Genomic DNA, 54,517 nt, shown 5'->3' on the forward strand with positions numbered 1-54,517 from the left:
CGTTGACGGCGACAGGGAGCGTCATTTCTTCGCCGTTGCGCACAAAAGATATGTCGGCCGAAGCTCCCATGTGCGAGCCGAGGGCAGCGGTGAAGTCGGTGTAGTCGGGTGTGGCTGTTCCGTTCACGGCAATGATGCTGTCGCCCTCCTGCATGCCGGCTTTGGCGGCCCCGTAACCGGCGACGGCATTCTGGACAACCACCGGCATGCGGCAGCTGGCAAAACGCTGGTTGGCGCCGATGAGTTGCAACATGAGGTCGTCGGGGAGGGTGAGTTTCACCACTTCACCGTTGCGCATGACTTCTACTTCGTGGGCTTCGGCCATGGCGCGGATTGTCTCGCCCGAGAAATCATACAGGGTCTTTCCGTCGGCGGTCAAGGGAATGTCGCCGTCACGAAATCCGGCGTTTTGCGCCACTTCGCCATAGACGATTCCGTTGCCGATGTTTTTGATGGGAAGTACCGTTTCGCCCCACACAAAGGCAATCATGGCATAGATGACGAGCGCGAGCAGGAAATTGTTGATGACGCCGGCCGTCATGATGAGCAACCGTTGCCAGGCCGGTTTGGAGCGGAATTCCCAAGGCTGTTCGGGTTGAGCCATCTGCTCCTTGTCCATCGATTCGTCGATCATGCCGGCGATTTTTACATATCCGCCCAGAGGCAGCCAACCGATGCCATATTCGGTGTCGCTGTTTTTGGGCTTGTATTTGAACAGGGAAAACCACGGGTCGAAAAAGAGATAGAATTTCTCGACTCTCACCTTGAAGAGTCTCGAAAAAAAGAAGTGTCCCAATTCGTGGATAAAGACCAGAATCGAGAGGCTGAGCATGAGTTGTGCGGCTTTTATCAGAAAAGTTTCCATAAGTCGGCGGTAAAGTATAAAATCAGAATTTTTGAGAAATCAAATCCATTCCCTGGTACGGCGACGGGCTTCGGCATCGGTGGCGACATAATCGTCGTAAGTGGGGGTGGCGACAAATGCCACTTCGTCCATGGCCCGGGCGATGAGGCGGGGCATGTCGGTGAAGGCGATGCGGTCGTGCAGGAACGCCTCCACGACGATTTCATTGGCGGCATTCATGATGCAGGGCATGTTGCCGCCTTGGCGCATGGCCTCGTAGGCGTAACCGAGAAGGGGAAACCTGTCGGTGTCGGGGCGTTCGAAGGTGAGCGACATGTAATGTTCGAGTCGGGGTTTGGGGTCGGAGCTGGGCAGCCGGTGCGGATAAGCAAAAGCGTATTGTATGGGGAGCTTCATGTTGGGAAGCCCCAGTTGCGCTTTGATGGCTCCGTCCTGGAATTGCACCATGGAGTGCACAATCGACTGGGGGTGTACGGCTACCTCGATTTGGTCGGGAGTGACATTGAACAGCCATTGGGCTTCGATGACCTCAAAGCCTTTGTTCATCATCGAGGCGGAGTCGATGGTGATTTTGGCGCCCATTTTCCAGTTGGGGTGTTTGAGCGCTTCGTTTTTGGTGACATGTTTCAATTCTTCGGCCGATAAGGTGCGGAACGGGCCGCCCGATGCCGTGAGAATGATTTTCTCGATGGCGTTGTCGTTTTCACCGGCCAGGCATTGGAAAATGGCCGAGTGCTCCGAGTCGACGGGGATAATGGGCACTCTGTTTTCAAGCGCCAGGCGGGTGATGAGTTCCCCGGCCACGACCAGTGTCTCTTTGTTGGCCAGGGCGATGGCTTTCCCCGCTTTGATGGCTCGTATGGTGGGGTAGAGGCCGGCATATCCCATCATGGCGGTGAGCACCATGTCGATGGGTTGGGCTTCGACGATTTGGGCGATGGCATCGCTTCCCGCGAAGGTCTTTATCGGGAGGTCGCTCAGGGCCTCTTTCAGTTTGGGGTAGAGGGTTTCGTCGGCAATGACGACGGCCTCGGGCGAGAAGCGGCGAGCTTGTTCTATCAGTAGGTCGACATTGTGGTTTGCCGTGAGGGCGTAAACTTCAAAAAGGTCGGCGTGTTCGGCGATGACTTGCAGAGCCTGTGTCCCGATGGAGCCGGTCGAGCCCAATATGGCCAGTTGTCTTTTTGTTCCCATAGAAAAGGTGCGCTGTCAGAAATGAATATATTCCGATGGATTCAAGGGCACGCCCTGGTGCCAAAGTTGAAATTCGACATACGGGCGTATCTTCCCTTCGATAAGATTCCCCGATATGGCGATGTTTTCGCCCTCGGAGACTTTTTGCCCGACCGATTTCAGCAGTCGGTCGTTGCATCGGTATATCGATATGTAGTTGTTGTTGTGTTGCACTTCGATGACATATCCCTCTTCTGCGGTGAAATAGGTGGCGATGACCGTCCCGTCGAGTACCGCCGCCACGGGCGACTGGCGAGGCGGGGTGATGCGTATGCCGAAGATGCGGCGTTGGGGATTGTATGTCTGGGTCACCCGGCCCTTCACCGGCGGATAGAATATGAGGTTGTCGGCTACGTTTTGGTTAAACACATCGAGCGTGTATTTCCCCTCTTCGGCATATTTGCGCAGGAATGAGTTGGTGGCGTTGGAAGCCGGCAGGAGCGAGTCGATGGAGTAGGTTTGCAGCGTTTGCTCGCTGTTGATGTCGATGGAGTCGAGGGGAATATTGCCCGAAAAAATGTTGGCGAGATTGTCGAGATAGGCTTTGTTGATGTTGACAATGCGGGTCAGCGAGTCGACGGCAAGGGCGTTGTCGACGATTTGGCTCCGCATTTCGGGGCTCACATACCCCGGTAAGGTGCGACGCAGCGGGGTGCGGGTGATGAGGTAGATGGTGAGTGCTCCGATAATTAGCACGGCGATGAGCATCGATAGAATCACCGTCAGTCGCGAAATGCGAAACATCAGGACCTGCTCCAACGTGTGCTCGTTGAAGATGGTGAGTTTGTAGGAAAACCGGAGCTTTTTCCACACCGATTTTATTTTGTTGCCTGTCTGCATATGTTACCTGTTGCGGTGTTGTTCGTGCATTATATGCAAGAAAACTATCCTAATTTGCAAAGTTAATAAATATTCGCGATACCCTGCGGCTCTCTTCCTATTTTTAGAAAAGTTTTGATTTCCCCGCACTTTGCTGGCCGTTGCCGGCTTATTTTTTGCCGGCGGACGAACTTAATGCGCCCTTTTTCTGTTATATGCTTGCTTTCAATGCAGATTTCCCCTTCGCATTTCCCGGGAGAGGGGGTCTTCTCTTTTGTTTGTCCGGGAAGGGTAAATTTTTTTTATCAATCGTATGAAAACAAAAAAACATGTTTGGGGGGTGGGGGCAATGGTTGCTGCACTCCTGTTTTGGACAGGAACAAGTGCGACAGCACAAACCCTTGTCGTCGAGGAAGAAATCGTCGAGGTTCAACCCTTGCCCGGTACGCAGTATTACAGCGCCAAGGGGCCGAGAAGCAACTGGTTCATGTCGGTGGGTGCCGGTACGCAGACCTATGTCAAGTCGCTCCATCGCGGCAAGCAGCAATTTACGTTGGCTCTCGATGTGGCAGCCGGAAAGTGGATTACCCCTTATCTTGCCCTGCGTCTCGATTTCATGGGCGGTAGTGTCAAAAAAATGTGGCCCCGTGTAGGTGAACCGCAAGGTGCCCGTTATGTGGCTCTTTATGGCGACTTGATGTGGGACCTCACCAATGCTCTCGGCGGTTACGACCCCATGCGTATCGTGTCGTTCAGACCTTTTGCCGGTGTGGGTGCCATGTATACGTTCAAAAACGACATGGCCGGGCGTGATACCTACCTCTTCCCCGTGTCGGCCGGTATCAACATCAACTTCCGCCTTTGCCACTATGCCGACTTCTTTATCGAGGGCCGTGCCAACATGATGGGCAATAACTTCTCCGAGCAGTTTTGGGCAAGCCGCCGCATAGAGACGATTGTTTCGGCAGTTGCCGGTATCACCGTGAAATTCGGAAAAGAGCGTTTCAACTCTTACAATCCCTATGCCGAACAGGCTCTTGTCTCGGCCATGAACCAGCGCATCAATGATTTGCGCGAGGAACTCGAAGATTGTGAGAGTCGTCCCTTGCCTCCTCCCGAGAAAGTCGTCGTTTATAAAACGGCCCCCGCACCCGTCGACACCACGCCCAAATGCCAGGGAAAACTTATGTCGGTGGTGCGTTTCTCCATCAACAGTGCCGAGATAGCTCCTGTCGAGATGGTCAACATCTACAACGTGGCTCAGTACATGAAGGCAAATAAGAGCTGCACCTTGGTCGTTACCGGCTATGCCGATGAGAAAACCGGTACGCCGGCCTACAACAAGCAGTTGAGTCAGAAACGGGCACAGGCGGTGATGGACACACTCATCAAGCAGTACAACATACCGGCCGGTCGCATCGAGATGGTGGCCGGTGGCAGCACCAGCCAACCCTATCCGCAGGATAACAGTTGGAATCGCATCGTGCTTTTCTCGACCAAGTAAAATCCAGTTCTGATTGGACCTTTTTCGTTTACCGGTTGCGCACTGCCAATCACACGGCCGGTAGCGGATAAGGCAAAGGCCCTGCACGGTATGTACCGTGCAGGGCCTTTTGTCGGTGGGGGAGAGATTCTTTATTTCCCTTGGGCGATGTAGTCGGTAATCCACCGGCCCACTTCGGAGCATTTGTAGGCTTTCCCGTCGCCGCAGATGTCTTCGGTAACGACACCGGCTTCGAGCGAAGCGGCTACGGCACGGCGTATGGCGGCACCCTCTTCCATGAGGCCGAAAGCATATTCAAACATCAGTGCGGCCGAGAGTATCGTGGCCACGGGGTTGGCGATGTCCTTGCCGGCGGCTTGGGGGTAGGAGCCGTGTATCGGCTCGAATACCGAGGTGTGTATGCCTATCGAGGCCGAGGGGAGCATGCCCAGCGAACCGGTGATGACCGAGGCTTCGTCGGTGAGAATGTCGCCGAACATGTTTTCGGTCACGATGACGTCGAAGCGGCTCGGGAACTGCACGAGCTGCATGGCCGCATTGTCGACAAACATGTATTCGGTCGTGATGTCGGCGTTTTCACGGGCGATTGCCTGGGCCACTTCGCGCCACAGACGCGAGGTGCAGAGCACGTTGGCTTTGTCGACCACCGTTACTTTCTGCCGGCGTTGGCGGGCATATTTGTAGGCGAGGCGCACGATACGCTCCACCTCTTCGCGGCTATACACGCAGGTATCGTAGGCCACGTTCCCGTCTTCGCTGCGTCCTTGCGGGCGACCGAAGTAGATGCCGCCGGTGAGTTCGCGTATGCACATGAGGTCGGTGCCTTCTACGATGTCGCGACGCAGGGGTGACTTGTGCAGGAGCGAAGCGAAGGTGGTGACGGGGCGTATGTTGGCATAGAGCCCCAGTTGCTTGCGCATGCCCAGCAACCCTTGCTCGGGACGTACTTTGGCCGAGGGGTTGTTGTCATACTTGGGGTCGCCGATGGCACCGAACAATACCGCGTCGGATTCCATGCACAGTTTGTGAGTCTCTTCGGGGTAGGGATTCCCGCAACGGTCGATGGCACAGGCCCCCACCAAGGCGTGTTGGTGTGAAAGTTCATGGCCGAAGCGTTTGCACACGGCTTCGGTGACTTGCAGGGCTTGTCCCACGATTTCGGGTCCGATGCCGTCGCCCGGCAGTACAGCGATTTTCAATTTCATATGCAGATGTTTTTTTGATGATTGTTACATTTCTTCGATTTGGTTCAGCATTTTCACCGTGGCCTGTATGGCCGCTTCGGTTTGGTCGGCGTCGAGGCCGCGGGTCTTGAACGTGTGGTCGTGGTAGTTCCAGGTGATGACGGTTTGCACGAAAGCGTCGGTACGGCCTCCCGGGGGAATGTCGACCGTGTAGTTGGTGAGCATCGGGAATTCGCGTCCCAGCTGTTGCTTGTAGATGATGCGCACGGCCTTTACGAAGGCGTCGTACTGGCCATCGCCCGTTGCCGTCTGTTCATACTGTTTGCCGTGTATCTCTATTTTCACCACGGCTACCGGGTGCAGCCCTTGTGCCAACGCCAGCGAATAATTGAGCAGCCTGATTTTCTGGTCTTCGATGTTGTGTTTCAGAACGTCGGAGATGATATAGGGCAGGTCGTCTTGCGTGACTTGTTCTTTTTTGTCGCCGAGGGCGATGATGCGGTCGGTGACTTTGCGCATCGATTCCTCATCGAGTTCGATGCCCAGCGCTTCGAGGTTTTTCTGAATGTTGGCCTTTCCCGAGGTTTTTCCCAGGGCATATTCCCGGGTGCGGCCGAAGCGTTCGGGCAGCAGGTCGTTGTAGTAGAGGTTGCTCTTGCTGTCGCCGTCGGCATGTACGCCGGCGCATTGGGTGAAGACATACTCTCCGATGACCGGTTTGTTGGCGGGAATGCGCACGCCGGAGTATGACTCGACCACGCGGCTTACCTGGTTTATTTTCCGCTCGTCGATGCCCGTTTGGCATTTCAGCTGGTCGTGCAGGACCGCCAGCACACTCGAAAGCGGAGCATTGCCGGCGCGTTCACCCAGCCCGTTGATGGTGCAGTGTACGCCCTGTATGCCGGCTTTCACGGCCGAGTAGACGTTGGCGATGGCCAGGTCGTAGTCGTTGTGCCCGTGGAAGTCGAAGCGGCAGCCGGGGTAGCGTTCCAGCATGGTCGTGCAGAACTCGAAACACTGGTAGGGGTTGAGAATGCCCAGCGTGTCGGGCAGCATGAAGTGCTCTATCTCTTCGCCGTGCAAGGCGTCCATAAGTTGGTAGACATACTCGGGCGAGTGTATCATGCCGTTCGACCAGTCTTCGAGGTAGATGTTTACCTGCATGCCGTTTTCCCGAGCCAAGGCGATTTCGGCCATGATGTCGGCGATGTGTTCTTCGGGGCTTTTCTTCAATTGTTCGCGGCAGTGGCGCAGCGAGCCTTTGCAGAGCAGGTTAATGATTTTCCCGCCGGCCTCTTTGATCCAGCGTATCGATATGCCCTTGTCGATGAATCCGAGGATTTCGACGCGGTTGAGAAAATCCTGCTTGTTGGCCCATGCGCATACCTGTTTCACCGACTGGAATTCTCCCTCTGATACGCGTGCCGACGCTATCTCTATGCGGTCGACGTGCAACTCCGAGAGCAGCAGGCGGGCGATACTCAGTTTCTCCTGCGGGGCAAACGAGACGCCCGATGTCTGCTCGCCGTCGCGCAGGGTGGTATCCAATATCTCTATACGCATGGAATCAATGGTTGTGGTTCTGTTCCCATGATTCGGTCTCGGCTTTTTGGCTCAACAGGTAGTCGATGTCGTCGAGACCGTTCATGAGGCAGTGTTTCTTGTAGGCGTTGATTTCAAAATGTTCGCTCCGTCCCGTGGTTTTGTTGGTGATGGTCTGAGCGGGCAGGTTCACTTCGACCTCGGTTTTCGGGTTGGCAAAAATCGAGTCGAACAACTCTTTCAGGAACGGCTCACTCACCACGACAGGCAATACGAAGTTGTTGAGTTCGTTGTTCTTGTGTATGTCGGCAAAGAAGCTCGAAACCACGACGCGGAACCCGTAATCGGCAATGGCCCAGGCCGCATGTTCGCGGCTCGACCCTGACCCGAAGTTTTTCCCGGCGACCAATATCTCTCCGCCGTATGTGGGGTTGTTGAGTACGAAATTTTTATTGACCGAACCGTCGGGATTGTAACGCCAGTCCCGGAAAAGATTCTCCCCGAATCCTTCTCGGGTGGTTGCTTTGAGAAAACGGGCCGGAATGATTTGGTCGGTATCTACGTTTTCGAGGGGGAGGGGTACGCAGGTACTTGTCAGTATATCGAATTTCTGTTTCATAGTCGTTTGCTTTTGTTGTTTACATCAACGTTCTGGGGTCGGTGATTACGCCGGTTACGGCAGCGGCGGCGGCTACCAGCGGGCTGGCCAGCAGGGTGCGTGAGCCGGGGCCTTGGCGGCCTTCGAAGTTGCGGTTGCTGGTCGACACGGCATATTTGCCGGCCGGCACCTTGTCGTCGTTCATGGCCAGGCAGGCCGAGCAGCCCGGTTGACGTATCTCGAATCCGGCCTCTTGCAGCACCTTGTCGATACCCTCTTCGCGTATCTGCGCGTCGACCAGCCACGAGCCGGGTACCAGCCAAGCCACGATGTGGTCGGCCTTTTTCCGGCCTTTGACCAGCGAGGCGAAGGCGCGGAAGTCTTCGATGCGGCCGTTGGTGCAGGCACCGAGGAATACATAGTCGACTTTTTTCCCGAGCAGCGGTTCACCCGGTTTGAAGCCCATATATTGCATCGATTTCTCGAACGAACTTTTTTCTACCTCGCTCATGCCTTCGGTGGTGGGTATATGGGCGGTGATGGCTGTCCCCATGCCGGGATTGGTGCCGTAGGTAATCATGGGCTCGATGTCGGCGGCGGCGTAGCGCAGCTCTTTGTCGAATGTCGCATCGTCGTCGCTTTTGAGCGTTTTCCAGTAGGCGACCGCCTTGTCCCAAGCCTCGCCCTGCGGGGCATATTCGCGACCCTTGATATAGGCGAAGGTGGTCTCGTCGGGAGCTATCATGCCGCCCCGGGCGCCCATTTCGATACTCAGGTTGCACAAGGTGAGGCGACCCTCCATCGAGAGGTTGCGCACGGCTTCACCGGCATATTCGATAAAGTAGCCCGTCGCACCGCTGGTGGTGATTTTCGACATCAGGTACAGCGCCATGTCCTTGGCCGTGACGCCTTTGCCCAAAGTGCCGTCGATGGTGATGCGCATGGTCTTGGGGCGCGATTGCAGGATACACTGTGTGGCCAGTACCATTTCGACTTCGCTGGTGCCGATGCCGAATGCGATGGCACCCATTGCCCCGTGGGTCGAGGTGTGTGAGTCGCCGCACACGATGGTCATGCCCGGGAGGGTGAGCCCGCGTTCGGGACCGACGACATGTATGATGCCGTTCCGGGGGGTGAGCATGCCGAAGTGGGTGAGGCCGAACTCCTCGGCATTGCGGGCCAGCGTATCGACCTGCTTGCGGGAAACCGGGTCTTCGATGGGCTTGTCCTGGTCGTGGGTGGGCGTGTTGTGGTCGGGCATGCAGAATATCTGCCCGGGGCGGAAACATTTCAGCCCCCGCGCACGCAGCCCGTCGAAAGCCTGCGGGCTGGTTACCTCATGGCAATAGAGCCGGTCGATATAGAGTTGGGTCGGCCCGTCTTCGATTTTCTGTACGACGTGGGCGTCCCATATTTTGTCGAAAAGTGTGTTCATAGCGTATGTTGTTTTTTTGAAGTCGGATTAATGTACAAATTTGTTGATGGCGTCGATAAAGGCTTCGACCGAGGCCGCGATGATGTCGGTGTTGGCCGCAAACCCGTTGTAGTGCACGCCGTCATAAGCTACGGCCATGTGCACCTTGCCCACGTCGTCACTGCCTTTGGTGATGGCTTGAATAAGGAACTCCTGAATCGTCATTTGGCGGTGAATGATTTGTTTCACGGCTTTGATGGCCGCATCGACCGGGCCGTTGCCGGTGGCTGCCGCCTCGAAATGTTCTCCGGCGATGCGCAGCCCCACGCTGGCCACCGAACGCACGCCGACGCCCGACGTCACTTGCAGGTAGTCGAGCGTGATGCGGGCATTTTCCGAACGGGCCTTACCTACGAGCATGAGCAGGTCGTCGTCGTTCAGGTCTTTTTTGCGGTCGGCCAGTTTCAAGAAATCCTCATAAGCCTTGTCGAGCCTCTCCTTGTCGAGTTCCACGCCCAAGATGTGCAGGCGGTGTTTCAGGGCGGCGCGGCCGCTGCGGGCGGTGAGTACAATCGAGTTCTCGTCGATGCCTACGTCGCGCGGGTCGATGATTTCGTAGTTCTCGCGGTTTTTGAGCACGCCGTCCTGGTGTATGCCCGACGAGTGGGCAAAGGCGTTGCGTCCCACGATGGCCTTGTTGGGTTGCACCGGCATGCTCATGAGGCTCGATACCAGCCGGCTGGTGCTGTAAATCTTTTGTGTGTTGATGTTGGTTTCGACGTCCAGCTCCTTGTGGCTCTTGAAAATCATGGCCACCTCTTCGAGCGAAGTGTTGCCGGCGCGTTCGCCGATGCCGTTGATGGTCACCTCGGCCTGACGGGCGCCGTTGAGAATGCCCGATATGGTGTTGGCCGTGGCCATGCCCAAGTCGTTGTGGCAGTGGGTGGCGATGATGGCCTTGTCGATGCCCTTGACATTCTCTTTGAGGAAACGTATTTTACGGCCGAACTCCTCGGGCAGGCAGTAGCCCGTCGTGTCGGGAATGTTTACCACCGTGGCACCGGCCTTGATGACAGCCTCGATGACGCGCGCCAGATATTCGTTGTCGGTGCGGCCGGCATCTTCGGCGTAGAATTCCACGTCTTCGACATATTTCTTGGCATATTTCACCGCGGCGACGGCGCGCTCGATAATCTCTTCGCGGGTGGAGTTGAATTTGTATTTGATGTGGTAGTCCGACGTGCCGATGCCTGTGTGTATGCGTTTGTGCTTGGCATACTGCAAAGCCTCGGCGGCCACTTTTATGTCGTTTTCGTTGGCGCGGGTCAGGGCGCAGATGGTGGGCCACGTTACCGCCTTGGAGATGGTGACGACCGAGTTGAAGTCGCCCGGGCTCGACACAGGAAATCCTGCCTCGATAATGTCTACGCCCAATGCTTCGAGGGCCTTGGCCACCTCTATTTTCTCTACGGTGTTGAGCTGACAACCCGGCACTTGTTCACCGTCGCGCAGGGTTGTATCGAAAATGTATAACTTTTCTGACATGGTAATATGACGTTTTTTCGTTTCTTCTCAAAAAAAAACCTTTCTGCACAGGGACGTGTGAGAAAGGTTTGTATATCGGTATCATTTCTTCATTTTAGCGCACCGGCTCACCGTCCATCGAACTCTTCGGTAGAATAATAATTCGTAGGTCGTGAAGTCGGAAGTTTTGCATCTGTCGAGATAGATTTGTTATTTCGGCTGCAAATGTAGCTATAATTTTTGATTCTGCAAATAGAATGCAATATTTTTTGCGGGTTGTTTTACGAATTGTCAATTTTTATAAACCATAAAATGTCAAATCATAAAGAATTCAAGCCTCAGAAAAATTTTTGAATATATCGTTATTTGCTCCACCGGGACTTAATAATCCGTTTGCTCTTTTTATAAATTCCCCATGTTTTAGCTTTAATGCCAAGTTATTTTTGTCGTACCGAGATAAGCTTATCGATAATGATGTCAAATTAAAAAATGAATAGTATGACAAATTCTAAACATGAAACAACCCAAATTCCTCCCGAGGTAAATTCTTCGGGTGCGATGGAAATAACCGGACAATTAGAACCATCGGTTGCCAGTTCTTCTATTGTTGAAAGTTTGTGGAATATAATCGACAATGAAGAATTCTTGGAGGTTGTTACCGATTCCAATGGCATTTTTTTACGGGGCATTAAAAGAGACGGCTCCATGGAATGGGCCAAAGGCGTACCGACGCCGATCCGGCAAATTTGTCCGTCGGAAAGAATCGAAAACCCCGAATGGCTTTTTTTATGGTGTATAGAAGATCAAAAAGGTGATCGCTACCCGGTCATGGGGGTTAAGTATGATTTTACATTTTGGTGTGCCAAAAATGAGATGACGTTTGATTTGAAAAAATTGGAAGCATCCATTTATGACCATTCTATTGCCTTGTCTTCTACGAAAGAAGAATTGAAACAGACGTTGACCAATAGTATCAATCGCGTTAATAGGAAAATAGAGGCGACCGACAGCAAACAAAGTGAACTGGTCGCACGTATATCTTCGCTTGAAAACAAAAAGATACAGGAGAGTGATTGTTCCGAGGAACTTTTACAAAAAATCGGAACTTCCGGAGGAGGGTCAATCGAGAACTATGCCGACGGCCAGGATATTGCCTCTGTCGATAATAGGTTGCGGTTGGCATCGCGTCCTTATGGCCTGAATAATTACGGCTATGTGAGGTTACGGTGCAGAGATATAGAAAATGCCTTTGAAAATGTTGTCGCAGAAGACGAGGAGAATGTAACAGATGAACACTATTGCAAAAGGAAAACATTGACCCTGTTTAAGTATGAAGGCTCACTAAAAGAAGAACATTATGTATATACCGTTTCTCCTATGATGGCAACCCATACGATATATGAGGTGGTACATACGCACAATTTAGGGGGGCGTGTCGTGCGCATACCCGATGATTGCGTCTTGTGGTTCAATGGGGGTACATTTACAAACGGAACGATTCTCAGCAATAAAACAAAGGTCATAAATCTTCCTTCTGCTACCAGTAAGGTAGAAAAGTATGCAAAAACTTTTGTGAACACACCGGCCGAAATAGATATAGTTGGGAAAATTTACAATATCTATGGGCAGGAGATTACCGTGCGTGGTGATGTGATAAATCGTCATACCCCTTTGTGTTACAATTACGAAATCAGAATGTCGGATTATAAATATGACGGAAACGGGATAAATAATTCCATGCGCCTTGCTCGTAATTTGGGGGTTACCGATTGTATTATAACCATGTATATCAGGAATAATCATTCAACAGATTCAACAAATGAAGTTATGTCCGATGAAGAAACCGATACAGATGCAATATTCAATGGGGCATATTATGTGAGTGGTTATTGGAGTAGTCCTCAATATCGTAATAAACCTTTCGATTTGGCGAAGGAGATATATTTGAACGGATTGTCGGTAAAAGCCATAAAATTCCATGCGGGCGGCGAATGGCCAGAAGAAAATGGAACCGGAGGAGGTGGTATGTCTAAATATAAGGAATTTATATATGAATACACCAAACGGTTGAGTGAACGGTTGGCCGAACTTGGTCTCCCCGATTTTCAAGATGTATATATCGTCAATGAACGAGGTGATTTTACCGATATAGATCCGAATGGTACGAGTTGTGTGTCTCTTATAAAAGAATTGGCACAGGATGTGAATGGCGAGGGCAAGACTGCCCGCTGCTCGTTTGCGGGTGAATATCAGATGGCAAATGCCGATCCCTCCCTCTATGATCATCTGAAACCTGCCTTTAATGTCTATCCTGCATTGTCGTTCAAAGATGGAAAGATTACTCCGGCCGATGATTTGGTGTCGTTGATGGCCGAACGATTTATGTCGATCGGGACTTTCTGGCAAGGCCGGTATAACATGAACAATATTGCGCTTTCTGAGATAGGTACCCGCCCGGCCATCAAGGCATTACGTGCACCCGAGGCGTATGGCGACGAAGTGGTAGGAGAGTATTACGGCGATGCCATGATTTTGTTTTGGAAAACTTTCGCAGAGGTGGCCCGTAAGATGAATTTCGAGTATGTCTGTGTGTGGTATTGGGATTATATATGCGATTGGTATGTTACCGCACAAGGAACAAGCGAAGCTGGAAATACAGAAGAGAAATTCATCAGTAATAGAGGCTCCGAGATAGAAGACGATATGTACAGAATATTTTTAAAAATGTAGAGTTATGACAATTCCTATTTATGCACCTTATTTTGCTGAAAATTGTACAGCAGAGTACGCCGAGATAAAGCGTCCGTTCGATGCCTTTGTGACGGCCTGGATAAAACGCATCGATGGTTCGATATGTAAGAATGAATATTCCCTCACCTGTCGCAAGACGTTGTCGAAAAGTGAAGACTATGTACCCGATAGTGTCATATCGAGCGAATGGACTTTCAAGGCACTCGATTTGCAGGAAGACGTCCGATTGTTTCTGCAAATCAATTCGAGAGGACGCCTGTGTCTGTGTGGCGATGTTTCAAAAGTCAAGCTCATCGAGCTGAAAACCATAGAGCCGTCGGCTATAATAACTGTCGACAATATGCGGGTTGAGCCGTTGAGTTTTATAAAGATAACCCAAAATAATAACCAATCATTAAATCCTACAAAATTATGAATACCTGTTTAGTAACAATATTGCCGGGAAAGGTAAGCGACACCTCTATGCTGAAAGTGGACGATATTAGATTCCATATCGTACTGAATGAGGGAGAAAATAGTGTTTTTACAATACAAGCAGTTTCAGGGAAAAAAGTGACGGCTTCGATAGCCAATGTAGTCAAGGGTAGCCCTAAGTTCAGCGACGGCTCTATGACCATTGAGAATAATTCCGAATATCCAAAGCCGGCATATTCGACGGCTCCGGCCACAGAGTTGCAGGAGTTTGATATTATTGTCTCCAACAAAAGTTATTTGAGATATCTTGATATGCCGACTAGAACAAACGAGGCTTTCGATGTCGGTGTTTTGAAATCTTGTACGGCATTAGATACTTTGTGCTTAAATGGCGAGCTTGGGGGTGATTCGAGTGTGCTGCGTGATATGACAAGTTTAAAAAATTTGTATGTGCGCGGTGCCGGTTTCCGATTGGACCTGAACGATCTGAAAGATTGTCCTTTGGAGAAGTTGGAGTTAAAATCTGATAATGGAGCTGATGCAAAATTCTCTATCAATGATTTGCAGAATATGACAACGAGATCGTTGACAGAATTGACATTGGCGGGTACATACCAAAAGCAACTTAGAGGCGTTACCGGAGATCTGTCGGTGTTAAGTAGCTTTAAAAAGCTCGTAAAACTGGCAATACCCTATACCTCTATCAGTGGGAATCTGAGTGCACTGAGCGGCCTGACGGGTCTTGAAGAAATCTCAGCCTCGGAGTGCAATTTCGAGGGAGATCTGAGTAGCTTGCCGCCTAAGTGTCGTATATTTTCCAATATTGCAGGAAGCAAGAATACTTGGTTTACCTGGACAGATGGCGCTCGGGCGTTGAAAAGCTCTTGTCTCTTGTCGATAAACGCGGTAAATTACCCGGCCAATTTGCTAGGAAGTGATTTGTTTGAAATGCTTAACGACCAGTCATGTTGTTTTCCTCCTGAGAAGAAGATACTAAACGAAGCTGGTGCCGTAATAGATCATGAGGATTTGCCAACTAAAATTTATATTAATACCGACGATAATCATAAACAGTTTTTGGAGGAATGTAGTGGCGATTTGGAGATACTTCTTAGTGATTTATTAAGATGTTGTGTAACCGAACTTGTCATCGACGGAGAGACATTTATCACAAATGGGCAGATTGTGTATGCCGGGTAGGAACGGATAACTCTTGTCCATTTATGGGCGGCCGGTAGTGGCCGCCCTGTTTTTTGTGTAAAAAAGTTGGGATTTTTCGGTTTTGTTTTATAACTTTCCGGCATTCATGAGGAATACCTAAAAATATGATGTATGGGAAAACGTGTGATTTTGGCGGCGATGCTCTTATTCGCCACATTGGGAGTTGTTAGGGGGCAAGAGTATATCGACGATGGGTGGTATTACCTTCTCTATGATGATTTCGGAGAAAGAACCGCTGTTCTCGAAACAAGCACCCGACCGGTAGAAGATCGAGACTTGCAGATACCCGAGTATATCGATGTATATGGAGATTCTTATCGGGTGGTAGAAATTGGCGATGATGTTTTCGCGGGGAATACCTCAATACGAACGGTAACATTGCCTCCGAGTTTGCAGACGATAGGGAAAAGAGCTTTTCAGGATTGCGATTCGTTGGTATCGATAAATCTCGAGAATGTCAAGAAGATAGGTGTCGATGCGTTCAATAGTTGTGATCTTTTGAAGTCGGTCGATCTCTCTTCTTTGTTTTTTATCGATGAACATACGTTTAGCTCGTGTTACGCTTTGGAATCGGTGAAGATTTCCGAGAAGACTACATCTATTGGTTACGATGCTTTTTGGTACTGTGAACGGCTTTTTTCGGTCATCATACCCGACGGGGTAGAGAGCATAGGCGATAATGCTTTTGAGAACTGTGGATTGAGAAAGTTGACTTTGGGGAAGAATGTGAAAACAATCGGCGATAATGCTTTTGCTTCTTGTTCCGAGTTGTTGGAAATTCATTCATTGGCCGTAGAGCCACCGGCTTATCTACGGGGGAGTCCCGACGGGGTGCTTTTCAGTGGAATATCTAACACTTATGGTATTCTATATGTGCCCGAGGGTTCGGTCGACGCTTATCGGCAGGCCGATGAGTGGGGAAATTTTGTTTCAATCCGCGATTCGGTATATCCCGATTATGTGGAGATACCGATAACATCTATCACCTTAGACCCCGATACCCTTATTATTATTCGAGATATGCCGAATAAGTACTATGCTTATTGGTCGATAACACCAGAGAATGCCTCTTACCCCCAGTTGTCGTATGAGGTAGAAAATCAAGGAAAATTCGATGTCTTTTTTTATAATGGTTCAGGTCGAATATCTGTCAGTGGTTGGGGATATGCGTTCGATACGGAGTGTCCCATGCGTTCCGATACGGCTGTAATCAGGCTGAGTACCACCGATGGCAGCAACCTGTCGGCGACATGTACTGTGATATACATAGCCCAGCAGGCAACATACTTCTCTTTGGGACAGGATTCTGTAACCATAGAGTGTGGCGGTTCTTTTGCGGATACCTGTGAGCTCCTGCCGCAGTATGCCTCGTATGTGCGGAACATCGAGTGGACATCGAGTGATGAGTCGGTGGCGTGGGTAACGATGACTCATTGGTCGAACAGGAGATATGGCTTCTTTGGCGAAGGACCGGGAACGGCCATTATTACGGCAAGGACTACCGACGGCAGCAACTTGTGCGATACTTGTGTGGTAACGGTATTGCCGTCGACGACGGGAGTAGAGGCTGTCGAGAGTGCCGCCGTGCAGGTATATGCCAGCGGCGGGCGTATTGTAGTCGACGGGTCGGCACCGGGAGAACCGATTGTCGTATGCCGGCTCGATGGGGGCGTCGTGCAGGAGTGTGTCTCTACGGGGAAACACATGGAAATACCTCTTCCCTTCGGCGGAATGTATATCGTCAATGTGAACGGGACCGTTCGCAAGGTGGTATTGTAGCTTCCCGGGTTATCATATAAACGACGAAGGGCCGCTCCCGAGGAGCGGCCCTTCGTTATGAACAATCAAAATGTTATCCCAAATAGGTTTTGAGCAACTTGCTGCGCGAGCTTTGACGCAGGCGGCGAATGGCTTTTTCCTTGATTTGACGTACGCGTTCACGGGTCAAACCGAATTTGTCGCCGATTTCTTCCAGCGTCATTTCCTGACAGCCTATGCCGAAGAACATCTTGATGATGTCGCTTTCGCGTTCGGTGAGAGTGGCCAGCGCACGGTCTATTTCTTTGGCGAGCGACTCGTTTATGAGCGAGCGGTCGGCGATGGGGGAGTCGTCATTGACCAGGACGTCGAGCAGGCTGTTGTCTTCGCCTTCGACAAAAGGCGCGTCGACCGAGATGTGCCGGCCCGATACTTTCATCGTGTCGGAGATTTTGTCGACGGGAATGTCCAGCTCTTTGGCCAATTCTTCGGGCGAGGGGCGGCGTTCGTTCTCTTGTTCAAATTTTGAGAATGCTTTGCTGATTTTGTTGAGCGAACCGACTTGGTTCAGAGGCAAGCGAACGATGCGCGATTGCTCGGCCAATGCTTGAAGAATGGACTGACGAATCCACCACACGGCATAAGAAATGAATTTGAATCCGCGGGTCTCGTCGAACTTTTCGGCGGCTTTTATCAGTCCCAAATTGCCTTCGTTGATAAGGTCGGGCAGGCTGAGTCCCTGGTTTTGGTACTGTTTGGCTACCGAGACGACAAAACGCAGATTGGCGCGTGTGAGCTTTTCCAAAGCGGCACGGTCGCCTTTCTTGATGCGCTGGGCGAGCTCTACCTCTTCTTCTACCGAAATCAAGTCCTCACGACCTATTTCCTGCAAGTATTTGTCAAGAGATGCGCTCTCCCTGTTGGTGATTGATTTTGTGATTTTTAATTGTCTCATTCCGCAGAATAAATTTGGGGACGCAAATATAATATATTTCTCTCATATTATGTTCCCCGTTGTCGTATTTTTTAAGAAAAAGAGCGTTTATAAGAATAACTGCCGGAGCGGCATTTTATTGTGCGGCTCCGGCAGGTTCTGTTTGTGTGTCTCAGTCGATGAGCGGAACGGCGTAGTAGGCGGCGCGTCCGTTGGGGTACAAGCCTTTGATAAACATTACTTTGTCTCTTGTTTCTCCGCGCATGAGCGATTGGAATACGGCTTCGACGTTTTTCACGTTCATGATTCTCTCACCGTTGATGTCGAGAATTACAAATCCGTCGCGTATGCCGGCCTTCTTGAATTGGCCTTCTTTGACCTTGGCCACTTCCACGCCGCCGCGTATGCGGAGTTTGTTTTTCAACTCATCGCTCGCCTCTTTGAGGGTTGCTCCCAGCATGTCGATGTTCGAGGCTTTGGTGACCTCGGTGTTGCCGTCGCTGTTTTTGAGGGTGGCGTCGGCCTCTTTCTTGTCTTTCCCTCTGAAATATTCGATTTTTACTTTGTCACCGGGCCGGTAACGGGCAATCTGTTCTTGCAAGATGGCCACGGTGGGTGTGGCCACGCCGTTGATGGCTACGATGACGTCGCCGCTTTCGAGACCGGCTTCGAGGGCAGCGCTACGTTCGCTCACCTCGGCCACATACACCCCTTTGCGCAGTTCGATTTTCTTCTCCTTGGCCAGTTGGTCGTTCATCTCCATGATGGAGACGCCGAGCATGGCGCGTTGCACGGTGCCATATTGTTTCAGGTCGGTAATGACCTTGCTCACGATGCTGGTGGGTATGGCAAAGGAGTAGCCGGCGTAATTGCCCGTCTCGGAATAGATGGCGGTGTTGATGCCCACCAGCTCTCCGGCGGTATTTACCAAGGCTCCGCCACTGTTGCCGGGATTCACGGCGGCGTCGGTCTGGATAAACGATTCTATGCCCATGCGGCTGCTGGGGGCAATCATGCCGAGATTACGCGACTTGGCACTGACGATGCCCGCCGTGACGGTGGAGTTGAGCTGGAACGGGTTGCCCACGGCGAGCACCCATTCGCCCACTTGCAACTTGTCGGAGTCGCCAAAGCGTACGATGGGGAGTTTCTCGGCGTCGATTTTCAGCAGGGCCAGGTCGGTAACCGGGTCGCAGCCGATGAGAGTAGCCTCGAACGAGCGCTTGTCGTTGAGGGTAACCTCTATTTTGTTGGCCTGGTCTATGACGTGGTTATTGGTGACGATGTATCCGTCTTCCGAGATGATGACGCCCGAACCCATGCCCACACGCGGTTGCGGGGTGTAGTCGCGGCGACCCTGCCCGAAGAAATAGCGGAAGAGTTCCTCTTCCATGCTGCCCGACGAGCGTTGCTGCTGCATGGTGGTCGACTTGATGCTCACCACGGCGTTTACCGTGCTGGCGGCAGCCCGGGTGAAGTCGGTTTCTACGGCCGGCCGCGAAACGACGGGAGTAAAGGTCGTGGGGGTGGCGTAGGCGCTTGGGTCGGTATCGGCGTTGATTGATGTCGTTTCGCTCTTGTCTTGCAGGGTCGAGAAAAGGGCGATGCTGGTGGCCGAACTTACGCCCGCTACCACCAGAAGGGCAAGTAACGTTTTCTTGAACGATGTCATGGATATAAGGATTAAATGTTAATGATATGTCTGATTTAAGATTTTGACTCGTTAAAATTAATACAATGCGCGTGCCGTTGTTCACAATCCCGATGCAACTTAGTTATTTTTAATATAGCCGGTTAAGGACTTAACAGCCCTTAACCGAACGATGCCTTTTCGAAATAGGGTTGTGTCATATTTTCATTTGGTTGCCATCCTTCACTGTCACGCAGTCAGTCGGTGTATCGTTTTTTTTCGTGCCGATTTTTTTGTCAGCAGTTGGCAGAACGCCCGAAATGTGCTATCTTTGCCTTTTAGCAGCAGGACAGTCTGTCGCTCGCGGCAACGTGAGAGGAAAGTCCGGGCAACACAGAGCACCATATTTCTTAACGGGAAGCTGTCCGCAAGGGCAGAGTAGCGTAACAGAAAATAACCGCTGTTTCGGCAGTAAGGGTGAAAAGGTGAGGTAAGAGCTTACCGGTCTTTGTGGCGACACAGGGAGCCGTACGCCTTATGGGTTGCAAGGTTATGTACACCGGCGTTATGAGGGCTGCTCGTCCCATGCCGGGGGGTAAACCGCTCGATCTTTGTGGCAACACAAAGGCTAGATAAATGACAGACGCTTTCCTTCGGGAAGGTACAGAACCCGGCTTATCGTCCTGCTGTTTTTTATTATAAAAAGAAATCGCCATGGCCGTATCGAAACAAAAGAAGTGGCGCATTATTTTCCTTCGCGCATATCGGTTTATCATTTACGATATGTGGCGCATTACCGGAAATGAAGTTTCGGTGAGTCGTCACCGTCTTATCAATCTGGTAAAAACCATTTACCTTTCGGTACAACGTTTTTTGGCCGATGACCTGCAATCCAAGGCCGCGGCGCTCACATTCAGTACGCTGCTGGCGGTGGTGCCGGCCTTGGCGCTGGTGTTTGCCGTGGCCAAAGGGTTTGGTTTCCAGGCCATCGTGCAGAGTCAGCTTTTCGACTATTTCCCGGCGCAGCGTGAGGCTTTGGAGCAAGCCATGACCTTTGTCGACTCCTATCTGTCGCATACCAAAGACGGCATTTTTGTGGGGGTGGGTATTATCTTCCTCATCTGGTCGGTGGTGAGCCTGTTGAACAGTGTCGAGACGACGTTCAACGATATATGGCAGGTTACCAAGCAGCGGTCGATATATCGCAAGATTGTCGATTACATTGCCATCATGGTGTTGCTCCCCGTGCTGATGATTGTCGCGGCCGGATTGTCGATATTCGTTACCTCGGGCATCGATACCCGACCCATGCTGGTCTTCCTGAGTCCCGTCTTGCGGGTGGCATTGGCGGTGAGCCCCTATGTCCTCACCTGCATCGTTTTCACGGCTCTCTACCTGTTGGTGCCCAATACGCGGGTCAAATTTTGGAATGCGTTTGTGTCGGGCGTCCTGTGCGGCCTTTCGTTCCAGTTGTTGCAGATTATCTACATACACGGCCAGGTGTGGGTGTCGCGCTATAATGCCATCTATGGCAGTTTCGCGTTTCTCCTGCTGTTCCTGTTGTGGATGTGGTTTTCGTGGCTGATATGCCTCTTCGGGGCGGTGCTTTCCTATTCTTCCCAAAATGTGGAGAAATTCAATTTCGACAAAGACATAAAAAACATCAGCCGTCGTTATCGCGATTATGTGACGCTCATTGTGGCGTCGGTCATCGTGCACCGCTTCGTGCGTGGCGATACGCCGCTTACGCGGCATCAGATTGCCTCGTCGTGCCACATTCCCGTGCGGCTCACCGGGCAGGTGTTGCAGCAACTCATGGCGGCGAAAATCGTGCGGGATACGCCCACTGCTGATGAGCGCGTGTGGGCGTATATGCCGGCCATCGACGTCTCCAAGTTGAGCGTGGGCATGCTTCTGCGTCGCATCGACCGGTGTGGCTCGGAGAATTTCAAAATCGATCGGCGCGTCTATCACAAGCAATGGTGGGCCATGCTCGATACCCGCGAAAAGATGTACCAAAAAGGAGATGAGATACTCATCAAGGATTTGACGTTTGGTCGCTCGGAGGATAATGAAAAAAACGAATCATTTTAAAATCACCCTTTTATGCGTACATTGGGAAATATCATTTGGATTGTTTTCGGCGGTTTCATGATGGCTGTCGAGTATTTCGTGGCCGGTTTTGCCCTATGTTGCACCATTATCGGCATACCGTTCGGTTTGCAGGTTTTCAAAATCGGAATCCTGGCTTTGCTGCCTTTCGGACAGACATCGGTTGTCGAGGACGGCAGTCGGGGTTGCTTGGCCATTTTTATGAATGTGATATGGATTTTGTTTGCAGGTATCGGGATTGCCCTGAGCCATTTGTTTTGGGGGCTTCTTTTCTGCATCACCATTATCGGCATACCGTTTGGCAGGCAACATTTCAAACTTATGCGGGTGGCCTTCTTCCCCTTCGGGCGGACGATTGTTCCCGATTGAAGAAATTATGTCCCTGGAATCATAAAACGAGAGAGCCCGGAAAATCGTTCCGGGCTCTCTCGTTTTGGGGAGTGAGACGTTTATTTGTTTTTCTTCCACAGCTTGCTCATGTCTTCGAGGGTCTTGCCTTTGGTCTCGGGAACGAGCTTCCACACAAAGATGGCGGCAATGATGCAGATGATGCCGTAGAGGGCATAGACAAACATGTGACCGAATTTCTCGCCCATGTCACCGGCACTCATGTTATACATCGGCACGAAGGTCGACGACACGATGAAGTTGAATATCCACTGGAATGCCACGGCTATGGCCACGGCGGCACCGCGTATGGTGTTGGGGAAAATCTCGGCGATGAGCACCCAGCAGATGGGACCCCATGAGAACATGAACGAGGCCGAGTAGACCATGATGCTGACAACCGACACGATGGGAGGCAGGGTCACCAGGTTGCACAGGGCTACCATCAAGGCGCCGATGGCCATGCCTATGGAGCCGGTGATGAGCAGCGGCTTGCGGCCCAGTTTCTCGACCGTAAATACGGCCACGAGGGTGAAGGTGATGTTTACGATACCCATGATGACGGTCTGTATCATCGGGTTGCCCATGCCCATGCTTTCGAATATGCGGGGGGCGAAGTAGAGCACGGCATTGATACCTACGGCCTGTTGGAACACGCTGAGCATGATACCGATGAAGATGACCAGCCAACCATAGGTGAAGAGTTTTTCGGTCTTTTCCTGGGCGGTAGCCTTGATTTCGGCCAAAATGATGCGGGCTTGCGAGATGCCGTTGATGCGGCTCAGTACCGAGAGAGCCTTTTCGTCGTTGCCGCTCATGGCCAGGTAACGGGGCGTTTCGGGAACAAGCAGTACGAGCAGCGTGAAGAGTCCGGCCGGGAAGGCTTCGCTCACAAACATCAGACGCCAGCCGGTTTCGGTGGCCCAAAGCGACTCGGTCGGATTCAGAATCTGGTTGATGCCGTCGATGGCTTTGATGACGGGGTTGATGTTGTCGCCCAGAATCAGGAAGTTGACAAAATAGACCACCAACTGTCCGAAGATGATGGCAAACTGGTTCCACGATACCAAGGTGCCCCGTATGTTGCTCGGGGCTATCTCGGCGATATACATGGGGCAGATGGCCGATGCCAGTCCGACACCGACACCTCCCAATATGCGGTAGAAGTTGAATGCGACGAGCAGCGGGTAGGTGGGCTTGCCGTATTCAAAGAAGAGGAACTCGGGGTAGTATGAGCCGAGGGCCGAGAGGAAAAAGAGGACACCGGCGATGAAAAGCGATTTTTTTCGTCCGAAATTTGAGGCAAAGAAACCCGAGAGGGCACTACCTATGATGCAACCGATGAGCGCGCTCGATGCGGTGAAGCCATGGATGGCGTCGGAGTAGACAAAGTCTTTTGCTCCCATGAAGAAGGCTTGCAAGCCTTTGTCGGCGCCGGAGATGACGGCCGTATCATAACCGAACAACAAGCCTCCGATGACGGCCACCATGACGATGGATATAAGGTAGGCTTTGTTGCCTTTTTCTGCGTAATTCATGATATTAAGTCTTTTGATTTAGGGGGTTGAATTTTAGGGTTGCGATAAAGTGTCCGATAGCAGAGCCGGCTGATGCCGGTTCTGCTACCAAACACCGATTATCAAAGCTTATGCGGCTAATTAGCAATACATGTTGAGGATAGCCTCGTAGAGCTCCTGTTTGCCGCTGGTCTGTTTGGGTTCGCCTTTGGCTTTGGCATAGGCGACAACGTCTTCGAGTTTGAGTTTTCCTTCTTCAAACTCTTTGCCCTTGCCTGTGTCGAACGAAGCGTAGCGGTCGGCCAGCATTTTCTTGTAGGGCGACTCGTTGAGCAGGGCGGCTGCACTTTCGAGGGCACGGGCCATGGCGTCCATACCGGCGATGTGGGCGATGAAGATGTCTTCGAGGTCGGTCGAGTTGCGACGGGTCTTGGCGTCGAAGTTGGTACCGCCGTTTCCGAGACCGCCGTTGCGAATGATTTGCATCATGGCTTGGGTGAGCTCATAGTTGTCGATGGGGAATTGGTCGGTATCCCAACCGTTCTGGTAGTCACCCCGGTTGGCGTCGATGGAGCCGAGCATGCCGTTGTCGACGGCTACGGCCAGTTCGTGTTCGAAGGTGTGGCCGGCCAGTGTGGCGTGGTTTACTTCGATGTTCACTTTGAAGTCTTTGTCCAAGCCGTGGGCTTTGAGGAATCCGATAACGGTTTCGGTGTCGACATCGTATTGGTGTTTGGTCGGTTCCATCGGTTTGGGCTCGATGAGGAACGTGCCTTTGAACCCTTTGGCGCGGGCGTAGTCGCGGGCGATGGTGAGCATTGTGGCGAGGTGTTCTTTTTCGCGTTTCTGGTCGGTGTTGAGCAGCGACATGTAACCTTCACGTCCGCCCCAGAACACATAGTTCGAACCGCCGAGCTCGATGGTGGCGTCGATGGCGTTTTTGATTTGTACGGCAGCGCGGGCCACAACGTCGAAGTCGGGGTTGGTGGCGGCACCGTTCATATAGCGGGCGTGGCCGAATACGTTGGCTGTTCCCCACAACAGTTTGATGCCGGTCTCGGCTTGTTTCTGTTTGGCATAAGCCACGATTTCTTTCATGTTGGCTTCGTATTCTTCGATGCTGTTTCCTTCTTCGATGAGGTCTACATCGTGGAAGCAGTAGAATTCGATGCCCATTTTCTGCATGATTTCAAAGCCGGCGTCCATTTTGTTTTTGGCGCGTTCCAAGGCTGTTGCACCTTGATTCCAAGGGAATTTCTTCGTTCCCCCACCGAATTGGTCGCCGCCTTCGGCGCAAAGGGTATGCCACCAGGCCATCGAGAAACGCAGCCAGTCTTTCATTTTTTTGCCGTTGATGACTTTCTCGGCATCGTAATAGCGGAAAGCCATCGGGTTTTTACTCTCTTTTCCTTCAAATTTGATTTTTCCTATCTGAGGAAAGTACTCTTTTGTTGCCATAGTTTTGTGTGATTTGTATGGATTATTATTTGATAAGGTTTTCTACAATGTCTTTCCATCGGGCATAAGCCTCCTTGTATGCTGCGATATTGCGGGTTTCGGGCTCGATGACCTGTATTTTTTTGAGCGAGGAGAAAGCCTCTTCGGTCGATTTGTAAATACCGGCTCCGATACCGGCTCCCTTGGCGGCTCCTACCGAGCCGTCGGTGTCGTAGAGCTCGATGGTGGCCTCGGTGACGCCGGCCAGTGTATCGCGGAAGATGGGGCTCAGGAACATGTTGGCGTGACCGGCTTTGATGGTGTGTATGTCGATGCCGATGCTTTCCATGATTTCCATGCCGTATTTAAAGGAGAACACGATGCCTTCTTGGGCTGCCCGCATGAGATGGTAGCGGTCGTGGCGGTTGTAGTTGAGGCCGTGTATCGAGGCGCCTACCTCCTTGTTTTGCAATATGCGCTCGGCACCGTTGCCAAAGGGGACGATGCTCACGCCGTCGCACCCTATCTCGACTTGCGAGGCCAGCAGGTTCATGCTGGCATAGGAAATGTCTTCGGGGGCGACGTTGCGTTTTATCCAGGAGTTGAGAATGCCTGTGCCGTTGATGCAGAGCAGCACGCCCAAACGTGTTTGTCCCTTTTTGTGGTTGACGTGGGCAAAGGTGTTTACGCGTGACAGGGGGTCGTAGTTGACGGTGCCGTTGATACCGTAGACCACCCCCGAAGTCCCGGCCGTGGAAGCTATTTCGCCCGGATTGAATACGTTGAGCGAAAGGGCATTGTTGGGTTGGTCGCCGGCTCGGTAGGTGACCGGCGTGCCGGCGGTGAGTCCCAGTATTTGGGCGGCATGGTTGCCGACGGCACCTTGTATGCCGAATGTGGGGACAATCGGGGCGATGATGCTCTCGTCGAACCCGTAGTGGGCGAGCAGCTCCTTGGAGATGCAGTCGTTCTTGAAATCCCAGAAGATGCCTTCGGAAAGTCCCGAAACGGTGGTGCGGATTTCTCCGGTGAGACGCATGGCGATGTAGTCGCCGGGGAGCATGATTTTATCGATTTTCTCGAATATTTCGGGCTCGTTTTCCTTTATCCACGCCAGTTTCGAGGCCGTGAAGTTGCCCGGCGAGTTGAGCAGGTGTTCGAGGCAGAATTGTTTGCCCAGCGTGTTGAATGCCTGTTCGCCGTAAGATACGGCGCGGCTGTCGCACCAAATGATGGCCGGGCGCAGCACATTCTGATTCTTGTCGACAACGATGAGGCCGTGCATTTGGTAAGAGATGCCGATGGCTTTTATTTCCGAGCCGTCGATGTCGGCTTGGCTCAGTACCGAGCGGGTGGCAGCTTGCAGGTTGGCCCACCACTGTTCCGGGTCTTGTTCGGCCCAACCGTTTTTCTTGGCAATGATTTCCATCTCCTTTTTGGGAGAAAAGTCACTGGCTACACACATTCCCGTCAGTGCATCGACAAGCGAGGCTTTGACCGACGAGCTGCCTATGTCATATCCTAATAAATACATGGTCGTTTACTTTTAGATAGTTGTGTTTCGCTGTAAAGATACGTTTTTTTGATTATATCTGAAAAGTAAAAATCGGTCTTTTTTCATCTCGGATGAGAATTTCGATAGCGCTTTGTTTTATAACCGTTTATTCCTGTTTTTTTACCGGGAGGACGGGATTTGTTCCGGCCGGGTGGATTTTTAGACCGTTTCGGGAAGTCAAAAAGTCGGCTTTGTGTATGAACAAATGGACGGAAAATTTTATCTTTGTCGCAACGAATACCAAATCTTGTATAGTTATGAAAACCGTTATTGCAACTACGGCCGCTCCTGCGGCTATCGGGCCTTATTGTCAGGCCGTGAAAGTGGGGAATATGCTGTTTACTTCGGGTCAAATACCTATCGACCCCGCTACTTCGCAGTTTGTCGAAGGAGGTATCAAGGAACAGACAGCTCAGGTTTTTGCCAATCTGAAAGCGGTTTTGGCCGAAGCCGGATATACGTTCGACGATGTCGTGAAGACGACGGTCTTTTTGGCCGACATGTCTCTTTTTGTTCCGATGAACGAGGTGTATGCAGCACAGTTCACCGGTACTTTCCCTGCTCGTTCGGCCGTGGCTGTCAAAGAACTGCCCAAAGGCGCTTTGGTCGAGATAGAGGTGATTGCCGTGAAATAAAGACGACTTCCCTTGTAGAAGAAAGCGACGGCCGGAGTCCTGCGGCCGTCGCTTTCTGTTTCGGACAATCCCTTGTGTGACCGAAAATTCAGAAATCGTATAACCGTATTATTGATGATATGAAACTACGCGATAAACAGGTGGTGGCTATCACCGGGGCAGCAGGTAACTTGGGAAATATATTGGCACTGAACATGGCCGACGATGAGGTGTTTTTGCGCCTATTGTGGCACAATACACCGATAGACCCTTCGTTGACGCAACGAGCCAACGTAACGACTTGCCGTGTCGATTTGGCTCGTCAGGGAACGCTGGTCGGGGCTTTTGATGGCGTTGATACTGTTGTGCATTTTGCCGGAGTGCTTTTTCGCGGAAATCCCGAAAAATTTTTGCCGCAGACCAATGTCGGCTATTTTGCCAACGTGCTCGACGTTGCGGTAACGGCTGGGGTGCGGCGAGTCGTATTGATTAGTTTTCCTCATGTCGAGGGGGAGACCACTCCCGAGCGTCCGGCAACAGGAAGGCTTGATGGAAACCCTCTTTCGGTTCATGCGGCGACTCGTCTCGAAGAGGAAAAATTGTTGATGTCCCGTCCCGGAATAGAGAAGGTGATATTGCGTTGCGGCATGGTTTACGGTCGGGGTATTTTGATGATTGATGCCGCCCGTTGGTTTTCCCGTTACGGGTTGTTGGGAATATGGCGGAAGCCTAATTTTATCCATCTGATTTCGACCGATGATTTTGTAGCGGCAACGAAAGCTGCCGTTATAAATCCTGCCGCCGGGGGCGTTTATCACATAGGTGATGACGGGGTGCAGACGTTGGCCGAATTTTTAGATGCGGCTACCGGCCATTGGCACACGTTCAGGCCGTGGCGTATGCCGGTGTGGCTCATACGCACGGCGGCGTGGGTGTTCGAACGGGTTTCTCTTGTGACGGGTTGTCGTGCACCGCTCACGCAAGACTTTGTTACCATCGGACGTGTTTCGTATTATGGCGATACCTCCCGTATGAAAAAAGATTTGTTGCCCAAGTTGAAATACCCCACATTCAGGGACGGAATCGATACCCTGTAAGCCCCGGGACGGGAGGCGTCGTAACCGGGCTCTGACAGGAAAAAGTCGGGCGGGGAACCTCCTACAAAGGTTCCCCGCCCGATGTCGTTTAGGGGTATGAGCCGATAGGGCTTATTGGGTGATAATCACTTGGCGGGTTTTGCCTACCTTCACGATGTAGGCGGCGCCGCTGCGGAGTGATGTTTGAGTCGACGTGTTGTTGACGGTAAAGTGGGCTACTAATTGACCGGTTAGCGTGTAAACTTCGGCTTGCTGTCCTTCGGCTCCATGGATGGTAAGGAGTCCGTTGGCGTAGCTGATGGTTATGTTTTCGACGGTAACGGCTTCGATGGCTGTGGTCTTGTCGAACGTGAGGGTGTAGGTGTGGACATTCTCGGGATTGACGGCGATGTCGTTGCCTTCGACGGTGATGGTCAAGACATTGTCCGAAATTTCGGTCGAGACCGAGGCGCCTCTGCCGTCGGAGACAGCTACTATGTCATCGGCCTGGGGCACTTGACCTTCGACGGTGTAGGTGTATGTTTCCTGGTCAAACCCTTCCAGGGCGACACCGGCGATGGTGATGGAGTCGAGTTTGGAGTTGTAAATCATCGTGATGTCGTCGACGTAGAGGGTGTCTTTTTCGGAGCCGCCGGCCACGGGGTTGGTGGTTATCGAGGCCAGCATGTACTGTTCGCCTTCGGCTGCGGTGAGGCCGGTGTAGGTAAAGGGGGCACAGAAGCGGGTCCATTCGCCGGCCTGCGGAATCAGAACGGCGGCTTCGGCCACTTTGTGCGAGTCGTCACCGCTCTGTTCGGGATCGTGGTATTCATATTTGTCGTGGAGGATAAACCGTCCGCGGCCGTTTTCGCTACCGCCCGAGATGAATTTGGCATAGAGGCATACCGAGTCGGGCTGTCCGGCGAAGAGGAGGTTGTGTCCCTCGTTGTCGAGGTCGGTGTAGTTGTGGTTGCTCGGGTCGGTGGGAGTCATGTTGCCCATGTTGATGATTCCGGTGGTGAGGTTGCCGTTGGCTTTGGCCAACCAGAGGTTTTTTGAGTTGAGTCTCACGGCCGTACCCCCGTTGCGTCCCTCAACCTTCACCGGGGCGGGTGACATGGAAGCGAAAGTGGCATAGCTGCCCGTAGCCGATGCGAAAGAGTTCCAACCGTAGCCGGGCTCTTTGTCCGAGACCCAGTGCTCGAAGTCGGAGTTGGGTATCTGGTAGCCATCGTTTTTTATTTCGATGGGTTCATCTTGTGCAAAAGTCGGGCAGAGTATGAGCCCTGCTGCGAATGTGGAGAGTAGAAGTTTTTTCATGTTTCAGGTGTTTTAAATTCGCAGCAAAGGTATGTGTTTCTTGGTGGAATAATAAAACTTTTGACGTCTTTTTGAGTTTTTAAAGTTTATTCATAAAGAAATGTAATAATGTAGCGGCACACGATGTCTCCGCCGATGACACCGGCTACATAGCCCAGCAGGAGTCTCCACCCGCGCAGGTTGCATGAAGTTTTCAGCGCCACGACCAGCCAGCAGAGGACAAGGGCGAGAAACAGTATCGACGGTACCAGCCAACCCATGACCGGCAGCCAGCTGCTGTTTTGTGTCATCTCGCCGATGAGTTGTTCGGGGGTGAGGGCGAGGAATGTTTGTACCTGTCGGGGCAGATAAAAAAGGCTCATGACGGCAAAAGGTATTTGGGCAAAAGCCGTTGTGCCGAATACATCGATGAGGCGTATGCGCGAGGGCGAGAGCAAAAGCCCCGACAGATAAAATATCGAGGACGGGACGAGCCACACGACGAGATGTTCGGCCACATAGCACCACCATGCGTCGTTAGGGGCGGAGCCGTAGTGCATCAATCCGTGGTAATGCAGATGCGCCGTCATAGACACGATTGTCGCCACGGCCATACCGAGCAGCCCCCATGTCAGGGCTTTTCCGCCGGCGATGGTATAGAACGGGTTTGCGAAGAACGATGGGCGGGTGTTGTTTTGAGGACGATTCATGATAACGGTGTTTTAGGGGTTTGAGGGGGAGATGTGTCGGAGTTTTTCGATAAGGTCGTCGAGAATGTTGCGCACGGTGGGGTAGCTCACCCCCATGGTGCGGGCCATGTCTTTGAGGCTGCCGCTCGATTTGATGAAGTCGAGGACGAACTGTTGTTCTTTCTCGGTGAGACGTGCCAACGGCGGCAAATCAAATTCGCCGCACACTTTTGTGCCGCATTCGTTACAAAACAGTTCGCTCACTTTCAGGGGGGTATCGCAGCTCGGGCAAGTCAGCGGCAATTTTTTCGGTGTATTCATTGTTTGCTTATTTATTGGCACAAATGTAAATTATATTTTTATAATATCAAAATACAGTTGAATAAAATTTATTCTGCATTCCTTTTTATTGAAAACAGAAACGCCCGAGGTCGTCGGGCGTTATGATGGAGTGGGTGGGAACGAAGGTGTGGGAGCGGCGAGGGGGCATCGTCGCAGGGGGTGACCAAACGGCTTTACCCGAGAGCGGCCAGCAAGTCGGCCACGACAAAACTGCTGCCGCCGACAAATACAAAATCGTTGGCGTTGCTGTCGTTCAGGGCGGCCTGGTAGGCTTCGGCTACCGATGCGTACACCTCGCCCCGCAGACCTTTCTCGGCGGCCTTGTCGCGCATGACGCTGGCCGGCATGGCACGCGGTATCGAGGCTTGGGTGAAGTAGTAGACCGCCGAGTGCGGGAGCATGGCCAGCACACCCGAGATGTCCTTGTCGTTGACCATGCCGAAGACGATGCGCAGGGTCGCGCATTTTATCGAGGCGAGTTGCTCCACGATATATTGAAATCCGCCCACGTTGTGGCCTGTGTCGCAGTAGGCGCGGGGAGAGAGGTTCACCTGTTGCCAGCGGCCTTGCAGTCCGGTGAGTGTGGTCACATGGGCAAAGCCTTCGCGCACGGCTTCGGGGGTGATGGCAAAGCCCTCCTTGCGCAGCAGGCGCAGGGCGCAGAGCAGTGTGGCGGCATTCTTTTCCTGGCAGAATCCCCCCAGTTCGTAGGTGATGAACCCGAAGTCGCGGCTGTCGATGGCCCACTGTCCGAGGTCGTTTTTGCGGCAGGAGGTCATCACGTCGCATTCCTGGGCAAAGAATATCGGGGCCGACTCTTCGCGGGCTTTCTCCTCGAAGACGCGGCGCACATCGCCTTCGGCTTCGCCGATGACGACCGGTATGCCGCTCTTGATGATGCCGGCCTTTTCGTGGGCGATGGCCGTGAGCGTGTTGCCGAGCAGGGCCATGTGGTCGTAGCTGATGTTGGTGATGACACAGGCGCGGGGCGTGATGATGTTGGTGCTGTCGAGACGCCCGCCGAGGCCGGTCTCGATGACCGCCACATCGGCGTGGCAGGCGGCGAAGTAGTCAAAGGCCATCATCATCGTCAGTTCGAAAAACGACGGGTGTATCTCGCGGCTTGCGTCGAGGTATTTGCGGGTAAATTCGAGAACCGCTTCGCGCGTAATCATTTCGCCGTCGACCCGTATGCGTTCTCTGAAATCGACCAGGTGCGGCGAGGTATACAGTCCCACCCGGTAGCCGCTCTTTTGGAGTACGGCGGCCAAAACGTGGCTGGTCGACCCCTTGCCGTTGGTGCCGGCAACGTGTATGGTGGCGTAGCGGCGATGGGGGTGCCCCACCAGCGCGTCGAGAGCCAGGCTGTTGCCCAATCCCGGCTTGTAGGCCGACTGACCTACCTGCTGGAAAACGGGAAGTTGACGATAAAGATATTGAAGAGTTTCTTCGTAGTTCATGGTCAGTATATTAAAAATCCGGCCACGCCGGCCAGTACAATCAACAATATGGCATTCACCTTGAAAAAGAAATTGGCCGCCAGCACGGCGCCGAAGATGAGCAGGCTCACGACAAACTGCCGTGTGTCGCCCGTGGGAGAGCCGAAGTTTTCGGTGTTCATCAGCACCAGGGCCGCCGAGGCGATGAGCCCGATGACCGCCGGACGCAACCCTGCAAACGTGTCGGTGACGTGCCGGTTGTCGTGGTATCGCATAAAGAAGCGGTAGAGAATGAGCATCACGATAAACGAGGGCAGCACCAGCGCGAAGGTCGCCAATGCCGACCCCCACACGCTTCCCGTGGCCGTGTAGCCGATGTAGGTGGCCGAGTTGATGCCGATGGGGCCGGGAGTCATCTGGCTGATGGCAATGATGTCGGTAAATTCCTGAGGCGTGAGCCACTCGTGGCGCGTGACCACCTCGCCTTGAATCATCGAGAGCATGGCATATCCGCCGCCGAACCCGAACAATCCGATTTTGAAGAACGAATAGAACAGTTGCAACCAAATCATCTCGCACCTCGCTTTCTCTTTATGGCACCATAGGCATATCCGCCGATGCCGGCAATGAGCACCACCCATATCGGCGAGAAGTCGAGCAGCCAAATGAGCAGGGCGGCCACTATCGGTATCCATAAGTTATGCCGGTTGATGCGTGCCGACTTGCCGAGTTTGAATACCGGTGCGGCAATGAGAGCCACCACGGCCGGACGTATGCCTTTGAAGATGCGCTCCACCACCTCGTTGTCCTGGAAACGCTGGAAAAACATGGCGATGAGCAGTATGATGATGAACGATGGCAGCACCGTGCCCAACGTGGCCGTTATCGCACCACCAATGCCCCTGATGCGGTAGCCCGTGGCAATCGATATGTTCACTGCCAAGATACCCGGAGCCGATTGCGAGAGGGCCAGCATATCCACAAACTCCTCGCTCTCGATCCACTGTCTTTTGCGCACCAGTTCCTCCTCGATGATGGGTACCATGGCATATCCCCCGCCGATGGTAAACGAGCCTATCTTGAAAAAAGACCAAAAGAGTTGTAAAAATATCATCTCTCAAAAACATTTTTCCGGGACGGGAATACCCGGAAGTCGGTAATCTGTTTTCCAGGAACGTTGAGGAGCTGCAAAACGACGACAAAGGTAGACAAAAAATCAGAAACTGTTTGGTAATATCGAAAAATCGCTTACCTTTGCAACGCTTTTCGGGAAAACGGTGCATGCACCATTCCCGTTCAAGGCAAGGAGAGATGGCGGAGTGGTCGATCGCGGCGGTCTTGAAAACCGTTGAACTGAGAGGTTCCGGGGGTTCGAATCCCTCTCTCTCCGCGATAAGTGGTGTAAATCAAGCATTTGCAAGATTTACACCCTTTTTTTACACCCAAGAATGTAAGTTTGGGTGTTTTAGCTATATTAAAGACCATGCATAATACAAAGTATGGGATTGTAAACAATGCCAACGGGAGGATAGCAAGTTTGTGTTTTGGTATGCCCATAACCGTTTGCTATCTTCCCGCTGGTCAATAGCCTTACTCTAAATTACGGTTCTGCAATTCCAAGAAACTTGCTCATACGCTCAACACACTTCTTTTTCTGACTAAGGTTTGGATGCACATACAGGTTAAGTGTTGTCGCCACATTGGAATGACCGAGTATTACGCTAACTGTCTTGTAATCGCATTGGCTTTCTATGCACCGGGTTGCAAAGGTGTGCCTAAGCCCATGAAATACGATTTGAGGTATGCCGAGACGCTTTAACAACCGGGAAAAATAGTCACGATAAGAGCGTGGCTCTTTGGAATGTTCTGATGTGCCGACCACAAACGGAGAAGCAGATACTTTCTTGACTGTTTTCAGACATTGAAACAAATGTTTGGAGATGGGTATCTCGCGGCATGAATTTTTTGTTTTGGGTGATGACTGTATTTTCTCTGTGGATTTCAACTCGCAATTATAAACCCGTCCAATGGTATGCCTTACTGTGATAATCCGTTGGCGGAAGTCCACATCTTGCCATTGCAGTGCGCACACTTCTCCTATTCTCATGCCAGTGCAGAGAGTCAACAGCACACCGATATTCTGTGCTGTCGGTTTTTCTATCAGATGTCGCATTAGTATGCGTTGATGTTCTATTGCCAAAGTTGGCAATCGGTTCATTTCCGTATCTGTAGGATATTCTATTTCCCAATCCTCGAATGGGAAAATCTTATGTTTTCTTCCGTATTTGACTACAGATTTTAATACGACTACCATATCCCTTACGGTTTTACGAGCAAGGCCGCATGAAAGTTTATGAATGACAAACTGTTGAACATCATCTTCTGTGATGGCTGTCTTTGTACCGAAATAAGGCAGTAAATGGGTTTGCAGCGTCAGTAAATAAGCACACATGGTAGAGTGCTTTACGATTGGGCGTTTTGTTTCGCACCAGCTTTTTGAAATTTCTTGAAATGTTTTCTGCATATACAATTTTGAGGGAATTAATACTTTCATAACTCCCTCAAAATACGTATATTCTGCGATATATTACATTATTTGTTGCCTTTTGAACGGTTATGTGTCTTACACAGCATTTCGCAATTCTCAATAGACGTAGCACCGCCTTTGCTCCATGCGGTCACATGGTCGGCATCCATTTCGTTAAGCTTGTAAATCCGTGTCTTGTTGGCATTGTCACCGATGGCACATAACGGACAGTTGGATATGCCTTTTTCTTTCGCCGCCTCGGTTTGGCGAGTGTATGCCACCTTTTTTGTCGATTCTTCAAATAAGCGGATTTGAAGCAGGCTTTTTTCTTGTTCGCCTCCTAATACATACTCATAGATATTGCGTGGGCATTTGATACTCTCGTCCGCTTGTAAGGCGAGGATGCGCTCCGTTACGTGGTCGGGACTATAAGGGGTGTTGTGGTAGGTTTCATAAAGCCGCCCCCATTCCAGACCACACATATCACGTTCGGTCATAGTGAATGTAGTGGAAACCCAGTCTAAAACGGAACGGAAATAATTTTCAAGTTCGTTTATGGACTTGTCACGACGGTGCAAACTCATATATGCGTCAATGGTCATTCCCTTGCTGGCGCATACCCATTTTAAGGCTTCAGCCAAATAATCCTGTCGTTTCACATCCCCTTTTACGTAGTGGCTCCATTTTTGAACTTCTGCATTTTGCGAATTACTGAACACACGCTTTGCAGCCGTGACGAACTCGCCCGAATAGATGGCATTGCGCAGTTCCTGCTCGTTAAGCGGTATTCCTACAATGTTAATGGTTTTGAACCATTCCTTTATTTCTCTTTCTTCACCCTCGCATTCGTAGATGAGCAATGAAGATTGCATTATCTTTTGTTGTTCTTCAACGGGAAGACCGCTGAAGTATTCTTCACGACCTCCATAAATTATGGCAAACTTCCCTGTGACGAACCGACCGAAAGACGTAATACGTTGTTGACCATCAAGAACTTCAAAACGACCATCATTTGTGCGATTGAAATATATAAGTCCTATTGGATAACCTTTCAGTAATGATTCGATGACTGCCACATCCCGTTTGCCGTCATTGTAGATATAATGACGTTGATACTCTGGCTGAATAGTAAGTCGCCCATCAAGTCCGAATAGTCCCTTACCTTCCAATTCATTGTATGTAAAACCTTTGCAGACATCTGCAACTGTCCATTCTGTATGTAATGTTGTCTTCATATATTTTTTTGTTTTTAAGTTGAAATCTTAGGGATAACAAAGACATGGTTTGGTAGTGCTTCTAAAATTTATCCCGAACAAATCCAAGTTGACCGTCAAGGGAAAAAATCCAAAGTAACAAAACTCAATGATGGGGCTGTATTGCATCATCCACAAATCCCTCAGAATGAGACTTATTATATAGTTGATGGAAAGTATTACACTCAAGTATATGCAAGAGTCCTTATCAGGCATATCGGATTATAATTTGCGAATGAGTAATCGAGCATATGTTGAAGTTAAGGAGCCATTATACCTGATAGCACCTCTCCGATTCAAATCTGTCCAATTAGGAGTATCAGAGATGACATATTCTTTGGTTTTTAACCCCCATTCATTTCCTCTATCAGTTATCCCTAAGATTTCAAATTGCTCCGGACAATACTTATCCAAGAAGGAAATAGGAACCCCCATAACGCCATCATAATCTGAGGGAATAGCATCTGTAAAAGGAACTTCTATGGCATCGTAATTATCATAATGGTCATAAGAGACTTTCCCTTTTATCTCTTTGTGTCTTGAAAAACGAAGATTGTCTGCCATGGTCATCAAAGGAAGTGGTTCATGACGCCGCCCATGGTCTATGTTAGTAAACCACCGTACACCTTTTACCCTAATAAACTTTCTCCCATTCTCATCAATTCTCCATCCTGCCGCATTCAAAGGATACTCATCGGGAACTTCAAATTCCCTATCTCCACTATGAATAGAATATCCCATCCACATTTTATTTTCTTTAATTAAAGGGAATGTTTCTTTGTATGTTACAGCATTCATATTTCCGATAATAATGAACTTTTTATTAGCTGAAACAATCCAAGCTAAAAATTCTCGAAAGAGAGAAAATGGAGGATTAGTAATAATAATATCTGCTTCATCACGTAATTCTGAAACTTCTTTGCTTCTAAAATCACCATCTCCATTAAGATATTCCCAATGCAGATCATCAATGTTTATTCTTCCATCACCAGATAAATCTTTATCAAGAATGAATATCTTTCCTTTTGTTTGGGCCTTTGACGGGTCAAATTGTGGAGCATCTATTTCAAACAAAGTGGGTTCAGACAATAGCCTCATTTTCTTTGCATCTGGTGCATAGCTTGTAGAAATCAACTTTTTCAATCCAAGTTCATCGAACTTGGCGGCGAAATAACGGGTAAAGTTACTCCATTCAGGGTCATCGCAAGGTAATAAAACTGTCTTGCCCCTGAACACGTTTGGGTCATATTCAAGGTATGCATTCATTTCCACCTCAATGTCGTGGAATTGAGTATAGAATTCATCGTTTTTAGCTGCCTTCGCTTCCTTCAAATTACTATTTGCCATCGTTTCTTCTTTTTGTTGTTTACTAAGCTATCAACTAATTTTATTAGGTATTAACAAGTCTCTGACATCAACATTCAGAATGTCTGCAATTTGATATAAAACGGGAATGGGAGGCTGCACCTTGTTCGTAGCATACAGATTGACCATATTGAAAGTCTTTCCAAGTCTGTTTGCCAATTCCGTTTGGCTAATTCTTTTAGCCTCCAACACCTCTTTTATTCGGTTCATATTCACATTCTTTTGTCTGATGGGTACAAAAGTATAAAATTTAATTTGGTAAATGCGCATTTTTCAAAGGAAAGTATTACCTTTACATCACGTAACCCGTTTAAGCGAAAAACAATCGCAAATATATTATATTAGATAGTTGCACTAATTAGAGGGTTTTTGAGGTAGTATAAAATATTTTGACTTTGATTATGGAACAGAGTTTTGCGTTACCTTCGGAGCTGACCAAGACCGAGCGTTACGGGGAGTTTCTTCGGCAGTTCGAGGTGCTGGTCGAGGGTATTGACGACGAGATAAGTGTCATGGCCAATGCCTCGGCGGCGTTGCGAGAGGCTTTCGGCTTTTTCTGGGTCGGCTTCTATCGGGTCAAGGGCAATGAACTTGTGCTGGGCCCGTTCCAGGGCAGCGTGGCCTGCTATCGCATAAAGCACGGCCGCGGCGTGTGCGGCACGGCCTGGGCGCAGGGGCAGACGGTTGTCGTGCCCGATGTCGAGCAGTTCCCGGGACACATAGCGTGCAGTTCGCTGTCGCGTTCCGAGATTGTCGTCCCGATTTTCTCGGCCGGCGAGAACCCCGAGGTGCGCAGTGTGCTCGACATCGACAGCGAGCATTATGCCACCTTCGACGATACCGACCGCTGTTACCTCGAACAGTTGGCCGCCATTCTTTCCCGCACGCTCTATTAGAGTCTCTGTTGAATAAAAGAACAGGCGGCACTCTCGGTGCCGCCTGTTCTTTTATAGTTGCCCTTTGCCGGGGATAGGCGATACCCCTTCCTGTTCCCGGGTAGGGTGAACTGTTATTTGTCTTTGTCGAACAATTTGTCTTTTTGACTGGCCGTGGAGGGTACGCCTACATAGCCGCCCAGGTTGCAATTCTTGATGCTGATGCTTTCGGTGTTGGAGAAACTCAGCCCGATGCCGGCTTTGTCGACATTCACGTTTTCGAAATATACGTTGCGTATGGGCTTGGCCGTGGTGCCTTGCAGCACCAGTGCGGCGGCCGACGCCGCTTTGCAGCGCAAATCTTTTACATAGATGTCGGACACTTCAGTGAAGTGGTTGTTGTCCATGCCTTCCCCGCCATACATCGAGGTTACATAGAAGAGGTCTTCCACTTCGCCGAAGGTGCAGTTGTTGACATAGATGTTGCGCAGGAATCCACCGCGGTCGGGGTTGGTCTTCATGTAGATGCCCCGTTTGCAATAGCCTCCGTAGGTGCAATCTTCGATAAAGACGTTTTGCACGCCCGACGACATTTCGCTGCCGAGCACCACGCCGTGCAGACCTTTGAATTTGCAGTTGCGAATGATGATGTTTTCCGAAGGCCGGTTGGTCTTCCAGCCGTCGTTGTCGCGTCCGCATTTGATGGCGACGTTGTCGTCGCCGTTGTTGAACTCGATATTTTCGATGAGCAGGTTGCGGCTGTATTCGGGGTCGATGCCGTCATTGTTTACCAACTTGGCATCGTAGCGGATACCCCGGCAGATGATGTTTTCCGATTTCAGCAGGTGAATGCACCAGAATGGGGCGTTGGTGATGAACACCCCTTCGATGGTGATGTTCTTGCAGTCGAAGAACTGTATCAGTTGCGGACGCAAATAGAAACCCTCGCCGAAGTTCCGTTCCTCGACAGGTGTCTCGTTGTGATTCACGTCGCGGGTCAGCTGCTGTCCTTCCCTTTGCTTGTTCTTCCAGGTCGAGAAGGTCGTTGCCGCGTTGCCGTCTATCGTTCCTTTCCCTACGATGGAGACATTTTCGAGTTGGTATCCGTAGATGAAAGGGCTGTAATTTTGCAAGAAAGTCCCTTCCCAGCTTGTTTTTACCACGGGGAGGTAGTAACGGGGCTCGGGCGAGAATTTCAACGTGGCGCCCTCTTGCAGTTCGAGGCACACGTTGCTCACAAAATGTATGGGCCCGTTGAGCAGGTATTCCCCGGCCGGTACGACGATGCGGGCTCCGCCTTGCCGGGCGGCGCGTTTCATGGCTTTGTCAAAGGCCGGCTTGCAATCTTTCTTGCCATCGCCTTTGGCGCCAAAGGCCGTGATGCTTAATGTCTTTTGTGGCATTGTGGCGCCGGTGATTTGAGCCAAGATGGCATCGCGTTTGGCGATTCGTTCGGCATCGTTCGATGCCAGCCCCGTGAGGGGGGCAAGCAGTAGCACGGCGGCTACCAGGAGACAGTTGAGATGTGTCATGGTTCGTGTGATTTATGGTTGAATTTTTTGTTTCTGTTTGTGCGGATAGGGCTATATGGCTGTGTTTACAAATATAGTGATTTTCCTGACAATAAACCCTCTTTGCTCTACTTTAATTTTATGGCGACGTTTTATGTCACGAGTTTTGCCCGGCACTCTCCCGGGGTATTCAATCTCCCCGCCCGTCAGAAGCGCTCCTGTCTGAAAAAACGTCTGTATCTCTGATGCCTTGCCCGGAAGAACTTGTGGAAAGAGGTTGGCCGCTGTTGTTGTCGCGTCGAGCCATGAGGTGGGAGCGGTGAACAGAAAAACCGATTTTTTGCCCAAATTATGCGCTATATCGACCCGATGGACGAAAAAGTGCACGTTTATCACTGATTATTCCCCCTGTTTGAAGAAATTTTACCCTAATTTTGAAAACCATTTAAACCTTTGGCGCGATTGGCAATCATATATAAAAATTTTATATCGAAGACCTGTCCGATGCGACGAAAGCCGTACTTGCCCGTCGGACGATTGTCGGCACCTGCCGATAGGCAAAGTCCGAGGAATTAAATATTCTTGTAAGAAAAACTGTAAAACAATAAACCCAGACAAGATGTATTCTATTTTGAAAAAGAGCTTGATTGTTTCTGTGGCGGGCACTTTGCTGGCAGCCACTTCGTGTGTCACGGCCCCTCAGACTCCGCAAGGAGATGCGGTATCGGGAGAGGTGTATGAGAACCTCCCTTTTGCAATGCCCGAGGTGCAACGTCCTGTTTTCCCCGATTATCGGGTGAACATTTGTGATTTTGGCGCTGAGGAAGGCGGGCGTGTGCTTTGTACCGAAGCTATCAATGCGGCCATTCGTTCGGTGCACGAAAAGGGCGGCGGCACGGTGGTTATACCGGCCGGCTTGTGGCTTACCGGTCCCATTGTGTTGCAGAGCAATGTCAATCTTTATGCCGAGCGGAATGCTTTGGTGACATTCAGCAGCGATTACAGCCTCTATCCAATTATAGCCACCTCTTTTGAAGGCCGCAGCGAGAAGCGTTGCCAATCGCCTATTTCGGCGCTTGATGCCGAGAATATTGCCATCACGGGCGAAGGGGTCTTCGACGGTGCCGGTGACGAGTGGCGCCCTGTGAAAAAGATGAAAATGACCGAGCGTCAATGGAAAGACCTGCTGAAATCGGGTGGGGGAGTCGATCCCGATGGAAAAATTTGGTATCCCGACGTCAACTCGATGAAGGCGGCTGAGTTGTTGAAGACCCGTGCTGCCGGGTCGATAAGCGACGCCGAATGGAATGAGATGCGCGGTTGGTTGCGTCCTGTATTGGTAAGTATCAGAAAGTGTAAAAAAGTGCTCTTGGAAGGGGTGACGTTCAAAAATTCACCCGCATGGTGCATTCACCCGCTTTCTTGCGAATCGTTGATTGTGAACGACGTGAAGGTATTCAATCCTTGGTATTCGCAAAATGGCGATGCCCTCGACGTGGAGTCTTGCAAAAATGTGCTCGTCACCAACTGCCTGTTCGATGCCGGTGACGATGCCATCTGCTTGAAGTCGGGACGTGACGAGGAAGGTCGCCTTCGTGGAGAGCCCTGCGAGAATGTCATTGTCAAAGACAATGTCGTGTTGCATGGCCACGGCGGTTTTGTCATCGGCAGCGAGATGTCGGGGGGCGTGAAGAATGTGTATGTGACCGATTGTTCCTTTGTGGGTACCGACACCGGATTGCGGTTTAAAAGTGCCCGCGGTCGTGGTGGCGTGGTGGAGGACATCTATATCAACAACATCAACATGATAAATATTTCGGGCGATGCGTTGACGTTTGACCTGTATTACATGGGCAGCAATGGCCGTGTACAACAAATCCCGCCCGTTGACGAAGGCACGCCCGTTTTCAAGGACATACACATCTCGGGCGTATATTGCCGCGGAGCCGGTCGTGCTGCCGCCTTCAATGGCCTGCCTGAGTTGCCCGTGCGAAATATCACGGTCGATGATATGGTGGTGACCGATGCCCACCATGGGGTTGTCATCAGTCATGTCGAAGAGGTGACCATGTCGGGCCTCAATATCCAATCCGATGGTCCTGCCGTCCAGATAGAACAAGCCAAAGATGTGAACATCAATGGTATGCCGTATGCCGAAGTGGGTGAACGGCAGGTTGTCTCGCTTTGAGATAGGTTAAGGTTTAGTGAATATGGCAGGTTGCGGAAGAGGTGAAAAAACTCTTCCGCAACTTTTTTAGGATAGGGCGGCAGTCAAGATTATCCTCGTCCGGTCGGGCCGTTGCGGTGGCCTTCGGCGATTATTCGATGTAAATCATCTTTTTGGTCATGCCTCCGTCGACGGTGATATTCTCGCCGTTGATGAAGTCATTCTCTTCCATGCAGAGAAAGAGGCACATGCGGGCGATGTCTTCGGGGCGCCCCACCCGTCCCGAGGGGTGCTGTGCGTGGTCTTCGGGGCGCAAAGATTCGTAGTGGTTATTCTCAATCCAGCCCGGAGCGATGGAGTTGACCGTGATGTGCTGGGGTGCCAATGATAGTGCGAGGGCGTGGGTGAGGGAGTAGATGCCCCCTTTCGAGGCCGCATATCCTTCGCTGCCCGGTTCACTCATAAGGTAACGGGTCGATGTGATGTTGACGATGCGTCCATAGGTGTTGGGCTGCGGAAGTACTTGGCGATGGCGTGCCAAGGCGCGAGATGTGATGAAGGCCGGCCGCAGGTTGGTGGCCAAGATGCGGTCAAACTCCTCAATCGATGTTTCGGCCAGTGGCGAAAAGCAGCTGATGCCGACGTTGTTGATAATAATGTCGAGGTCACCCCATGTCGTGAAAAGGTCTTGCATGCAGGCTTCCAGCGCCTGGACGTCGCATACATCGACCGGGTAAAATCTCGCACCGCTTTCCTGAGCCGTAAGGGTACCCTTTTTGCGGTCGTTGTCACAAAAGGCCACATGGCAGCCTGCCTTGCGAAAAGCCTTCACCACAGCCTGGCCTATTCCCGAGGCTCCGCCGGTGATGAATACCCGTCGGGGGGCGAACTTCACCTCGATGTGTCCCGGTCGCGGACCCGATTGTGTGATTTTTTTTGTTTTTCCGGCCGATTTCTGGGCGGCATACGCTTCAAATTTCTTTTCGAGATAATTGTCTGCCATGATACACAACTTTTTAGGAGAACGGCGACCCCGATTTTGATAGCCGTCATTGTATCGGCAAAAGTAAAAAAAGTTTCTGTTTTTCTTGCAATTTTGCTTCGGTCGGGAATAAAAAGCAAGATATAGTGTAATAAATCAAAAGAATAGATTAATTTTACACCCCATAAGGAATTCGCGATGGAAGCCATGCTTCAAATCCGATTCTTGGCGAAAGTACAAAACCATGAAAAGAATAACCATTAAAAACAAGAACCGATGAAAAAACTGTCTGTCCTTTTCTTGGGCGTATTGTTTCTTGCCGGTTGCGCCGAAACACCGTCGACCCAGAAACCTGAGAAAGAAGATGTATTGAAATCCCTTCGTTTGGCCAACGATTATTTTATGGAGAAGTGGAGCGACCCCGGAGAGGCCATTCCCTATCCCTCGCGCAAACGCAACTATGAGACCAACGTGTGGACTCGTGCTTATTATTACGAAGGTCTTATCGACTTGTGGGAAATCGACCCCCAACAACGCTATCTCGACTATATGTTGGAGTGGGGAAACAAACACGACTGGAAATTGCGCAGCACCAAGAACGGCTGGAAAACCCGCAATGCCGACAACCAGTGTGCCGGTCAGGCTTATCTCTATCTCTATCAACTCGACCCCGAAAAACCCGAACGTTACATCACCAACATCAAGACCTCTATCGACTCGATGATGGTGACCGACAAAATCGACGACTGGCACTGGATCGATGCCGTGCAGATGGCCATGCCCATATTCGCCCAGTTGGGGAACATAACCGGTGACACGGCCTACTATGAGCGGGCTTATGAGATGTATAATTACACCAAGACCCGTCACGGTGCCAACGGACTGTATAATCCCGAAGACCAACTGTGGTGGCGTGATGGCGATTTTGACCCTCCTTACAAGGAGCCCAACGGAGAAGATTGCTACTGGTCGCGTGGTAACGGTTGGATTGTCGTGGCCATGGTGCGCATGCTCGAACTCTTGCCCGCCGATGAGCCTCACCGTCAAGAATACACCCAAATGTTGGTCGACATGTGCGGCGCCTTGAAGAAAGTGCAGCGGGAGGATGGCCTGTGGAATGTCAGTTTGCACGACCCCGACAATTACGGAGGTAAGGAGTTGACAGGTACGGCCATGTTCATCTACGGAATGGCTTATGGCGTGAACAACGGCCTGCTCGACGCCGCCGAGTATGAACCCGTCATCTACAAGGCTTGGAATGCCATGGTGAAAGATTGTCTCCACCCCAACGGATTCCTGGGTTATGTGCAGGGCTCTGGCAAGGAACCCAAAGAGGCTCAGCCTGTTACATATGACCGCGAACCCGATTTCGACGACTTCGGTTTGGGCGCCTTCCTGATGGCCGGAACCGAAATCTACAAAATGAAATAAGAGCCGCCTCGTGAGGCGCGCTTCACCCCAAAAACGCAACGGGGGTTGCCGCTACTGCGGCAACCCCCGTTTTATGAAGAGAAGAAGAATTTTCAGATAGAAATCCTGGCAGGAAGAATCTTGCGCAGTGTGGCGCGGGTCATGATTTTGTTGCTCAGGAAACTGATGACATAACCGGTGATGCAGGCTGCAATGACGGTTCCTTCGCGCACCCCTTCGATTTTATGGGCGAGCAGGAGTGATAAGATAAGAGCAAGTGTCACCAACGTGACGTCGAAAGCAACTTTGAGTTTCCCGAAATCTTTGTGGTAACGTCGTGAGGCGTAACTCACAAAACCTTCGGCACTCATCATCGTTACACGCGGTTTAATCTCCAAAACCACCCCGACAGCCTGTACCAGGCACCCAAGCAACAAGACGGCAATAGAGATGATGTAGTGGTGCGGTTGCAGGGTTGTCGTAAGCAACATGTTGAGGTCGATAAACAAGCCGAAGAGAAAAGAGAACGGAATTTGAAGTAAAATATCTATGGTGTCCCGGCGGTTCATGCGGTCGCGTACAAACCAGAACTGTCCGATGATGAGCAGCAGATTGATGAGGAATGTCCACGTTCCCAAAGAGAATGTCGTGTTCAGACTTAATACATAGTTGACGCTTGAAATCGGGGTTGTCCCCAAAGATGAACGAAGGATAAGCACAATGCCCGCGGCCAGGAAATAGAGACCGACAATGAACAGCAGGTATCTTTTTAACAAATTTTTCATATTTCGAATTTCGATGAGCAAAGGTACAAATAAAAACAATCTATTGTGACATCATGCCCGTGCGGCAAAGTACAAAAAAGTTTAACCACGTTTCTGTGTAAAGGAAATTTCGCGACAGCCGTGGCGTCCATCTCGTCTGCCTCTGTATCGGTTATTGGTCCATATATGCCTAATCGTGTAACAAAATAATCCTCTATCGGAGGCTATGCCCCAAGTCTTAGGCAACAGAAGTTATTACATATACAGATATTTTTTGTTTTTTTTTCTTTCAATGGTTGTATCTTTGCACAAAAGAGTCGCCTTGTGTCGTCAAATTTTACCATTCAATCGAGCGACTTTGTTATGAACCCATTGAAATATCCATGAACGAGATTCTCATCATTATTTTTCTTATTTTACTGAATGGCCTTTTTTCGATGTCCGAAATAGCCGTTATATCGGCTCGCAAATCCAGTTTGGCATCTGATGAAAAGCGCGGGAGCAAGTCTGCCTCCACGGCCCTGAAACTGGCTTGTGAACCCGAAAAATTCCTTTCTACCGTGCAGATAGGCATTACCCTCATAGGTATCCTTACCGGTATCTATTCGGGTGCAACCCTTTCGGCCGACTTTGCCGCCTTATTGTTGCAGTGGCATGTCCCTGCCGTATATGCACAACCCTTGGCACAGACGATTATCGTGATTTTGGTGACCTATTTTACCATCATCTTCGGTGAGTTGGTGCCCAAGCGCATCGGAATGAGTTCGGCCGAGCGCATATCCAAATTGATAGCCCCCTTTATGTATTTCATCTCGGTCGTGGCAGCCCCTTTTGTTTGGATATTGGCCAAGAGTACTTCCGTCATGTTTAGCCTGCTGGGAATCAAGGACGGCGGCAGTAAGGTTACCGAAGATGAGATAAAGTCGATAATACAGGAAGGCGCCGAAGACGGGGAGGTGCAGGAAGTCGAACAGGACATCATGGAACGAGTCCTCATCATGGGCGATTTGAAGGTCAATGCGCTGATGACCTATCGCACCGACATGGTGGCTCTTGACATCGCGATGACCCGCGAGGAGGTGAAAGCGGTTGTGCGCGAAACCGTGCATGAGATGTATCCTGTTATCGACCGCTCTTTCGATGATGTAAAGGGAGTGGTGTCTCTCAAAAATTTGGTCTTCCATCTCGATGATGAGGATTTCGATTTCCACTCGGTCATTACGCCGGCCACCTTTTTCCACGAGACGATGAGCGTCTACGATGCCTTGGCTCAGATGAAGGAGAAACGCATCAGTCAGGCACTGATATGCGATGAGTTTGGTTGTTGCCAAGGAATCATCACCCTGCGCGACATACTCGAAGGGTTGGTCGGTTCTATCGACAGTCCGCACGAAGACCCCGACATCGTGAAGCGCGCCGACTCCGAGAGTTGGCTGGTCGATGGCCAGTGCTCGTTCTATGATTTCTTGACCTATTTCGATAAAGAAGAACTTTTCGAGCAGGCCAGTTACAACACGATAAGCGGTCTGTTGCTCGACTTGTTGGAGCATATTCCGCATGCCGGCGAGAAGGTCTCTTGGAACGGGTTCTCGTTTGAGATTGTCGATATGGACGGTGCCCGCATCGACAAAGTCCTTGTGGAACGTACGGAGGCCGATAGCGAGCCCGAAGAGTAATTATTGTCAGCGGCCACATAGAAACGGGAGGCAGGCGATTTTACCGCCTGCCTCCCGTTTCTATGTGGAGCGTGTAGCGAAGCTGTTGTTGGTTCCTCGTCATTTGTCGGGTCTCGCGTCTTGTCCGACGATTTGCCCCGCCAGGTTGTACCAGTTCCCGTCTTTATGGATTAAGAGTTGTCCGTCTTGGAGTATCTTCTTTCCCTTTTCCAGCCCTGAACGGTTGTCGGTCGTGATGTCGGTGACACCGCTTGCCGAATCTTTGCAGAAGAGGGTGATGGCAAGGCCGCATTGTTTTCCGGCAATGGTAAAATCGATGTTGCCACTTGCCGGTTGTTCAGAAAAGTCGAACGTGTGGGAGGTCAATGTTACATTGCCATTTTCGTCTTTGGCGGGGAAAACATATTCGGTGCTGTTGTAGGTAACGCCATTGAGATTACTGATGTAGGCATCGGCTTCTGCATAATTGTCATATCCGTAGAACTTGATTTTGTCGACCGTGATACCGTCGGGTAGGGTGATGGTGTATTTTACTCCGGCCGAATATTTAATGCCCTTGACAGAAGATAGTCCGGGAGCATAAGCCTTTCCTTTTTCGTTGGATATGCTTATTCCTCCCGAGAAATTATAGGAGGTGGTGGAACCGCTGGTCGTAGAACCGGTGTATGTCTCCGACGACAGCGCGTAAGTTACATATCCGGCCGATTCTTCCTGGTCCTTGATGCGCTGCAACCAAGCCGGATATTCGACATTGATGACGTTCAGGCACCAGCTCCCGAGAAACTGGTAGCTCGTGCGTCGAATGGCATTCAGCGAGGTGGGTATGGCGAGCCCTTTGCTGTCGACTTCGGGGTCGGTGTCTTCATAATTGTAGAGGAACCGGTAATAAAGGTGCTGGTATTGGTCGTCATAGATGGCATATATGGGTTGGTAGGCCATCTCGGGTCTGTATGAAGTGGTGGCAATTTCATATTCGGTATATGTGTAGGTTTTGCCTCCGGTTGTGTAGGAGCGCGATTTGTTGCGTTTTTTCAGTTTGGTAAAAAAGGCATCATACGTTTGTTCGCCGGTTTCTCCGCCCAACTGTATGAAGCGCCCCCAAATGGCGCTGCCGGATTTGTCGATGACCCTGCGGTCTTTTTCACCCTCGTCATTGGTAAACTCTTCGATGGCTTTGCCCTCGATTTTGTGGGCATCGAGCCACTCGACGGCCGATGTGATGGTGGCTTGCAGTTCTTTCGAGGGGTTTTCTACGGTCATCAGGAACGAAAGCAGGCTGGCCGATTCACTTCCGCTGATGGAGGGTAACTCATGTGGCCGGCCTTCGGTCGGCAAGAAAGTGGTCGTGTCGTGCTGGGCGCACCAGGCGGCCATCGTGCCGTTGTCGTTTACTTGGCATTTTATGATGACTTCCAAGCCCTTTTGGAAAGAGGCTTCGCACCGGGCACGCGTCTCGTCGTCGACCAGGTTTTCAAAATCGCCTTTGTTGCCGATGATGTCTTGCAGGAGCCGCATGACATTGGTTGTCAGGTTGTCGTTGAACGTGATATAGTCTTGGTAGCTGCCATTGCCCGAAAGCGGCCAATATTGTGACCAACCGCCACACCCTTTTTCTGCCGTGAAAATCAGGTTTAGGGCTTTCATGAAAGCCGTTTTGTATTTTTCTATGCCGGTTTGTTGGTAGACTTTGGCCAGGAAACGCATTTCCTGCGTGGTGGCTGCGTTGTCGAAGCAGGAGTGTTCGTTGCGCTTGTTGTAGAGCGACTGTTTTTGTTCGGCCGTGAGTTGGTGAAGCTCGTCATTTTTCATCCAGCCGCCGTTGGTTTTCTGCACATACAATACATCATCGGCAATGCTTTGTGCTTCTTCCGTCCCGTACCATTCCGAACTCATTTTACCTGAGCATACTTGCGACCAAGTGAGTGATGAGACATCTTGGGCATGTACGGAGAAAAAACTTCCTAATAAAAGGGCTGCTAAGCCCCAAATTCTTTTTTTCATGGGAATAGATTTTGTTTATGGGAGAATTTCTTTACAAGACAATCATTGACCAAGTTACTTAATTTCTGTCTTTAAGCCATCGGCATCTGCCTTTTTTTAGTTAGTTTAACTTTGTCGCCCGTGGGGTGCCCCCCTGATTTTTGCCCTTGGCCGAGGCGGTAGGTTTGCCGGTATGGGGCCTCTGCCCGGCCGGGTATGGGGAACGGCTGCGTCTTTGTGTCGTAAAAAATCGAAAGGCACCTCCATTGCGGAGGTGCCTTTCGAAGATATTGGAGTGTCAATAGGTCAATATTTCGAGGCCGTTTTCGGTCATGAGGAAGGTGTGTTCCCATTGGGCCGAAGGTTTTTCGTCATCGGTGACGACTGTCCACCCGTCGTCTTCGTCGATGAACACATGCCAGTCGCCCATGTTGATCATGGGTTCGATGGTGAAGACCATACCCGGGACGAGCAACATGCCGGTGCCTTTACGGCCGAAGTGGAGCACTTCCGGCTCTTCGTGGAACGCAAGCCCCACGCCATGTCCGCAGAGGTCGCGCACGACCGAGAAGCCGTTTTTCTCGGCATGCCGTTGTATGGCGTTGCCGATGTCGCCGACAAAACCGAAAGGCTTGGCGGCGCGCATGCCTATTTCGAGGCACTCTTTGGTGACACGCACGAGCTTTTCTTTTTCGGGGGTGGTCTTTCCTATGATGAACATGCGCGAAGCGTCGGAATAGTATCCGTCGAGAATGGTCGATACATCGACGTTGATGATGTCGCCTTCTTGCAGAATTTCGTCTTCACTCGGGATTCCGTGGCACACGACTTCATTGATTGAAGTGCAGACGCTCTTGGGAAACCCTTCGTAGTTGAGCGGTGCGGGAATGGCACCGTGCGAAACGGTGTAGTCGAAGACCATGCGGTCGATTTCCGCGGTCGACATGCCGGCCTTGATTTCACTTTCTATCAAATCGAGTACGCCGGTATTGACCACCCCGCTGCGTCGTATGCCTTCGATTTGTTCGGGCGTCTTTATCAATTCCCGGCTGGGTACGAGACACCCGTGATTTTGAAAATACAGTATTTTCTTGTCGAGTTCGGTAAGCGGGGCTCCTTTGGTGATTTTCCAGTTATTGATGATTTTCCTTGACATAATGTGAAATTTACATGCAAAGATAGCAAGGGCCGGGAGCAGAAGCAAGCGGGAAAAGAAAGTTTTCGAGTTTGATTGTGACGAGACCCCTTCTGTCTCCTGCAAAGGTAATAAAAGACGGGAGCAGAAACAAGGTGGGGCGAAGAAGTTTTCCGATTTGTTTTTCGTCAGTCCTCCCCGTAGAGGGAGAATGCCGCCCTTTACGCCAACTCCTGCGGCCTTCGTTTTTTGCGGTGTTCCCAATCATGGCAACATTCCTGCCTGTCGTTTCATGGCGTGACATATTTTTCACTATCTTTGTTTTTCAAGAAAAAGAAGAGTTTGTCTCCATGAAAAACCGAATGCTGTCATACTGGCTCGTGTGTCTGAGTGTGGTTGTGCTCTGTTCTTGTGAGCGGCGTATGGTCTACCTTTCCACCTCGTTCCGTGAGCCGGCAACCGACGGGTTGCGTTTTATATACAGCCACGATGGTTATCATTGGGATTCGGTCCCCGGTGTATGGCTCCGGCCGCAAGTGGGGACACAGGCTCTCCTTCGTGACCCCTCCATGATACAAGCCCCCGATGGTACTTTTCATTTGGTGTGGACATCGAGCTGGGGCGACGATTATGGCTTCGGATATGCCTCTTCGCGCGATCTTGTCCATTGGTCGGAACAACGGCACATCGCGCTGATGCACGACTACGATACCCTTACCCGCAATGTGTGGGCTCCCGAACTTTTTCATGAGTCGTCGGCAGACGAGTATTATATCATTTGGGCATCGGCCATACCGGGACGTTTCGATGGCACACAACGACTGTATTACACGGTGACGCGTGATTTTTGCGAATTTTCTCCCGCTCGCCTTTTTTATGAGCCGGGCTACAATACCATCGACGGGATTGTGGTCAAGCGGGGAGAGCGTGATTATCGACTCATCGTGAAAGACAACCGCAAGCCCGGTTACAGTCATTTGTTTGCCGTGGCGGGGACATCTCCCGTGGGCCCTTGGGGCGACAAGACGCTCCCCTTCACCCCGGAGTGGTCCGAAGGCCCTACCTGCATTCGGGTGGGCGATGATTATCTTATTTATTACGACCGCTACCGCAGCTATACGTTCGGAGCGGTGCGTACGCGTGATTTTCAACATTTCGAAGATATTACTTCCCTCATTTCGATTCCCAAAGGTCATAAACACGGTACCGCCATAAAGGTCGACGCCTCGGTTGTCGAGCGCCTGCTTCGAGCGAGACCCTGCCCCTAAAATAAAATCATTATGAAAAAGACACTGAAACGATTTCTAATCCTCTGTTCGCTGGCGACATTTCTCGCCCCGTTTGTCGGGGGCAGGCTCTACGCCCAGTCAGGACAACCCTGTTACGAGAACCGTTTTGAACGGCCGCTCCTCGATGTGTTGCATGAGATTGAACAACATTTTGGCGTGCGTCTCAAAATAGACTCTTCGGCTATGGCCGGACAGATGCTTGCCTATGCCGACTTTCGCATTCGTCCCTATTCGTTCGAGGAGACGATGCAGAACGTCCTGTCGCCCACAACCTACAAATATGAGCGACAGAAAAAGAATACCTACAAAGTGAAGGCTTATGAATATTACCGCCGTACCCCCGCCGATGGGAAGAAACTTATTGCCTGGCTGCATGAGAAATATCACAATCGGGCGGAATGGGAGCAACGCCGGTCGCTCTTGATGCAGGATTTCAGACGACTTTTGGCGATAGACCCGCTTCTCGAAAAGACGGTTGACACTCCCCGGTATTTCGAGGGAAAAGTCCGCAAGTACGATGGATACACCGTTCAGAATTTTGCCCTCGAAACGCTTCCCGGCCTGTATGTCTGCGGCTCGATATATGCCCCGAGAAAACGGGGAGACCACCCGTTGATTATGATGCCGGCCGGTCACTGGGCGGGAGCCCGTTACAATCCCGATATGCAATATCGCTATGCGGCCTTGGCTCGCAGCGGGGCGGTGTGCGTCTCTTTCGACCTCGTCGGTTGGGGCGAGTCGGAGATGCAGTTGGGGCAGGCTTCTCATGAGAATGCACTTTCCCAACCGCTGCAATGTCTTTGGGGCTTGAAGATTCTCGACCGAATGCTCTCTTCCCGCAACGACATCGACACGACGCGCATCGGGGTGTGTGGCGGTTCGGGCGGTGGAACGCTCTCGGTTTTCCTCACGCTGCTCGACGACCGATATACGGCGGCGGCTCCCGTCATGTCGTTTACTTCGCATTTCGACGGGGGTTGCCCGTGCGAGAGCGGTATGGGTACGACCCGAGCCTGCGGCGGCAGTTGCAATGCCGAGCTGGCGGCCATTTTTGCGCCCAAGCCGATGCTTGTCGTCTCCGACGGTGGCGACTGGACCGCCAGTGTGCCCACGCTCGAATATCCCTTCCTGCAAGACATCTATGGGTATTACGATGCGGTAGGGCAGGTGCGTAATGTGCATTTCCCCGAAGAGCGTCATCAGTTTACCCCTACCAAACGGAAGGCGGTCTATGATTTCTTTATCGAGATTTTCGACCTTGATGCCGCACGTTGCGACGAGAGTCGGGTCACCATCGAAACACCCGAACAGTTGCAGATGTTCGGCGCGGCCGACCGCTTCCCCGAGGGTGCTATTCTTTCCTGGTCGGAATTGATGTCGGCACTCTCCCGGTAACGGAGTTTTTAGACATACGACTGAAAGGCACCACCCGGCAGGGGTGGTGCCTTTTCGTTTTGAAATATATGGGAACTGTCAACGGATAAAGCGCGGACGGAGAAAAAGATGCCGGTAGAATTTGTACCAGATGATGCGCCACCGCATGTGTGCATATCTCTTGTGCCACATCTCCGAGACTTCACCTCGCCGCACCGGGTCGTCGATGCGCCGGAGGGCCCGGAGGGCATGGCGGGCAATGCGCCCTTCGACGGCCCATCGGGTGCGACGGGGCAGGTCGATGCGCGACAGCAGTATGTCATAGAGTCGCAGCAGTTCCACGAGGGCAGTGCCGTCGCGGTGGGCTGTGGGGGTGACCTTTACGTTGTGTTGCCTGAAATTGTTCAGCATCTTGTTGATGTGTGCCACTTTGCCCTGGCGGGCAATCTCTACCCAGAACAGCCAGTCGCCGTTGAGACGGAATCCGGTGTAACTCCTATCGACAGGAATCGCCGATTTGCGGAAAACGACCATGCTGGCGTTGTATATCGTGTTGCATCGCAACATGTTGGCAATAATGAATGCGTTTCCCTCCCACATGTCACACACTTCGCCTCGGGAATAGGCTTTTTTCATGCGTTTCTTCATCGGGTGGCTCTCGGCATCGACGAGGCGGCTTTCGGTATAGGCCAGTGTGTAGGAGGGTTCCCGGTCGAGTTGCTCCACACAAGAGGCGAGAAAGTCGGGTTCGGCAAAGTCGTCGCTCTCGGCAATCCATATATATTCGCCTTGCGACAGGTCAAACCCTCTCTGCCATTGCACGAAGGTCGAACCGCTGTTCTGCTCGTTATACACGATGTGGGTGATTTTCTCGTTGCCGCGGTAGCGCTCTATGACCTCCCGGGAGTTGTCGGGCGAACAGTCGTCGAGAATGATGATTTCAAAATCGCGCCAGGTTTGTGCCAATACCGAGTCGATGCGTTCCTGCAAATAAGGGGCATGACGGTAGTTGGGTATGATGACCGAGACTTTTGCCATATATCGGAATTTCGGGTAAAGGTAATGTATGTTTTTTGAACCGGCGAGCCCGCCTTGGAAAAGGGAGCGTCGTCCCCTCGCCGGGGAATCCCTCTTATCGTATCACTTTGCTTTTGCCGCTCATCGTGTCGATGTCGATGCGGATAATCTCGGTGCGGTGGAATGACTTCTCGGCATATTTCAATCCCACTTCTTTGTCATTGGGGGAGTATTTGTCGAGAATCATTTCGAGTGCCCGGCGGCGTTCGGTCTCGGGAAGTCCCGTCGATGCCTTTCCTCTCAGTACGATGCTTTCGTAGGCGGTGGTGAATTTTTGCGAGTAGACGTGTGTCTTGCCCACGACACAGAACGATACCTCTGGGTGGGTGGCGATGCAGCGCAGTTTCCGGCCTTCGGGGGCGCAGTGTATGTAGAGGCTTTCGGTGCCGTCCCACACAAAATTTACCGGTATGCCGTAGGCGCGGCCTTCGGGGTCGAGGAGTGAGAGAAAGCCGTATTCGCCTTCACGCAGCAGTTGTCGGGCTGTTTCTTCGGGAAGAAGCCGGTCTTGCCGGCGCACGTCGTGGTTGTCATATTGCATGGTCGTGGTGCTTTTTAGAGGAGATTGGTTTTACAAAGATAGGCAAAGACGAGTGCGCAACCAAATGAAAAAAAAGTTTTCGAGTTTGACGGTGATGGGTAGCTGTCGGCCTTAGTCGAAGATGCGGAGAAGCGAGTGTGAGAATGCGAAATTTGTATCATTCAGGGTGTCCTTCCTTGTCATTCCCGACGCAGAGCGGGAATCCAATCCTTTATGAAAAAAGAGGCTTTCTTAATGGAAACGTTTCATGTAAAAGGCCACGAACCATGGATACCCCGTCGAGCGGAGAATGACAGTCCCCCCCCTTCAAGCGAAAAAGGAGAAGAAGGGAAAAAAGGAAAAAAGGAAAAAAGGAAACAAGCAAAGACACGCAAAATAGAGGAAAAAGAGAAACCGCCCTTATCGGGCCGGGAGGGCGGCAGCCGAGAGCGGAAAGAGGGCGAGGACTGTGTGAGCGCAGCGAGTTCCGCAGCCCCCGAGCGAGGCGTCGGCGAGCGAGCGAAAAAGCCCGATACCGGGCGGCGGTTCTTCTTGGTTCGTTCTTCTCACCGAAGAGAAGAATGAACAGAAACGCCCCTTGGAAACCCCGTCAAAGCGGGGAAAGACAGTCCCCTCACCCTTCAAGCGAAAAAGGAGAAGGAGGAAAAAGGGGAAACCGCCCTTATCGGGCCGGGAGGGCGGCAGCCGAGAGCGGAAAGAGGGCGAGGACTGTGTGAGCGCAGCGAGTTCCGCA

46 protein-coding genes, 1 tRNA gene and 1 other RNA gene are annotated in these 54,517 nt (G+C 51.2%); 18 read left to right on the top strand and 30 right to left on the bottom strand.

Features of this window, described 5'->3' with window-relative positions; genetic code table 11:
* From IAD09_04525 to IAD09_04535, 3 genes are all read right to left on the bottom strand, one after another.
* A partial coding sequence (locus IAD09_04525; GenBank protein HIT81488.1) for a site-2 protease family protein occupies window positions 1-865 on the bottom strand: 865 nt, incomplete at its 3' end.
* A gap of 39 nt (window positions 866-904) precedes the next feature.
* Window positions 905-2,059, bottom strand: coding sequence for a 1-deoxy-D-xylulose-5-phosphate reductoisomerase (locus IAD09_04530; GenBank protein ID HIT81489.1), 1,155 nt, complete (start codon window positions 2,057-2,059; stop codon window positions 905-907).
* Window positions 2,060-2,074: 15 nt separating this feature from the next.
* Window positions 2,075-2,938 (bottom strand): M23 family metallopeptidase, encoded by an 864-nt coding sequence (locus tag IAD09_04535; GenBank protein ID HIT81490.1) that lies wholly within the window; start codon window positions 2,936-2,938, stop codon window positions 2,075-2,077.
* 292 nt (window positions 2,939-3,230) lie between these two features.
* Here IAD09_04535 and IAD09_04540 point away from each other — a divergent pair, with 292 nt between their 5' ends.
* Window positions 3,231-4,421: an OmpA family protein gene (locus IAD09_04540; GenBank protein HIT81491.1), complete on the top strand. Its 1,191-nt coding sequence runs from the start codon at window positions 3,231-3,233 to the stop codon at window positions 4,419-4,421.
* Between the two features lie 131 nt (window positions 4,422-4,552).
* On the opposite strand, the gene leuB is transcribed toward IAD09_04540, so the two are convergent.
* Genes leuB through IAD09_04565 form a run of 5 tightly spaced genes read right to left on the bottom strand, consistent with a single transcriptional unit; the run spans window position 4,553 to window position 10,704 of the window.
* On the bottom strand, window positions 4,553-5,626 hold the full coding sequence (leuB, locus tag IAD09_04545; GenBank protein ID HIT81492.1) for a 3-isopropylmalate dehydrogenase: 1,074 nt from the start codon (window positions 5,624-5,626) through the stop codon (window positions 4,553-4,555).
* Between the two features lie 24 nt (window positions 5,627-5,650).
* Window positions 5,651-7,168, bottom strand: coding sequence for a 2-isopropylmalate synthase (locus IAD09_04550; GenBank protein HIT81493.1), 1,518 nt, complete (start codon window positions 7,166-7,168; stop codon window positions 5,651-5,653).
* A gap of 4 nt (window positions 7,169-7,172) precedes the next feature.
* Window positions 7,173-7,766 (bottom strand): 3-isopropylmalate dehydratase small subunit, encoded by a 594-nt coding sequence (gene leuD, locus IAD09_04555; GenBank protein ID HIT81494.1) that lies wholly within the window; start codon window positions 7,764-7,766, stop codon window positions 7,173-7,175.
* A 19-nt stretch (window positions 7,767-7,785) separates the two neighbouring features.
* Window positions 7,786-9,180 (bottom strand): 3-isopropylmalate dehydratase large subunit, encoded by a 1,395-nt coding sequence (leuC, locus tag IAD09_04560; protein ID HIT81495.1) that lies wholly within the window; start codon window positions 9,178-9,180, stop codon window positions 7,786-7,788.
* 27 nt (window positions 9,181-9,207) lie between these two features.
* On the bottom strand, window positions 9,208-10,704 hold the full coding sequence (locus tag IAD09_04565) for a 2-isopropylmalate synthase (GenBank protein HIT81496.1): 1,497 nt from the start codon (window positions 10,702-10,704) through the stop codon (window positions 9,208-9,210).
* A gap of 477 nt (window positions 10,705-11,181) precedes the next feature.
* Here IAD09_04565 and IAD09_04570 point away from each other — a divergent pair, with 477 nt between their 5' ends.
* The 4 genes from IAD09_04570 to IAD09_04585 all read left to right on the top strand — a co-directional run bounded on the left by IAD09_04570 (window position 11,182) and on the right by IAD09_04585 (window position 16,848).
* On the top strand, window positions 11,182-13,413 hold the full coding sequence (locus IAD09_04570; protein ID HIT81497.1) for a hypothetical protein: 2,232 nt from the start codon (window positions 11,182-11,184) through the stop codon (window positions 13,411-13,413).
* A gap of 4 nt (window positions 13,414-13,417) precedes the next feature.
* Window positions 13,418-13,849 carry a hypothetical protein gene (locus tag IAD09_04575; GenBank protein ID HIT81498.1) on the top strand — a complete coding sequence of 144 codons (432 nt, stop codon included), beginning with the start codon at window positions 13,418-13,420 and terminating at the stop codon, window positions 13,847-13,849.
* Window positions 13,846-15,048, top strand: a complete 1,203-nt coding sequence (locus IAD09_04580) for a hypothetical protein (protein ID HIT81499.1) — start codon at window positions 13,846-13,848, stop codon at window positions 15,046-15,048. The genes IAD09_04575 and IAD09_04580 overlap by 4 nt, the downstream gene beginning before the upstream one ends.
* Before the next feature lie 132 nt (window positions 15,049-15,180).
* Window positions 15,181-16,848, top strand: a complete 1,668-nt coding sequence (locus tag IAD09_04585) for a leucine-rich repeat domain-containing protein (GenBank protein HIT81500.1) — start codon at window positions 15,181-15,183, stop codon at window positions 16,846-16,848.
* Between the two features lie 73 nt (window positions 16,849-16,921).
* On the opposite strand, the gene IAD09_04590 is transcribed toward IAD09_04585, so the two are convergent.
* On the bottom strand, window positions 16,922-17,782 hold the full coding sequence (locus IAD09_04590; GenBank protein HIT81501.1) for an RNA polymerase sigma factor RpoD/SigA: 861 nt from the start codon (window positions 17,780-17,782) through the stop codon (window positions 16,922-16,924).
* 151 nt (window positions 17,783-17,933) lie between these two features.
* The gene (locus IAD09_04595; protein HIT81502.1) at window positions 17,934-19,433 is read right to left on the bottom strand and encodes a Do family serine endopeptidase; all 1,500 of its coding nucleotides are present in this window, start codon (window positions 19,431-19,433) and stop codon (window positions 17,934-17,936) included.
* Between the two features lie 299 nt (window positions 19,434-19,732).
* On the opposite strand from IAD09_04595, the gene rnpB reads away from it, so the two are divergent.
* The 3 genes from rnpB to IAD09_04610 all read left to right on the top strand — a co-directional run bounded on the left by rnpB (window position 19,733) and on the right by IAD09_04610 (window position 21,872).
* Window positions 19,733-20,085, top strand: an RNA gene (gene rnpB / locus IAD09_04600) — RNase P RNA component class A.
* Between the two features lie 20 nt (window positions 20,086-20,105).
* Window positions 20,106-21,485 (top strand): YihY/virulence factor BrkB family protein, encoded by a 1,380-nt coding sequence (locus IAD09_04605; GenBank protein HIT81503.1) that lies wholly within the window; start codon window positions 20,106-20,108, stop codon window positions 21,483-21,485.
* 12 nt (window positions 21,486-21,497) lie between these two features.
* Window positions 21,498-21,872: a YccF domain-containing protein gene (locus IAD09_04610; protein ID HIT81504.1), complete on the top strand. Its 375-nt coding sequence runs from the start codon at window positions 21,498-21,500 to the stop codon at window positions 21,870-21,872.
* Between the two features lie 80 nt (window positions 21,873-21,952).
* On the opposite strand, the gene xylE is transcribed toward IAD09_04610, so the two are convergent.
* The 3 genes from xylE to IAD09_04625 form a co-directional block, all read right to left on the bottom strand.
* Window positions 21,953-23,428, bottom strand: coding sequence for a D-xylose transporter XylE (gene xylE / locus IAD09_04615; protein ID HIT81505.1), 1,476 nt, complete (start codon window positions 23,426-23,428; stop codon window positions 21,953-21,955).
* Window positions 23,429-23,548: 120 nt separating this feature from the next.
* Entirely contained in the window at window positions 23,549-24,865 is a 1,317-nt protein-coding gene (gene xylA, locus IAD09_04620; GenBank protein HIT81506.1) for a xylose isomerase, read from the bottom strand.
* 25 nt (window positions 24,866-24,890) lie between these two features.
* The gene (locus IAD09_04625; GenBank protein ID HIT81507.1) at window positions 24,891-26,378 is read right to left on the bottom strand and encodes a carbohydrate kinase; all 1,488 of its coding nucleotides are present in this window, start codon (window positions 26,376-26,378) and stop codon (window positions 24,891-24,893) included.
* Between the two features lie 278 nt (window positions 26,379-26,656).
* Here IAD09_04625 and IAD09_04630 point away from each other — a divergent pair, with 278 nt between their 5' ends.
* Both IAD09_04630 and IAD09_04635 read left to right on the top strand, forming a co-directional pair.
* Entirely contained in the window at window positions 26,657-27,034 is a 378-nt protein-coding gene (locus tag IAD09_04630) for a RidA family protein (GenBank protein HIT81508.1), read from the top strand.
* A 119-nt stretch (window positions 27,035-27,153) separates the two neighbouring features.
* Complete coding sequence (locus IAD09_04635) at window positions 27,154-28,110, top strand: NAD-dependent epimerase/dehydratase family protein (protein ID HIT81509.1); 957 nt, start codon at window positions 27,154-27,156, stop codon at window positions 28,108-28,110.
* A 111-nt stretch (window positions 28,111-28,221) separates the two neighbouring features.
* Here the strand turns inward: IAD09_04635 and IAD09_04640 are convergent, their stop codons facing one another.
* The 6 genes from IAD09_04640 to IAD09_04665 all read right to left on the bottom strand — a co-directional run bounded on the left by IAD09_04640 (window position 28,222) and on the right by IAD09_04665 (window position 32,972).
* Window positions 28,222-29,409, bottom strand: a complete 1,188-nt coding sequence (locus IAD09_04640) for a hypothetical protein (GenBank protein HIT81510.1) — start codon at window positions 29,407-29,409, stop codon at window positions 28,222-28,224.
* A gap of 86 nt (window positions 29,410-29,495) precedes the next feature.
* Window positions 29,496-30,098 (bottom strand): hypothetical protein, encoded by a 603-nt coding sequence (locus IAD09_04645; protein ID HIT81511.1) that lies wholly within the window; start codon window positions 30,096-30,098, stop codon window positions 29,496-29,498.
* 12 nt (window positions 30,099-30,110) lie between these two features.
* On the bottom strand, window positions 30,111-30,398 hold the full coding sequence (locus tag IAD09_04650; protein HIT81512.1) for a DUF2089 family protein: 288 nt from the start codon (window positions 30,396-30,398) through the stop codon (window positions 30,111-30,113).
* A 194-nt stretch (window positions 30,399-30,592) separates the two neighbouring features.
* A complete protein-coding gene (locus IAD09_04655; protein HIT81513.1) occupies window positions 30,593-31,879 on the bottom strand; it encodes a bifunctional folylpolyglutamate synthase/dihydrofolate synthase in 1,287 nt (428 codons plus the stop codon).
* A 2-nt stretch (window positions 31,880-31,881) separates the two neighbouring features.
* Window positions 31,882-32,430 (bottom strand): chromate transporter, encoded by a 549-nt coding sequence (locus IAD09_04660; GenBank protein HIT81514.1) that lies wholly within the window; start codon window positions 32,428-32,430, stop codon window positions 31,882-31,884.
* Window positions 32,427-32,972, bottom strand: coding sequence for a chromate transporter (locus IAD09_04665; GenBank protein HIT81515.1), 546 nt, complete (start codon window positions 32,970-32,972; stop codon window positions 32,427-32,429). The genes IAD09_04660 and IAD09_04665 overlap by 4 nt, the downstream gene beginning before the upstream one ends.
* A 191-nt stretch (window positions 32,973-33,163) precedes the next feature.
* Here IAD09_04665 and IAD09_04670 point away from each other — a divergent pair.
* Window positions 33,164-33,248 (top strand) — tRNA-Ser (locus IAD09_04670).
* 210 nt (window positions 33,249-33,458) lie between these two features.
* Here IAD09_04670 and IAD09_04675 read toward each other — a convergent pair.
* The 4 genes from IAD09_04675 to IAD09_04690 all read right to left on the bottom strand — a co-directional run bounded on the left by IAD09_04675 (window position 33,459) and on the right by IAD09_04690 (window position 37,213).
* Complete coding sequence (locus IAD09_04675; GenBank protein HIT81516.1) at window positions 33,459-34,388, bottom strand: site-specific integrase; 930 nt, start codon at window positions 34,386-34,388, stop codon at window positions 33,459-33,461.
* 62 nt (window positions 34,389-34,450) lie between these two features.
* Window positions 34,451-35,620 carry a DUF262 domain-containing protein gene (locus tag IAD09_04680; GenBank protein ID HIT81517.1) on the bottom strand — a complete coding sequence of 390 codons (1,170 nt, stop codon included), beginning with the start codon at window positions 35,618-35,620 and terminating at the stop codon, window positions 34,451-34,453.
* A gap of 240 nt (window positions 35,621-35,860) precedes the next feature.
* Window positions 35,861-36,985 (bottom strand): adenine-specific methyltransferase EcoRI family protein, encoded by a 1,125-nt coding sequence (locus IAD09_04685; GenBank protein HIT81518.1) that lies wholly within the window; start codon window positions 36,983-36,985, stop codon window positions 35,861-35,863.
* A gap of 30 nt (window positions 36,986-37,015) precedes the next feature.
* Window positions 37,016-37,213, bottom strand: coding sequence for a helix-turn-helix transcriptional regulator (locus IAD09_04690; protein ID HIT81519.1), 198 nt, complete (start codon window positions 37,211-37,213; stop codon window positions 37,016-37,018).
* Between the two features lie 191 nt (window positions 37,214-37,404).
* Between IAD09_04690 and IAD09_04695 the strand changes: the two genes are divergently transcribed.
* Window positions 37,405-37,899, top strand: a complete 495-nt coding sequence (locus IAD09_04695; protein HIT81520.1) for a GAF domain-containing protein — start codon at window positions 37,405-37,407, stop codon at window positions 37,897-37,899.
* A gap of 113 nt (window positions 37,900-38,012) precedes the next feature.
* Here IAD09_04695 and IAD09_04700 read toward each other — a convergent pair whose 3' ends face one another.
* A complete protein-coding gene (locus tag IAD09_04700; GenBank protein ID HIT81521.1) occupies window positions 38,013-39,410 on the bottom strand; it encodes a glycoside hydrolase family 28 protein in 1,398 nt (465 codons plus the stop codon).
* A 598-nt stretch (window positions 39,411-40,008) separates the two neighbouring features.
* Between IAD09_04700 and IAD09_04705 the strand changes: the two genes are divergently transcribed.
* Window positions 40,009-41,577 (top strand): glycoside hydrolase family 28 protein, encoded by a 1,569-nt coding sequence (locus IAD09_04705; GenBank protein HIT81522.1) that lies wholly within the window; start codon window positions 40,009-40,011, stop codon window positions 41,575-41,577.
* 130 nt (window positions 41,578-41,707) lie between these two features.
* Here the strand turns inward: IAD09_04705 and IAD09_04710 are convergent, their stop codons facing one another.
* Window positions 41,708-42,559 (bottom strand): SDR family oxidoreductase, encoded by an 852-nt coding sequence (locus tag IAD09_04710; GenBank protein HIT81523.1) that lies wholly within the window; start codon window positions 42,557-42,559, stop codon window positions 41,708-41,710.
* A 255-nt stretch (window positions 42,560-42,814) separates the two neighbouring features.
* Here IAD09_04710 and IAD09_04715 point away from each other — a divergent pair, with 255 nt between their 5' ends.
* Window positions 42,815-43,969 (top strand): glycoside hydrolase family 88 protein, encoded by a 1,155-nt coding sequence (locus IAD09_04715; protein ID HIT81524.1) that lies wholly within the window; start codon window positions 42,815-42,817, stop codon window positions 43,967-43,969.
* Window positions 43,970-44,061: 92 nt separating this feature from the next.
* Here the strand turns inward: IAD09_04715 and IAD09_04720 are convergent, their stop codons facing one another.
* Window positions 44,062-44,733 carry a hypothetical protein gene (locus IAD09_04720; GenBank protein ID HIT81525.1) on the bottom strand — a complete coding sequence of 224 codons (672 nt, stop codon included), beginning with the start codon at window positions 44,731-44,733 and terminating at the stop codon, window positions 44,062-44,064.
* A 362-nt stretch (window positions 44,734-45,095) separates the two neighbouring features.
* Between IAD09_04720 and IAD09_04725 the strand changes: the two genes are divergently transcribed.
* Window positions 45,096-46,388 carry an HlyC/CorC family transporter gene (locus IAD09_04725; protein ID HIT81526.1) on the top strand — a complete coding sequence of 431 codons (1,293 nt, stop codon included), beginning with the start codon at window positions 45,096-45,098 and terminating at the stop codon, window positions 46,386-46,388.
* 99 nt (window positions 46,389-46,487) lie between these two features.
* On the opposite strand, the gene pelA is transcribed toward IAD09_04725, so the two are convergent.
* Complete coding sequence (gene pelA, locus IAD09_04730; GenBank protein ID HIT81527.1) at window positions 46,488-48,389, bottom strand: pectate lyase; 1,902 nt, start codon at window positions 48,387-48,389, stop codon at window positions 46,488-46,490.
* A gap of 277 nt (window positions 48,390-48,666) precedes the next feature.
* Entirely contained in the window at window positions 48,667-49,524 is an 858-nt protein-coding gene (map, locus tag IAD09_04735; GenBank protein HIT81528.1) for a type I methionyl aminopeptidase, read from the bottom strand.
* Between the two features lie 341 nt (window positions 49,525-49,865).
* Here map and IAD09_04740 point away from each other — a divergent pair, with 341 nt between their 5' ends.
* Window positions 49,866-50,771: a glycoside hydrolase family 43 protein gene (locus IAD09_04740; protein HIT81529.1), complete on the top strand. Its 906-nt coding sequence runs from the start codon at window positions 49,866-49,868 to the stop codon at window positions 50,769-50,771.
* 12 nt (window positions 50,772-50,783) lie between these two features.
* Complete coding sequence (locus IAD09_04745; protein ID HIT81530.1) at window positions 50,784-52,187, top strand: acetylxylan esterase; 1,404 nt, start codon at window positions 50,784-50,786, stop codon at window positions 52,185-52,187.
* A 78-nt stretch (window positions 52,188-52,265) separates the two neighbouring features.
* Here the strand turns inward: IAD09_04745 and IAD09_04750 are convergent, their stop codons facing one another.
* Window positions 52,266-53,204 carry a glycosyltransferase gene (locus IAD09_04750; protein ID HIT81531.1) on the bottom strand — a complete coding sequence of 313 codons (939 nt, stop codon included), beginning with the start codon at window positions 53,202-53,204 and terminating at the stop codon, window positions 52,266-52,268.
* Between the two features lie 94 nt (window positions 53,205-53,298).
* On the bottom strand, window positions 53,299-53,784 hold the full coding sequence (locus IAD09_04755; protein ID HIT81532.1) for a pyridoxamine 5'-phosphate oxidase family protein: 486 nt from the start codon (window positions 53,782-53,784) through the stop codon (window positions 53,299-53,301).
* A 213-nt stretch (window positions 53,785-53,997) separates the two neighbouring features.
* On the opposite strand from IAD09_04755, the gene IAD09_04760 reads away from it, so the two are divergent.
* On the top strand, window positions 53,998-54,348 hold the full coding sequence (locus IAD09_04760; protein HIT81533.1) for a hypothetical protein: 351 nt from the start codon (window positions 53,998-54,000) through the stop codon (window positions 54,346-54,348).
* The last annotated feature ends 169 nt before the right edge of the window (window positions 54,349-54,517 follow it).

The sequence above is a fragment of the Candidatus Caccoplasma merdavium genome (genome assembly GCA_018715595.1).
Taxonomy (GTDB): Bacteria; Bacteroidota; Bacteroidia; order Bacteroidales; family UBA11471; genus Caccoplasma; species Caccoplasma merdavium.

Excerpts from the sequence above, each read along its gene's own strand:
- IAD09_04690 (HIT81519.1), bottom strand. The coding sequence starts at position 37,213 with ATGAACCGAATAAAAGAGGTGTTGGAGGCTAAAAGAATTAGCCAAACG.
- IAD09_04540 (HIT81491.1), top strand. The coding sequence starts at position 3,231 with ATGAAAACAAAAAAACATGTTTGGGGGGTGGGGGCAATGGTTGCTGCA.
- IAD09_04625 (HIT81507.1), bottom strand. The coding sequence starts at position 26,378 with ATGTATTTATTAGGATATGACATAGGCAGCTCGTCGGTCAAAGCCTCG.
- map (HIT81528.1), bottom strand. The coding sequence starts at position 49,524 with ATGTCAAGGAAAATCATCAATAACTGGAAAATCACCAAAGGAGCCCCG.
- IAD09_04755 (HIT81532.1), bottom strand. The coding sequence starts at position 53,784 with ATGCAATATGACAACCACGACGTGCGCCGGCAAGACCGGCTTCTTCCC.
- IAD09_04680 (HIT81517.1), bottom strand. The coding sequence starts at position 35,620 with ATGAAGACAACATTACATACAGAATGGACAGTTGCAGATGTCTGCAAA.
- IAD09_04725 (HIT81526.1), top strand. The coding sequence starts at position 45,096 with ATGAACGAGATTCTCATCATTATTTTTCTTATTTTACTGAATGGCCTT.
- IAD09_04695 (HIT81520.1), top strand. The coding sequence starts at position 37,405 with ATGGAACAGAGTTTTGCGTTACCTTCGGAGCTGACCAAGACCGAGCGT.
- IAD09_04635 (HIT81509.1), top strand. The coding sequence starts at position 27,154 with ATGAAACTACGCGATAAACAGGTGGTGGCTATCACCGGGGCAGCAGGT.
- IAD09_04685 (HIT81518.1), bottom strand. The coding sequence starts at position 36,985 with ATGGCAAATAGTAATTTGAAGGAAGCGAAGGCAGCTAAAAACGATGAA.
- IAD09_04720 (HIT81525.1), bottom strand. The coding sequence starts at position 44,733 with ATGAAAAATTTGTTAAAAAGATACCTGCTGTTCATTGTCGGTCTCTAT.
- IAD09_04705 (HIT81522.1), top strand. The coding sequence starts at position 40,009 with ATGTATTCTATTTTGAAAAAGAGCTTGATTGTTTCTGTGGCGGGCACT.
- xylE (HIT81505.1), bottom strand. The coding sequence starts at position 23,428 with ATGAATTACGCAGAAAAAGGCAACAAAGCCTACCTTATATCCATCGTC.
- IAD09_04740 (HIT81529.1), top strand. The coding sequence starts at position 49,866 with ATGCTGTCATACTGGCTCGTGTGTCTGAGTGTGGTTGTGCTCTGTTCT.
- pelA (HIT81527.1), bottom strand. The coding sequence starts at position 48,389 with ATGAAAAAAAGAATTTGGGGCTTAGCAGCCCTTTTATTAGGAAGTTTT.
- IAD09_04645 (HIT81511.1), bottom strand. The coding sequence starts at position 30,098 with ATGAATCGTCCTCAAAACAACACCCGCCCATCGTTCTTCGCAAACCCG.
- IAD09_04700 (HIT81521.1), bottom strand. The coding sequence starts at position 39,410 with ATGACACATCTCAACTGTCTCCTGGTAGCCGCCGTGCTACTGCTTGCC.
- leuC (HIT81495.1), bottom strand. The coding sequence starts at position 9,180 with ATGAACACACTTTTCGACAAAATATGGGACGCCCACGTCGTACAGAAA.
- IAD09_04715 (HIT81524.1), top strand. The coding sequence starts at position 42,815 with ATGAAAAAACTGTCTGTCCTTTTCTTGGGCGTATTGTTTCTTGCCGGT.
- IAD09_04745 (HIT81530.1), top strand. The coding sequence starts at position 50,784 with ATGAAAAAGACACTGAAACGATTTCTAATCCTCTGTTCGCTGGCGACA.
- IAD09_04550 (HIT81493.1), bottom strand. The coding sequence starts at position 7,168 with ATGCGTATAGAGATATTGGATACCACCCTGCGCGACGGCGAGCAGACA.
- IAD09_04660 (HIT81514.1), bottom strand. The coding sequence starts at position 32,430 with ATGATTTGGTTGCAACTGTTCTATTCGTTCTTCAAAATCGGATTGTTC.
- IAD09_04575 (HIT81498.1), top strand. The coding sequence starts at position 13,418 with ATGACAATTCCTATTTATGCACCTTATTTTGCTGAAAATTGTACAGCA.
- IAD09_04610 (HIT81504.1), top strand. The coding sequence starts at position 21,498 with ATGCGTACATTGGGAAATATCATTTGGATTGTTTTCGGCGGTTTCATG.
- xylA (HIT81506.1), bottom strand. The coding sequence starts at position 24,865 with ATGGCAACAAAAGAGTACTTTCCTCAGATAGGAAAAATCAAATTTGAA.
- IAD09_04640 (HIT81510.1), bottom strand. The coding sequence starts at position 29,409 with ATGAAAAAACTTCTACTCTCCACATTCGCAGCAGGGCTCATACTCTGC.
- IAD09_04590 (HIT81501.1), bottom strand. The coding sequence starts at position 17,782 with ATGAGACAATTAAAAATCACAAAATCAATCACCAACAGGGAGAGCGCA.
- IAD09_04650 (HIT81512.1), bottom strand. The coding sequence starts at position 30,398 with ATGAATACACCGAAAAAATTGCCGCTGACTTGCCCGAGCTGCGATACC.
- IAD09_04535 (HIT81490.1), bottom strand. The coding sequence starts at position 2,938 with ATGCAGACAGGCAACAAAATAAAATCGGTGTGGAAAAAGCTCCGGTTT.
- IAD09_04570 (HIT81497.1), top strand. The coding sequence starts at position 11,182 with ATGACAAATTCTAAACATGAAACAACCCAAATTCCTCCCGAGGTAAAT.
- IAD09_04760 (HIT81533.1), top strand. The coding sequence starts at position 53,998 with ATGAAAAAAGAGGCTTTCTTAATGGAAACGTTTCATGTAAAAGGCCAC.
- IAD09_04655 (HIT81513.1), bottom strand. The coding sequence starts at position 31,879 with ATGAACTACGAAGAAACTCTTCAATATCTTTATCGTCAACTTCCCGTT.
- leuB (HIT81492.1), bottom strand. The coding sequence starts at position 5,626 with ATGAAATTGAAAATCGCTGTACTGCCGGGCGACGGCATCGGACCCGAA.
- IAD09_04665 (HIT81515.1), bottom strand. The coding sequence starts at position 32,972 with ATGATATTTTTACAACTCTTTTGGTCTTTTTTCAAGATAGGCTCGTTT.
- IAD09_04580 (HIT81499.1), top strand. The coding sequence starts at position 13,846 with ATGAATACCTGTTTAGTAACAATATTGCCGGGAAAGGTAAGCGACACC.
- IAD09_04630 (HIT81508.1), top strand. The coding sequence starts at position 26,657 with ATGAAAACCGTTATTGCAACTACGGCCGCTCCTGCGGCTATCGGGCCT.
- IAD09_04595 (HIT81502.1), bottom strand. The coding sequence starts at position 19,433 with ATGACATCGTTCAAGAAAACGTTACTTGCCCTTCTGGTGGTAGCGGGC.
- IAD09_04585 (HIT81500.1), top strand. The coding sequence starts at position 15,181 with ATGGGAAAACGTGTGATTTTGGCGGCGATGCTCTTATTCGCCACATTG.
- IAD09_04710 (HIT81523.1), bottom strand. The coding sequence starts at position 42,559 with ATGGCAGACAATTATCTCGAAAAGAAATTTGAAGCGTATGCCGCCCAG.
- IAD09_04565 (HIT81496.1), bottom strand. The coding sequence starts at position 10,704 with ATGTCAGAAAAGTTATACATTTTCGATACAACCCTGCGCGACGGTGAA.
- IAD09_04605 (HIT81503.1), top strand. The coding sequence starts at position 20,106 with ATGGCCGTATCGAAACAAAAGAAGTGGCGCATTATTTTCCTTCGCGCA.
- IAD09_04750 (HIT81531.1), bottom strand. The coding sequence starts at position 53,204 with ATGGCAAAAGTCTCGGTCATCATACCCAACTACCGTCATGCCCCTTAT.
- leuD (HIT81494.1), bottom strand. The coding sequence starts at position 7,766 with ATGAAACAGAAATTCGATATACTGACAAGTACCTGCGTACCCCTCCCC.
- IAD09_04530 (HIT81489.1), bottom strand. The coding sequence starts at position 2,059 with ATGGGAACAAAAAGACAACTGGCCATATTGGGCTCGACCGGCTCCATC.